The organism is Alkalihalobacillus bogoriensis ATCC BAA-922, assembly GCF_000621445.1.
In the GTDB taxonomy this organism is placed as follows: Bacteria; Bacillota; Bacilli; order Bacillales; family Bacillaceae_F; genus Bacillus_AO; species Bacillus_AO bogoriense.
Genome location: NZ_JHYI01000014.1, coordinates 115,344 through 173,014, shown reverse-complemented (window position 1 = coordinate 173,014; position 57,671 = coordinate 115,344). Strand labels below are relative to the sequence as shown.

Genomic DNA, 57,671 nt, shown 5'->3' with positions numbered 1-57,671 from the left:
AAAGTAGACGCAATGGATCATTACACAACTTTCCTTTTCCCTACAATCACAAGTTCAGATGTCTTTATGATCGTTAAAGAAATCTTTAACATCCGTCTTGATGAAGTACCGACTTATCAGCGGGCAACGACGTCAATCGTTATTCCATCCTTGGTTGTTACTGATGAAAGTATTGCCCAAGACTCAAAAGCAGTTATTGATTGGCAAATTCAAGTCGCAAGAGATCAGCAGCTACCCTTGAATATTCGTGAACTAGTCAATTATATTTTTGGCATTAACTTAAAAGGCATCGCTTCATTAGAAGGTACAGGAATTGCCTTATATTCAAAAGGACAATGGATTTCAACATATCCAACAGATTTATTTGTCGTCCATACTGGCTTTAAAGATGTCGATGTTCGAATTATCCCTACCGAATATTTCATTGACCATTATGGTAAAAAAGCTATTCCAGTAGAACTCCAACAAGCACTTTCTCCATTAGGTTTCCTGTATGATGAAGAAGTGGGAGAATGCCATTACACAAACCCTACAGGTGAATCTGTCGCAGATGATTATAAAGTGCAAACAATGGGGACGATTATAAAATTCAATCAAGCAAACTATTCACGTTTACTATAAGAAAAACGCGGAGCGTCTTTTCGTTTTAAAGCTTCACTGCTAGACCTATATTTTCTTATCCTTCAACAAAAACGGGGATGTATAAAAGGTTAATCTTACCCTTTTATACATCCCCGTATCTTATCGCCCTTTTATTTACCAAAGGATGATAAAAACTTCACACGGTCTCCCATTGGCGGGACATTGTTATCCACAAGTGCAATTTCTACCAAAGTGGGGCCTTTTAAGTGTACAAGACGGTCAACCATTTCCGCCGTTAAGTCTTCCATCTTTTCTACGCGGAAACTCGGAATATCCATCGCCTCTGCCATTGCAGCAATACTCATTGGTTTTTGTTCAAAGCTTGCGTGCGCTCGTTTGTATTGCAGAGAATGTCCGTGATAGACCATTCCAAGTCGAGCGTTATTCATGACAACGAACAAAATAGGAAGATTATATTCTTTAGCTGTTAAAATTTCCATTCCATGCATAAAGAAACAACCGTCTCCGGTAATACAAACAACTGGTCGGTTTGGGTCTGCGAACTTTGAACCAATTGCTGAACCAATCCCACTTCCCATTGCTCCAAAGTGTACATTAATTTCAAAAGAATCTTCATCTACCACATTCATATGGTGAATGACATAGGCCATAAATTCACCAATATCAATCGTATACCTTGTATTTTTCGGAAGTTGTTTTTGTAATGTAACAAGTACATTTTTCGTATTGTAATCAACGACTTCATTAATAGGCTGCGGTTTTTTAACAGGTATGGGTTGCTTTTTCATTACTCCTAAGTTTTTTAATTCTTCAATTAGGAAAAGGAGTGACAAATGAATATCACCAAAAACAGGAATATCAATATTGTATTTCCGGTTAAAGACTGACTCATCAAAATCAAACTGAACGGTAAAACGGTCCTTTGTTAAGTTTTGATTCCAGTTGTTAGTTGCCGTTTCACCTAAACTCGACCCAATAACGAGTAACGCTTTTGCATCACCCTCATTAATGTATTTCGATACATTTTCATGACCAGCAAAACCAAAGATTCCAGCCAATAGTGGATGGTCGTCTTTAACAAGTCCCTTTGCCTGTGGCGTAGTAATTATTGGCCAATTCAACAATTCAGCTAATTCAATCACTTGGTCAGTGGCATGACGAGCACCTTGTCCTACAAACACATATCCACTTTCCTTTTCAACTATTGCTTTAGCTACTTGGGCAATCGTATCTGCATTTGGCACGATTGGTGCACGTTTTGGAGGAGCAGGAATATCAACCGGTGCGACATCTTCAAGTTGAACATTAATCGGCATCGCGATATGGACAGGACCAGGTACACCTGAAACGGCGATTTCAGTCGCTTTCACAATTTCTGAAAGTAAATCTTCTGCCTTTGTGACGGTTACACTATACTTTGTCACAGAACGATAAATAGGTTCAGCATCTAACTCTTGAGAAGCGTTTAATCCCACTGTATTTACTGGTACAGCACCTGTAATAAACAGGACAGGCAAATGTTCTCTCATAGCATTAGCAGCTCCGGTTACTAAATTTGTTCCACCAGGTCCACTGCAACCGATACTTACACTTAATTGGTTTGAATATTTGGCATAAGCACACGCCATATAAGAAGCGGCTCCTTCATGCTTTGTAATGACAGGAGTAATTTCTGGCATATCATATAGTTCATCAAAAAAAGCATTGACGGAACCTGCAGGTATGCCAAAAATATACTTCACCCCATTTGCCTTTAAATATTCTAAAACCGATCGTACTGCTTTCATCAAACTCCTCCTCTTTCCTTTGTTTGTAATTTATTTTGGCAAAGATAATATTCAGCAATGTCTTTAGCTATAATAGGACGACTGAACACATACCCTTGCATTAAATAACAACCTCTGGATAACAAAAATTCAGCTTCTTCTTTTGTTTCGACTCCTTCGGCAACTACTTGTAAATTTAAATTTTGCGCTAATATAATAATCGTATTTGTAATTGCCGCATTATCTTGGTCAGTCGTTATGTCTTGCACAAACGACTTATCTATTTTTAATGTAGTAATCGGAAAATTTTTCAAATATCCTAATGATGAATAGCCTGTCCCAAAATCATCAATCGAGATATGAGTCCCTAACCGTTTTAATTGCTCCATTGTGTGTAGTGTGACTTCCTTGTTTTTTATAATTTGATTTTCGGTTAATTCTAAATGAAGGAATTCCGGCGGCAAGCCGACTTCATGTAAAATTTTTTTAACAACCGAATATAAATTATTTTGTTCAAATTGACGAACGGAAAGATTCACTGAAACACTAATTTTCGGGTACCCTAGTTCATGCCATTCTTTTAATTGTTTACATGCATTACGCAAGATCCATTCTCCGATTGGCACGATCAGCCCCGTTTCTTCTGCGATGGGGATAAATCGATCTGGTGGAATCATTCCTTCTGTTGGATGGTTCCAACGTAAAAGAGCTTCTACTCCAATAATGCTATTTGTTTGAAAATCAATTTGTGGTTGATAATAAATCATTAATTCTTCTTTATCTAACGCTTTATATAACGCATTTTCAAGTTTAATGCTGTCAAATGTTCGCATAGCCATTTCCGACTTATAAAAATGAAAATTATTCCCTGATAGTTCTTTTGATTTATACATTGCGGTATCCGCATTTTTAATTAGCTCTTCTGTTGTTAAACCATCCTCCGGAAATAAACTTATTCCGATACTACTTTTCACATACACCTCATGTCCCTTTAAATTAAAGGACTTTGAAAAAGACTCGTTTACCTTTCGAACCGTGCTCAAAACTTCAGATTTATTTTTTATATTAGGTAAAAAAATTGTAAATTCGTCTCCACCTTGACGGGAAACGGTTGCACTTTTTGGCACAGATTCACGCAAGCGGTTTGCTACTTCTCGTAACAAAAAATCACCATAGCTATGTCCTAATGTATCATTAATTAATTTAAAACGGTCTAAATCTAAAAAAAGAACGGCAAGCCTCCCCTCATTTAATTGGGCATACTTAATTCCTTGGTTTAACCGGTCTTTTAGTAAGACACGATTTGGTAGATTCGTTAAGCTATCATAATAAGCATGGTAACGAATTTTCTCTTCCATTTGTTTACGTATCGTTATATCTTTAAACGTTACAACTTCCCCAACAACTTCTTCTCCTTCTATAATAGAAGAAATAACATACTCTACTGGAAAAGCTGAGCCATCTTTACGGAAAAACAAGTCATCATTGTTATGTTCATTTATTTTATACTCTTGGATTGTAGACGAACTTTCGGTCTTTTTCTCGTTACGTGTTTGTTTGAAAATAATTGATGAAGATTGTCCAATAATTTCGCGTGGTTCATACCCTAACATCGCTTCTCCAGCAGGATTACAAAACGTAATCTTCCCTTCAAGGTCAAGTCCGAAAATACCTTCACCCGCTGAATTTAAAATTAATTCTTTTTCACGGCTTAAACGCTGTAGTTCTGCCACTACGTTTTCAAGCTCTTTGTTTTTTACCGTGATTTCAAAAGTCCGTTCCTCAATTAAAATTTCTTGTTTTTCCATGTAAAGCAAGTTAGATAATGTCGATGCAGTTGCATCTACGATGGATTGGGCTAACTGCATATCTGTTTCTGAGTATATTAACTCTTTATCCTCAAAATTGGGGACAGCGATTAACCCAAGGACCTCTCCCATTGACACTAATGGAATCATAAATAGACCATGAATACCGAATTTCTTACACGCCTCATGATTCGGTCTAGAATCTTTTGTTACATCAGGAACTAAAATGGCTTTTCTAGTCTCAATCACTTCACGAAATAGCTCATCATTAGCAGGGTCGACGTTAATCCGATTATGCGTTTTCATCCATTCTTCTTCAGACCACTCACTATCTTTACTTAATTTAGCAGGTTTAATTTTTTTACCAGCAAGTGGATCCAATAAATGAACACCGACATTCGAATTATGTAGGACTTTTCCAATATAATAGAAACATTTATCTAAACTTTCTTGCATGGTCGAGCACATCGACAAATCACGGGTCACATCTAGCAATAATTGTTTTTCTTTAATTAAATTTTCCTTACGTGTTAAATTATTTGCATTTTGTATCGCCACGGCAGCCATATTAACATACGACTCTACCGTTTGTATTTCCACTTCTGATAGATTCATCGGTATCCCATAATCAAATAAAAAAACAAGTCCAAACAGTTCCTGCTCGTAAGAAATAGGAAGTACAAGTAATGATTTAATTCCAAAGCCCTTAACAGCCCTAGGGTCAGGTCGTGTATCTTTTGAAGTGTCAGGAATGTAAATGGCCGTTTGTGTTTCTACTACTTGTTTGGCTAGTAAGTCATAATCCATATCAATGACATGCATATCTAATGACATACCATTGATTAGCTCCGGTTTCCCTACGTATCCTCTAAATGTTCCATCTTCTTGTGGCAGATAGATACCAACGGAATCACACTGAACAATTTCCTCAGAAATAGCCGTAACAACATGTTCCAAAACTTGTCTTAATTCTAGTTTTGTATTAATCAGTTTCGTGATGTTTGCAAGTCTTGAATATCTTGATTGTGATTGGTCCAAAACCTAACTCCCCCATTCCCCTGCTGTTTCCTTCTACCAAATGTTGTCGGTTTCCTTTATATAAACAAAAACTTATTAAAATTTAAAATTTTGTCACTTTTTTGACTTCAAGTCTAATATTTCGACACTTTATTGAACCTTCCTTTTTTATTATAGAGAAAAACTGCAAACTTTGTTTATTTTTTTTGTAAAAAAACAAACCTAGTATAAAGGGAATAATTCCCTTTATACTAGGTTTGTTAATGGCTTCTCCTGGCAAAATCGACAAATCGAAACTTATCTGGGCGGTGTCGAGATTCCGTAAACTGAAATAAGCTGGCATCCTCTAAATACACGTAATTTTTAACGACAACAATATTACAATGACCTTCTAAATCGAGATAGCGCTGATCTTCATTTGTTGGTTCTTCAACCGTAAATTCTTTCCTCGCAAAACTAATGGTCAAGCCTAAGTCGTTTTCGATGTACTCATATATTGACTGTTCGCAAATTGTTTTCGTTAATGAAGGAATATATGTTTTGTTAATAAAATCTTTATCAACAATAATTCGTTCCCCATCAATTTCTCGAACTCGAACAATCTCCCATATAAGCTCGTCCGCTTTTAACTTTAGCTGCTCGGCGATTTCTTTCGATGGGACGGTTTCTGAAAAATGTTCAACGTATGTGATTGTTTCTTTTCCCATTTTTACAGCAAGTTCTTTAAAGCTAACTAACCCTGACACCGGAAAATCCATTCGTTTTACATCGAGAACCAGTGAACCTTTTCCTTGCATTTTTTGAATATAGCCGTGTTCTGATAATAACTTTAATGCTTTGCGAATCGTCTCCCTAGATGTTTGAAATTGTTCAACCAATTCATGTTCTGACGGCAAAAAACTGTTTGGCTGGATATTTCCCTTTTGAATATCTGACACAAGTTGTGAATAAATTTGCTTAAACTTATTTTCTCTCATCATTAACCACCAACATTATTGTATCATTTTTGATTTAAATGATAAATAATCGACTCATATGGACGTAATATCATGTTTTTTTCAAGTCTACGTTCGTCATAGTTTGATAAAAGCATCGTCACATCTGTTTTTTGGTCAAATAACGATATTGGCAACTCACACTTAGCGTCTAATCCATAAAAATTATTTAATACAAGTAATGTTTCGTTTTGATAGTTTCTCACATATGCAAAGATGGAATCGTCATTTTCTAATATCAGTTCATAGTTCCCATAAGTGATCACATCATATTTTTTGCGAAGTTGAATTAATGCTTGATAATGGTAATAGATTGAATGTTCATTAGCGATTGCCGCTTCTGCATTTATTTCCTTATAGTTAGATGCAACCCCAATCCAAGGCGTTCCCGTTGTAAAGCCGGCTTCGTGTCCACTTGTCCATTGAACAGGAGTTCTAGAATTATCACGTGACTTTCGTTTAATAATCGTCATAATTTCCTCTTCTGACATCCCTTTTTCTTTCATGATGTTATAATGATTTAGCGTTTCCACATCACGATATTCAGCTATAGAATTAAACTTTGGATCGGTCATTCCAAATTCTTCGCCTTGGTAAATATACGGTGTCCCTTGCATCATATGAATCGTTGTCGCGAGCATCTTAGCGGATTCGCTATGATATGTCGTATCATTCCCATACCTTGTTACAACACGTGGTTGGTCATGATTACACCAAAACAAGGCATTCCAGCCTCCACCTTCGTGCATCTTTACTTGCCATTTCGTCAAAATTTGTTTGAGTGCTTGAAAATCAAAGTCAGCTATCGCCCATTTCTCTCCATTTGGATAGTCAACTTTAAGATGATGGAAGTTAAACGTCATACTTAATTCATTTTCAACTGGATTTGTATATTGAATGCAATGCTCAATCGTTGTTGATGACATCTCCCCAACAGTTAAAATGTCATATTTAGAAAATACTTTTCTGTTCATTTCTTTTATATATTCATGAACACGTGGTCCGTCTGTATAATATTTTCTCCCATCACCTGGTGCAACAGAACCGTCATCATTAGGAAAGCGTTGGTCTTTTGAAATTAAATTAATTACATCCAGACGAAATCCATCCACACCTTTTTCAAACCAAAAATGCATCATCTTATAAATTTCATTACGGACTTCTTCATTTTCCCAATTTAAATCTGCTTGTGTGACATCAAATAAATGTAAATAATACTGACCTGTTTCTTCATTATATTCCCATGCTGAACCACCAAACTTGGAATCCCAATTATTCGGTTCAGTTCCGTCTATCGGGTCTTTCCATATATAAAAGTCACGATATGGATTACCTTTCGACTGTTTTGACTTTAAAAACCATTCATGTTCAGTTGAAGTATGGTTCACTACAATATCCATAATAATTTTCAGTCCACGCTTATGGGCTTGCTCTAATAATTGGTTAAAGTCACTCATTGTTCCATATTCATCATGAATGGAATAATAATCACTTATATCATACCCATTATCTTTTTGAGGTGAGTCATATATTGGTGTGAGCCAAATTACATCGACTCCGAGTTCTTTTAAATAATCTAGCTTTTCAATAATCCCTTGCAAATCTCCAACACCATTTCCAGTCGTATCATTAAAGCTTTTCGGATATATTTGATACACGACAGAACGTCTCCACCACGGTTCACTTTTCATCGTTGTACACCTACCTATTTTTTAATTTCGTTACGCAAACACGTGTGCTTGTTTTACATTCTTGAAATAAAAAAGAAGGATACCACGAACTTTTGTAAGCTCATGGTTCCTCAATGTCATATTACACTGCTTCTTTTCTAAACTTGGCAAATAGGAACGTTAACACAAATGGAATGACAATCGCAAGTATCATCCCGATTAAAAACGGGATCCAGCTTTCTGGAACAATGGAGAAAATTCCTGGTATTCCTCCTACCCCAATAGATGTTGCCAACACTTTATTGACAGTAATAAACGTGGCAGCAATGGCTGAGCCGATGATAGCACAAATAAATGGAAAACGATAACGTAAATTGACACCAAACATAGCAGGCTCTGTTATTCCTAAATAAGCAGATACCGAAGATGTAAAAGATAGTCCCTTCATTTTTTCATCTTTTGTAGCAAACATTATCGCCAATGCCGCAGACCCTTGTGCGATATTTGATAATGCAAGAATTGGCCATAAGAATGTTCCACCTGTTGTTCCAATTAACTGCAGATCGACGGCCAGGAAGGTATGATGCATTCCTGTAATTACTAGTGGGGCATATATCGCACCGTAAAGTAATCCACCTAATAAAGCAAAATTATCAAAAATCCCTACAAACAACGATGTAATTCCATTACCAATGGCAAATGTAACTGGTCCAATCGCAATAAAAGCTAAGAACCCTGTAATTAATAATGCTACTGGTGCGACAACAAGTAGCTTAAATGCATCTGCCACTCGTTTGTTTAAAAACTGTTCGATTTTGGCGAGCACATAGGAAGCTACTAAGATTGGCAATACTTGACCTTGATAACCAATTGCTGCTACATCAAGTCCAAATAAATTCCAATATGGTATTTCTCCTGCCTCTAGAGCACCTGGGTATGCCCAAGCATTCAGTAAATCTGGGTGAACAAGCATGAGTCCTAAAACAATTCCTAGTAATGGACTACCACCAAATCGCTTAACAGCAGACCACCCAATTAACCCTGGTAAAAAGACAAATGCTGTGTTTGCAATTAAATTAATAATTCCAGCAATGTCTGCCCACTGTGGATGTACATCAATAATAGATTGCCCTTCATAAAAAATACCCGGCCCAGTCAATACATTATTAATCCCCATTAATAGACCCGCAGTTACAATGGCAGGAAGAATCGGAATAAAAATATCAGCTAATGTTTTAATTGCCCGTTGAAGCGGATTCATTTTTTTCGATGCCGCTTCTTTTGTTTCTTCTTTCGACGATTCTCCAATTCCGGTTTGTTTCACTAACTCTTTGTATACTTTGTCAACTAGCCCTTGACCAATAATAACTTGAAATTGCCCACTAGTTGAAAATGCCCCTTTAACAATATCAATGTTATCCAACTGGTCTTTATTAACTTTGGATTCATCATGTAAAGCAAAGCGCAAACGCGTTACACAATGAGTGGCAGAGGCTATATTCTCTTTTCCACCAATAGCTTCAATTATCGCTACTACATCTTTTGAGTTCACACTCATGTTTTTTCCCCCTTCTGTATCCGTTTTCACGGTTATGCATACTGTTCTCTCCCTATTGTTACCAATAATTTAATAATGATGTTCTTATTCTCTTTGGATTGACACGCCATCTTGTATATACAAGTCTTTATATTTTTAATTTAACTTGTATATACAAATTTGTCAACTTGTTTTTTTATTTATTTTTTTAATACTGCTTTTTCGAGTTTTGTTCTTATAATTTTCACTCTTCGATTCTCCTTAAACAATAAATTCTGTTACTCGACGAATTTATTCATTTTCTGGGAAATAACAACACCATACCTTGAAATAAGATATAATTATCTTTGTTTCATCTCTTTTATAAACGGTTATAGGACAATAAAACAAAGAATCATGAGGAGGATTTCCGAAATGGAGAAAATTATGTTTATTCAAACAGGAATGGGTGTCGATTTACATGGTCAAGATGTGACAACTGCTGCCGTACGCGCTGTCGAAAATGCAATTCATACTAATTCCATGCCTGGACTCCGTTCTACACTTCCCAACAATGACATTCATAACATGAAAGTTAATGTGAAATTAGCAATTCCTTTTGATGAGGATCAACTCAATGAAGATGCGGTAAAAGCTGTTTTGCCGTTTGGAACCGTAACAATAGAAACGATGAAAGGCGGTATGGCTACCACTAGCGGTGTGATTCTCGAAGAAAAAGGAGACAAAAACGATTTAATGTATATCGTTGTCGCTTCGATAGAAGTTGGATATTAAGTTAGTAGTTTAGACGCTGTCGATTTGTTTTCGACAGCGTTTTTTGTTTATTCTTTAGGTCTTACCGTTTCTTACGGACCTTGATTCCGCTATTTATACTAAACGCGGAGACTTTCAAAAGCTATCAGTCATCAGTTCCGTTACTTCGTATAAAAAGAAGGTTTTGTCGATGTTGTCGAGCTAATAACGGAACAGATGTCTGTAAGAATTGAAACAAGCCTTGTTTAAGTAAATAGAGGAAAATAAGTCCGTTATGGAACTCGTTATACACTCATCACACCATTTTTCAGTAATATTGATTCCCGTACTCGCTTATATATAATTAAGCTTTTTAAATGACTAAGGGGGTATTTGATGAGAAAAAGAACTTGGCTGTTTCCACTTTTCTGTTTATTTTTACTTTTATTAGCGGCATGTGGAACAAGTGACAGTACTCAAGGGGACACAAATAATGAACCTGAGACTGAAGCTGAAACTGAAAATACTGATGGACAGGATGATGGAGAAGCAACTAGTGATTCTAAGGAGACATATGTAGTTGCAACAGACAATGGGTATGTTCCATTTGAATATTTAGATCCTGACACAGGGGAACTTATCGGATTTGACATCGATTTAATTCACGCCCTTGCGGAAGAAGCAGGAATAAATATTGAAATTGAAACAATGGAGTTTGACGGTGTTGTGGCCGGCATCAGCTCAGGACGATTTGATATTGGCATTGCAGGTATGACTATTACAGAAGAACGAAAAGAGAATATTGATTTTTCACAGCCATATTATGATGCTGGGCTAGTACTTGCCGTCCATGTAGACAATGAGGAGATACAATCAATTGATGATTTAGCTGGGAAAACTGTGACAACACGGGTAGGGTCTACAAGCGAAACATTTATAACGAATGAAACAGAAGGCATCCCTGAAGCTTTCCCACAAATTACTGAAGCCTATCAAAACGTCATTACCGGTCGTTCTGATGCAACACTTTATGATTTACCAAATGTTCAATACTATGCTTCTACTGAGGGTGGCGGCCAACTCAAAATAGTAGGTGACCGTCTAACTGGTGAACAATATGGGATTGCTTTTCCTAAAGGTTCCCCTCTTCGTGACGAGATTGATGCTGCGTTAACCGAATTAATGGAAAATGGCACTTATGGAGATATATACGAAAAATGGTTTGACGAGCGCCCAGAAGGCATGTAACTGAGCGGAGGAAAAAAGCGTGACAGATCGCTGTCACGCTTTTATTTCTATCATAATTGAGGTGACTGACATGTTTGATTTTATTAATCATCATTATATCGAAGTAATACCTTATTTAGTTGATGGCTTGAAATATACACTCATTATTACTTTTGTTGGTGTTTTCTTAGGTTTTCTTGTAGGGGCAGGAGCAGGGTTAGCTCGTCTATCCAAAAACAAATTCATTTATATGCTAGCGACAATTTATGTTGAAGTTGTTAGAGGTACACCGATTCTAGCTCAAATTTTGCTTTTGTATATGGGTATTTCTGATTTATTCGGAATTAATTTAGATAAAGTAGTTGCTTCTATTATTGCGATTGCCCTAAATGCGGGTGCATATATTGCTGAAATTGTTCGCGGTTCTGTTCAATCGATTGATAAGGGACAATCCGAGGCTGGACGTTCTTTAGGCTTATCAAAAACTCAAACGATGCGCTATATTATATGGCCGCAAGCAATTAAGCGAATGATTCCACCATTAGGAAATCAATTTATCATTAGTTTAAAAGATACCTCTCTCTTTTCTGTCATTGCTGTAACCGAAATCCTTTATATGGGCAGGCAATATATTAGTTCGACCTTTACGTATTTTGAAACCTACGTCATGATATGTATTTTCTATTTAATTATTACCATTCCTTCTATGATTATATTAAGGAAGATTGAACGGAGGTTAGATGTATAGTGATCAAGGTAACCAATCTAAAAAAACGTTTTGGAGATACCGAAGTCTTAAAGGGGATTACGACAACAATCGAAGAAAAAGAAGTCGTTTGTGTCATCGGTCCTTCCGGCTCTGGAAAAAGTACTTTTTTACGATGTTTAAATTTACTTGAAGATATTAGTAGTGGGGCTGTAGAAATTGATGGAAGCGACTTAACTGATCCAAAGACGAATATTAATGCTGTCCGTTCACGTGTCGGTATGGTATTTCAACATTTTAATTTATTTCCTCATATGACAGTCATCGAAAATGTAACTCTTGCCCCTATACAAGTGAAAGGGATAACAAAAGAGGCCGCGGAAGAAAATTGCTTACCCATTTTGGAAAAAGTCGGCCTTTCAGACAAAGCTCACGTTTACCCAGCTAGCTTATCTGGTGGTCAAAAACAACGTGTTGCAATTGCAAGAGCTCTCGCAATGAATCCAAAAGTGATGTTATTCGATGAACCCACTTCTGCACTTGACCCTGAATTGGTTGGTGAAGTGCTTGGCGTTATGAAAGACCTTGCAAAAGAAGGTATGACCATGGTTGTCGTCACCCATGAAATGGGCTTTGCTCGCGAAGTCGGTGACCGTGTTTTCTTTATCGATGAAGGTATCTTTATGGAAGAAGGAACACCAGACCATATTTTCAACCATCCACAACATCCGAGACTGCAATCATTTTTAAGTAAAGTATTATAGCAAGAAAACGCGGGAGCGTCTTTTCGTTTCAAGCGAAGAGCGGAGCCCTTCCCGCTTTTCTAGAATAAACTTTCAATGCTTCGCTACTAGACCAAAATTTTTATACTCCCTCATTTGTCTCATTTTTGCGGTCAGAGCAGCCGTTATTTGTGAACATGATACGGGTTTCCGTTTTTTAGCGGCCACAGGAGCGCTTATTCATGCAAAAGCAACTCTATTCCTTGCGATATATTTTGATTAACGGCTCCTGTGTCCACCAACATTCCAAAACGCTAGCAATGTTCACAGATAAAGGTTTTCATGGCCGCTTACTTGCCATAAACAACAAAATCGCTAACGCGATAAACCCTACCCAAGTGTTGAATGATTCACTTGGGTCTTTTCATTCAAGCGAAGTGCGCAGCCTTCACTCTTCTAGAATAAGCTTTCAAAGCTTCACTGCCGCATCAAAATTTTTATGCTTTCTTGTCTTTCAAAAAAAGCCTGAATTCTGCACTTTTCAGGCCTTTTTTATTACCTTAATTAAACGTTTGATTAACTACTGTTTTACCCAATAAGCAGACCCATCTTTACTTCTATCTAAAAATCCATACTCGATAAAATATCTTCTCATCGTTGCAAAATCATCGTAAACCGATTGAATAATCGTATTTACTTCTTTTTCTGTATATTGTTTGTTCCGCTCAAAATGATGGGCAAGAACATACTTCAAAATTACGATTTTACGCTTTTCCTTACTAGGGAATTGTTTTACTTTTCCACCTTCATCTAAATAAGAAGAAAGTATTTTTTCTTCTTCTGTTTCCGTTGTTGAGTATCGGTCGTCAATCATCGTTGCTCCTTTATGAATACTCATAAATGGCTCATCTCCTTTATCTTGTAAAAGTTCCATCATGGCTAAAAATACTTTTGCTTGTTTTTCTTTCTCCCTCAATTTAAACCGATAGTTTCTAATCGTGGATGGTGAGTGACCGAACTTTGCCGAAATCTCTTTATCGTCCATTCCTGCATAAAACGCAATCATCATTTCTTTTTGTGCATCCGAAACGCCAGTATACTTTTTATTTAACTGAATAAGAAAATCAAACGGTGATTGATGTTCTTTTCGTACATGAAGCATAACCGCTCGCTTTGCATCAACATATTGCTCCCCTTCTTTATACATCACCCCTTGTTGAAATCCTTCACCACAAGCAATACATGTATATCTCTCACTTGTCGTATCAAACGTATAACCTCTTGTTAACTCCTCCACTGTAAGTTCAGCCAACCAATCTTTCACCAAAATATAAACACCTCTCTGTTACACTAAGTTCTTTTGTAGACATTTTATAATATTGTTTATAAATAAGTCAACTTTTTATGAATACGTCTGAATAAATTAGTTAAAATTTAACTAAATATGTTATATGCGTTAAAATGGTAATAACACTTATTTTATAGGGGTGATTTCGATGATGATTAGGCTTGCAAAAAAAGAGGACATCCCTCAGTTAATCAAAATGCGTTGGGATTTTACGATTGAACATGATGAGAGTAAAAAAATTGCTTCATTCCTAGAATTTGAAACGGAATGTCGTCAGTTTTTAGAAGAGGCACTGCAAGGAAATCAGTGGTTTATTTGGGTCGCTGAGGAACAAAATAAAATTTTGTCACATATTTATATTGAGCTTATTCGAAAAGTGCCGCGTCCTGGGAGAATTACATTTCCATTCGCATATATGACGAATGTTTACACGCTTAAAGAATACCGGAATAAAGGGATCGGCGGTAAGCTTCTTTCTACGATTAATGATTGGTCAAAACAATCTAATTATGAATTTATTATGGTTTGGCCTAGCGATGATAGTATTTCGTTTTATAAAAAACATGGCTATACCCATTGTATAGAGCCGATGGAATATAATCCACATTTAGTGTAATACATAATATGCGGACAGCTCTTATCTGCTCTCGTATGTCTTCTTCCCTTTCAATTAGATGACTAAAAGATAATGAGGTAAATGTCCGCTAACATTATTAAAAGAAAGACATTCAATCACCCGATCTCACCCTTCATTTCCATTAACTTTTGTCGAATTCGAGCAGGGATTTGTGCTTTTACACTCTCCCAAGGATGAATGATTTCTACTGGAATTTCATAACGTTTAAATTGGAGACTCGGTTGGAAAGCAAATCGTTTCATATACTTTTGAACGAGCGTATCCGTCTCAATCTCTTTTTCAATTATCCCTTGAAATATACTTGTAATAAGTAACCCTCCTTTCCCTGCCCCATCCTTAGTACACGTATGTAAATGAGGCAGAAGGAAAAACATATCGTCCCTTGGCAAAAAAGCATGTTTTCCAGGCTGCGAATACAATTTGACATGGTTGTCATTTTCTATATTGCTTTTATCTTTCAAAAGTCCAACAAAATATTTTCCATGAAAGCTCGCTTCACAATGAACAACAGTTCCATGATGATTGACATACACCCAAATATGCTCTAAATCATACATATGTTCAATATCAAAGTCCCAATAAATCGCGTATTCAATCACCATCTTTATTTCTCCATTGAAACAAAAGGAGCGACGGAAAGATGGTGAATCATCTCCATCTTTCAGATAGCTTACACCGACAAAATGAGGAAAAAACGGTTCGTGTTTATCAAAATAAAGAACAGGTGCATACGTTATTGCAGTTTCCATGTCCATCCTTCTCACCTCTTACTATTAATCTTTGACATTATATTTCACTCACTAAATTGTTTGCCCACTTGTTTGACCGAAAACGAAAATAACCGATACAAGCTTTTGACACTTCTTCTAAAGCAAAGAAAATATAAACGAGTTCGATCGGCCACTTCATGACAACTGCTCCAAAATAAACTAACGGTAGCGCTATAAACCATGTTGTAAACATAACAAGTTTCATTGAATATACATTATCTCCACCAGTACGAAACAAACCAACAATCCAAATATTATTTAAAAAGTACACAGGCAACACAACCGCTTGAATATAAAGAACATTACGAAAGGTTGCCTGGACTTCTTCACTCAAATTTGAAAATAACGATACAATGTATGGATTCGCAATGATAATAATCAAACTTACCGTTATCGCTGAGTAAATCGATAATCTAGTAAACTTTTTTGCATTTTCGATCGCTTCAGTTGGGTCTTCTAAACTTAATTTTTTTCCAATCATGACTTTTGCAGCATAGGAAAAACCAAAGATCCCCATCATAAAATAATTATTAAATGTCCGTGCTAATTGATAAACCGCGAGTGCTGCAACACCAAGATAGCCAAAAGCGACCGCATACATCATATTTCCAACCGACCATATGCCTTCATGGAGAACGATCGGTAATGTTGTCCGATACACTTTTTTGACAAATCTCCAATCAAACGCAAACATTGTACGAAAAGGAGCATTTATATAATACTTTCCACCATATATAAATCCAAGTAATACTATAATCGTAATGAGTGTAGAAACTAATGTAGCAATTGCTGCTCCTTTCACTTCCAGTCTCGGAAATCCCCAATGCCCATAAATGAGTAAATAATTTAATCCCGTATTTATCGCCATCCCAATCAAACCGATGATGACATTCACTTTCACTTTCCCTATAGCGCCTAATGTATGGCCATATGCATCCTTCACACTATTTAACACAAAGACAAAGACGATAATCGAAACATACTCAATCCCATACCATATCGCTTGGTCATTAGTGAAAAAAATCGATAGTAACGACTGTTTAAAAAAATAAATGAACATTGCGGCCATCGTCGAAACAACGAAAGCCGTTACTAACATTAACCCTAATGCTTTATGTACATTCTCCATGTCACCTTTACCATAAAACTGAGTGATAAAAGCGGTAATCCCATATGACGCTGATAAAATCATACCGAGAACAAATGTAAATTGACCTGCCGCTGCCATTGCTGCTACAGCTACCTCACCTAGTCCAGCAATCATCAATGTATCGATAAAAGAAAAAGAGTTACTTATCAACATATGGAGTACAAATGGGATAACTAGTATCTTTAGTTCCCGGTTAAAATTCATAATTTTAGCTCCCACTCCTATATTTATGGATGAGACTTTATTGAACAGGATGTTGTGACTTACGAGTTAATCCCTCGTTTACTTGTTCAACAATCTCAAGTAATTCCAACGGTGTAGAAATTGTATAATCTGGTGTTTCTGCCTCCTCTGCTGGGGTTTTCGGATAACGTGGTGACCATTGTAAAAAAACGCTCAGCATCCCCATCGCATTGGCACCTTTTATATCACGAGCTAAATTATTTCCAACCATCATAATACGCTCACAATCCGTTTCACTGAGATTCATCGCTCCGAGTGCTGCTTTAAACATTCGTTCGTCTGGTTTTCTCGTTTTCATATTTTCAGAGTAAATCATCACTTCAAAGTAATCATATAGTTGATGGTCCGTTAACATATTCTTAAATGACTGAGCTAAACCATCTGCTACAAGTGCCAGTCGATACCCACGTTCTGCTAAAGTTTTTACCATTTCTCCTGCACCAGGGATTAATTCAGCTTGTATGACTACCTCTTCCTCGTTACGTATTTCGGTTTCTTCATTTATAATTGTATCGCCACAATCAAGAAAGATAATCAACTGCTTTGTTTCCATATTTAACGCCTCTCTTTTCTCCTATTGATTCATGGCAGTCAGGTTATGAATGCCATTCAGGTTTAATTCAGTAGCATAATGACAAGCAACAAAATGGCCTTCTTCTATTTCTTCCCATTCTGGTTCCGTTTGTTCACATTTCTCTGTTTTATACGCACACCGAGGATGAAAATGACAGCCTTGCGGACGATTTGATGGATTAGGAACTTCCCCCTGTAATACAATTCTCTCCAATCTAATATCCGGATTTGGCCGAGGTACGGCAGATAATAATGCTTCCGTATACGGATGTCTTGGTTTGGAAAACAATTCTTGTGTAGGGGCTAACTCAATTATTTTTCCTAAATACATGACTGCTACACGGTCAGATAAGTATTCCACGATTGATAAATCATGGGAAATAAATAAATATGTCATCTGGAATTCTTTTTGTAAATCTTTTAATAGATTTATAATTTGTGCTTGAATGGAAACATCAAGCGCCGAAACCGCTTCATCACATACAATAACTTGTGGATTTGTAATTAGTGCACGTGCAATGCCAATTCTTTGCCGTTGCCCACCTGAAAAAGAATGTGGGTACCTTTTTAAGTAACTAACATTTAACCCTGTCTTCTCAGCAATTTCGATTACTCTTTGGTCGATTTCTGTTTTCTTTAGCTTAGTAGTCGCCCGTAAAGGCTCACTAATTATGTCATAAACCGTCATCCGTGGATTTAATGACGAATAAGGGTCTTGAAAAATCATTTGAATTTCTTTTCTAAGTCGCTGATAGTCTTTTTTCTTCACTTGCAGAAAGTCGATTTTTTTATTGTGTTTATCAACGATATGGACTTCCCCTGACGTTGCATCTACACCTCTAACAATACAGCGTCCTAATGTTGTTTTTCCACAGCCTGACTCTCCAACAATACTAAAGGTTTCACCCCGCTTTACAGAAAAGGAAACATCGGAAACAGCTTGAACGGTTTCATTCTTTTTCCCTTTAAATTCTTTTGTTAGATGATTAATTTCTAATATGATATTATCCATTTCCATCCCTCCCCTCCGTTTTTCCATCATATAAAAAACATCGAACAGAATGATTTTCTGTCATTGAAATCGGTGCAGGATACGCCTGATTACAAACTCCTTCTATTCTCTCTGAACAACGGTCATAAAATCCACACATTTCAGGCATATTTATAGCTAATGGAACCGTACCTTCTATAGAAGCTAGTCTTTCATTTTTTTGTCCGAGAGTTGGAATCGAATGAAGTAAGCCTTTTGTATACGGATGTTTTGGGTTTTTAAATATATCTCTCACCGGTGCTTTTTCCACAATTTGTCCTAAGTACATGACCGCGACATCATCACACATTTCAGCGACGATTCCTAAATCATGAGTAATAAACAAAATTGACATTTTAAAATCAGCTTGAAGCTTTTTCATTAATTCAAGCACTTGGGCTTGAATCGTGACATCTAATGCGGTCGTCGGTTCATCGGCAATTAATAACTCCGGATTACATGAGAGGGCCATTGCAATCATGGCACGCTGGCGCATTCCACCGGAAAATTCATGTGGGTATTGATGAAACCGTCCTTCGGCATTTGATATCCCGACCTTTTCTAGCATGTTGATTGCAAGTTGTTTTGCTTCTTTTTTATTTTTTGTTTGATGAAGTAAAATCACTTCCATAATTTGATTACCAATTGTATAAAGGGGTGAAAATGCGGTCATTGGTTCTTGAAAAATCATTGATATTTTTTTCCCACGAATCATTCTCATTTGTTTACTCGTTGGATGATAATCTAATAAATTTGTTTTATTTTCCTCTTCATCGTAAAGAAAGATTTCGCCTGTTGTTTGAAACTCCTTAGGATTTAGTCCGATAAGCGCCTTACTAGTGACACTTTTTCCACAACCTGATTCTCCTACAATCCCTAACGTCTTTCCTCGTTCAACAATAAAATCAATCCCATTCACCGCCTTCAGCATTCCCATGTCGGTCGGAAAATGGATATGTAGTCCATTCACTTCTAAAAACTTTTTCGAGAGAATCGCTTGTTCTGACATACTAGAACTCCTTTTCTTTCATATCATCCTATTTATAAGGGTCAGCCGCATCCCGTAATCCATCACCTAAAAAGTTAAATGCTAATACTGTCAAGATAACAAAACCTAAAGGAATCAGTTTCCATGGATATAAGGCAACATTTTCAATTTGCTGAGCTTCTTGTAGAAGGACTCCCCAACTTGTTGCTGGTGCTTGTATACCTAACCCTAAAAAGCTTAACGCCGTCTCACCAATAATCATGCCTGGGATTGCCAACGTGGCCGCAACGACTAAATAACTAATAAAACCAGGAACTAGATGCACAGCAATAATTTTCATCGTCGACACTCCAGATATTTTGGCTGCCATGATATAATCTTCATTTTTTAATGAAACAAATTTACTTCGAACAACACGAGCTAACCCGGTCCATTCTAAAAAAGCCATGATAATCGTAATGTACAAAAACATTTGCACGACTGGTACTCTTGGTGGAATTGCCGCTGATAAGGCCATCCATAACGGCAAAGTCGGAAAAGAGCGAATGATTTCGATTAACCTTTGAATAACTGAATCGACTACACCACCAAAGTATCCGGAAACCCCTCCGATAATAATCCCTAACACAAAACTTATACTGACACCGATTAACGGAATCGATAATGAGATTTGACTCCCAAGCACAATTCTAGAAAATAAGTCGCGACCTGTACCGTCCGTTCCAAAAAGGAATAACTGTCCGGGCTGTTCCACTCCAAACAAGCGGATATTGGTTTCAAATAATCCAAGAAACCGATACGGTTCCCCTTCAACAAAAAATCGAATTGGGTATTTAACGTCAGTGTCAGCAACTACGATTTTACGTAATGTATCAGGGTCTCTTGATGTAGTTAATCCATAAACAAAGGGACGAATATGAAATTTGCCATCCTCATCTATCCATTGAATTGTTGTTGGTGGGGCATTGACATATTCGCTGTTATAGCTTTGTAAATGATATGGCGCAATAAATTGTGCCAAAAGTGCAGACATATATAAGACGAACAATATGAGTAAACTTATTCGTGCTAATTTATGTTTCCGCAATTTTCGTGCCATTAACGTCCATTGCGAAGCCATATAATAAGATTCTTCACTTACCTTTTTCTTTTTCCATATATTCACTTTCTCTTTCTTCACTTGTATTTCCATTGATTACATTCCTTTTCTATCCATTCGGATTCTTGGATCTAGCCAAGCAAGTAAAATATCAGAAATTAATGTTCCAATTACGGTACAAACAGCCATAAAAAACAACCATGTCCCGGCTAAATACATGTCTTGACCTAATAATGCTTTATGCATAACCGGTCCTTGCGTCGGAAGATTCAACACGATAGCCGTGATAGTCGCTCCTGTAAAAATAGACGTTAAAGACCAACCAATCGTACTAATAATCGGATTTAGTGCAGCTCTTGTTGGATATTTACGAATAATCCGACCTTCTGATAATCCTTTTGAACGAGCGGTTAATACATTCGGTTTTGTCATCTCATCGAGCATTTGTCCTCGCATTACACGAATAAGTTCACATGTATTTGCAGTACCAATGACAACGATCGGAATAATGAGATGCTTTAATAAATCTATTACTCTTGCCACACTCCAAGGCTGGTCAACAAATTCTTTTGACTGTATTCCTAGCATTGGGTCACCAAAAAAAGTAAAAGATAAGTACATTAAAATAATGGCTAATAAAAAATTGGGTGTGGCCATCCCTAAAAAGCCGATTGTTGTAAACACATAATCACCAAAGGAATATTGCTTTAATGCACTATAAATCCCAATCGGAATCGCAACAAAATATGTAAAAAGCAAAGAGGCTATCGATACAATTAGCGTCATCCCCATATGCTGCTGAATCACGTCTAAAACAGGACGATTATAACTAAATGAATATCCAAAATCACCTTCTGTTACAATCCCCCACATCCATTTCCCATATTGTATATACCATGCTTGGTCTAACCCATAGGATTCACGCAATCGGTCCAATGCATCATCGTTTAACACCTCACCATCTTGCTCCATTTGTAAAGCATAACTACTGACGAAATCCCCTGGTGGCAATTGAATGATAAAAAAGACAATAACCGAAATTGCAAAAACTACCGGTATCATTAATAGAACTCTACGAACGATGTAACGAACCATAATTTCTCCTTCCACACATAGTAGGATAGAGACAGGGGGAATCCCCCTGTCTATTAGTTATTATTGTTTAAAAAAGAACTGGACTGGTTTGGCATGTCCTAACCCTCTAAATTCATCACTATCAATAAGACCATCTGGAACGTTTCGAACATTATTTTTCGCAACAACTAACGACGGAGTTGGACCCGTATACCCAATTACCCATTGGTTTTCTTTATGGAGTTTTACGATTTCATCACTCCACTTATCAACTTCCTCTGACGTTTTTGAGGCTGTTAAATTGTTCCAATATTCCACTAGTTTGGCAACATCACCTTCTGGTTTTACCCCTTCTTCTCCATTAGAAGAATTGTATAAACCATAGTGACCAAACCAAGGCGTAATCACACGTAACGGCACCAGTTCATCTGGACGATACGCTACTTTTACAACACTGATGTTTTGGGTTGTTGCTGGGATTTTATTGTCATATTTCAAATCAAAAAACAATCCTTGGTCAGCAATCTTAATATCTGTTTTAATTCCGATTTTTTCATAATACATCTTTAATAATTCTTGTAATGTCCCAACTTGAGTCTCTCCACGGCTTTCTTGATAAATCACAAGATTTAGTTCTGAGCCATCTGCAAACGTACGGAATTCCTTCTTGTCATCCCATTTCAAACCGATGTCATCAAGTAACTCGTTAGCACGGTCAACATTATAGTCGTTCCACTGATCTTTCCAGCCTTCTTGATAGTTTGGCACCCCTTCCGAAACGGAAGCTTGTTGTGGTTCACCTAATCCACTCGTTAAAATTTCCGATAATTCGACACGGTCAACAGCGACGGATAAAGCTTCACGGAAACGTTTATCTTGAAAAAGTTCACGTAATTTCGGATCATCAATCGTTTGATTTAACTGTAAACCTGTACTTGACCATGCTGTAGGTGTCCATTGTAAAACACGGTAATCTCCTTTTTGCTCATTTTCTTTTAATACTGTAAAATCTGTAAAACCAAACGTAAACACATCAACATTACCAGCAAGAGTTTCCATTAAATAGTGGCTAGTATCTTGCATTTTGTTTAAAACAATTCGATCGATATAAGGTAATTGGTTTCCTTCTGCATCCGTTTTAAAGTAATACGGATTTCGTTCCATAATATAGCGGTCACTATGTGGGTCATTTGTTCCTACCCATGCTCTAAGTGTTGGGCGGTCAGGAATTAACCAGAAATAATATCCAGTCCATTCTCCAAATGTATCTAAGTCGTTGTATCCATATTCTTTCGCAACTTCAAGTGCTTTTTCTTCACCTAAAAATTCAGGAAGAATATTTTCATAATAATGAGCTGGAGCAAAAAACCATTTATTATCAATCGCTAAACGCTCTAAGAAAAGTACACTTGGATATTTGTGAATGACTTTAACTGTATAATCATCCACTTTCACTACATCGGAACGAACTTTTTCTCCTGTTTCAGGATTGACAGAGTAATAGCAATCATAAAGTGCTTTTCCAAATGTCTCTGGAATGAGCATATGCTCCCAGTAGAAAATAACATCATCGGCAGTAAACGGCTCACCATCCGACCATTTCATTCCTTCACGTAAATAAATCGTGTATTCCGTTCTTTCTTCGTTCACATCATATCCTTTAGCAACATTTGGCTCGACACCATTCCCATCTTCTGTAAATCGAAATAATGCTTCTTCGGTAATTTTACCTATACCCCACTTATCATCCGGACCAGCCCACGGGTAATTCCATTCTCCTCCGTATTGCCCGATTTCTTCAAGAACCGGTTCGACCATAATATCATCAAGAATTGGCATACGATCTTCTACTGCTGGTAAATCACCTTTACTAACAAGCTCCTGGAGCATTGGTGCATCTTTTAGTTCAGATCCAACTGCTAACTGCTCTACTTCGACCGGTTCTAATTCATTCTTCGGCTCTATCGTCGTTTCTTCCGTTTTCGATTGACAACCAACAACTATCATAGAGATAAAAAGTACAATCATCATGATAACTAACTTTTTCTTAAACATGTTCCCACTCCTAATTAATAATTCGTGACGATACATTTCCTTACGTGAATGAAAAAGTAAATGTCATGATGATAAGTAAGTTCATATGTATGTCAGCTTCATGTTTGAATGTTTGAAGTTGATCCTCTTTCTTCTAATTCAATTGGAATAATGACTCTTTTTACAATTTGTTCAGAAGACTTGATTTGTTCAATTAGTAGTTTAGCGGCTTCCCTCCCTAATTTTTCTCCATTCAATTTCATATTTGTTAACGGTGGAGAAAATTCAGATGCATATACAGACCCGTCACTAAAAGCTATAATCGACAATTGCTTTGGTATTTGAATCCCTAATTCTGCACAAGCTCGATATACCCCTAAGGCAACTTTGTCATTATCAGTAATCACGGCCGTCAGCTCTTTATTTTCAACTAGCATTTTTTTTGCCGTTACATATCCAAACTCAACTGAAGTCAATTTTTCATTACGTGGAATAATAAAACGCTGATTAACCGGGACACCATTTTTGTCTAACGAGGCAACATGACCTATTTCTCGTTCTTGACTAACAGTCCGTATTTTAGGAGCATTAAGAAATAAAAAATTGCGATGCCCTAACGAAATTAAGTAGTCAGTTACTTGCACAGCGGCAGGAAAATTATTGTTGTCTACATAAGAAAGTTGGTTTTCATATGGCGTTGGCGGGATTCCAACAACAACGACTGGTGTATTCTTTTCCACACTTTCAATTATCCGATTATCATTCATTGACGGTGCTAAGATGATTTCTCCATCTGTAGGATTTGACGCAACATGAATAACTTGTTCTCGATAATGGTCAGGTAAAGTATTTACAAGCAATCGATAGCCTTGATGGTAACATTCACTTAACACGCCATTTATAAATGAAAGATGAAATTGGCTAAACTTAATTTTTTCACCAACCATATTTAAACCGATAATCTTCGTTTCTTTTATCGCTAAACTTCGAGCTAAGTAATTTGGTTTATAGTGAAGCTCTTTCGCTACCGCTAAAACACGTTCCCTCACCTCCTTACTAATTGGTCGCTTTTGACTAAATACATTTGAAACTGTGCTTTTGGATACTCCTGCTGCTTTGGCAACATCATTGATATTTGTCATTTTCATCACCCTTTACCATAATTGATATTAAACCGGTTTTATTAATTACTAATAAACTAAGCGTAAATTTCATGTTAATCATTAATAAATCTATTTAATAGTTAGCGCAAATCATTGATTTATAAAGGTTCCTCCTACTTTATTACTTTATAAATTTAATCAAACCGTTTTAACTAATAATTAAAGATACGATAAAGAACCAAGGAGTAACCCTTGGTATAAAAGACTTTTCACCTTTCCCCACATGTTAGTGTCTTCATCTCTTTTTGTGAATAAAATGTTAGATTTTTGTAAAAGAGATAGATATATAGGAATGGATCTTCTGCGACACCTCTCGTTTCGGACATATATTCCTTTATTTCATGAAAATTTAACCTTTTCTACATTTCTTACGGACATACTTTCCGCTATATGGCCAAATAAGCGGGGAAACACGACACTTCTATGATATAACAGAACAAGTGTCCGATAGCACTTGAGAAACGTTACTTTCACTTAAAATAGTGGAACAGATGTCCGTAAGATTAGAAGGAAGAGAAGTTACACACGAGTATTCAACACGATTTACTTCTAGCTTATCAATCTTTAATCCCTCCAGTGTGGAACAAAAAAAGCCACTCTCTTAAGAGCAGCAGCATTCGTAGTTATTCAGCAATAAATTCTAATAAAAACTTATTCACTAGTTGAGGTTGTTCAAGATGAACCCAATGTGTCGCATCAACTAAAACTAGCTTACAATCCACACAATGCTCTATGCTTTTTTTTGCTAATGACAACGATAAAAAAACATCATCTTTTCCCCATATGATTCGGACAGGAACAGTAATGGCCCTTTCTTTCACTTGTTTAATCGTTCCTTTTCTCATCGCTCGGTACCAATGAACCATTGTTGTTAATGCCTGTTTTTGTGACCACGCCGTTTTATACACCGCAAAATCGTCAGTTGTAAATGTGCCGTTCCGACTTGTCTTTTCCATAATCGTTTCAAATAGCTGAAAGTGTTGATTTCGAAACGCCCATTCCGGTAAAAAAGGAGGCTGAAACAAAAGCAAATAAAAGCTTTTATACCATTGAATCGGCAAATAACTTACGACCTTTACCATTACATGAGGTTGCGGACTATTTAAAATAATGAGCTTTTCCACACATAGAGGGTCCGTTGTCGCAATATGCCATGCAACGAGTCCTCCCCAATCATGACCAATAAAAATTGCCTTTTTTCTCTGTAAAGACGATAACAATCCTAAAATATCATCCCGTAAAATGTCTATCGTATAGCTTTCTATTTTCTGTGGTTTTTCACTTAAGTTATATCCCCGTTGGTCGGGGACAACCACTCGATATCCTGCTTTGGCTAATGCTTCGATTTGAAAACGCCACCCGTACCAAAACTCAGGGAAACCATGCAACAAAATTACAAGTGGGCCTTCTTTTGGCCCTGCCATAACCGTATGTAATGTGATGCTATTTGTATGGATATATGTATATTCACAGTTCACTTTACGCCACCTCTTACCCGTATTGTAAGCAAAACAAAGCTTTAACATACGGTTCTCCTCATTGTTTTCCGATGTAATTGACATCAAAATAAATAACATACGTCGAATGCAGACTGCCAGGTAAACAAAAAGAAGATAGGAAATGATATCTTTCCTACCTTCCTCATATTAATTTAATCTTTCTTTGTTTTGAAAACGTGAAAACACAATATATAGCATAGGGACAAGCACTAGCGTTAGCAATGTCGAAAATAATATCCCTGAAATAATCGTAATCGCTAATGGCGTAAATAGTGCGTCTCCTGAAATCGCAATAGGAAGTAACGCTACAACCGAAGTTACTGCCGTTAACAAAATCGGTCGTAATCGCGACCGGCCAGATTCAATAACAGCTTCCTGGATACTCATTCCACTCTTTCTTCCTTGCTCAATGAAATCAAGTAGAACGACTGAATTTCGAACAACAATTCCTGTTAACGAGACCATTCCCATAACAGCTAAAAAGCTTATAGGTGTTTGAGTAGCAAACAACCCTAATATAGCACCCGCAATCGCTAAGTAAACAGCGACTAACACTAGAAATGGCATTTTGAGCGAATTAAACTGAAAGGCTAATAACAAGTAAACAAGGAAAATAACAATGATGAACAAAATGATTATTTCTGCAAAGAAGTCATCTTGTGCTTGATTTTCTCCACCTACCCAAATTGAATATTCATTTCCTTGAAGGTTTTGGCGATGAGTTTCAACAAGTTCAGCTACTTTTGCTTTAAATCCCTCTGTCTCACCTGGGTATGCCCGTAATACAATCGCTCGTTCTCCATCGATATGACCGATTCGTTGTAGCTGTTCGGACCTTTCTTCTGTCACCAAATCTGAAAGTGGAACTAGTGTTGGAATACCGTTTTCTTGTACGACAAAATCAATTTCATATAAATTCACTTGTTGTCCTTTTTCTACTCTATCCACAAATAAGGTTGAGTTGTATTTCACAACTCCATCATCGAAAGTCCGAAACGGAATGCCCCCTGTAACGATACGAATTTGTTCGCTAATTTGGTTGACTGTTACTCCGTATTGTTCTAGTTTTTCACGGTCAGGTACATACACTATAGCAGGTTCTCTTGGTCCCATGTTATCTAAAACTATTTCTGCTCCAATGGCTTGCATTTCAAGTTGTAGCTCCTCTTTCCACTCAACAAGAGCATCAATATCTGGACCTGTCACAGTCACTGTCACAGGAGCACCTGTAGGAGGACCTTGTTCAATTGTTTCTAAAAAAATCGTCGCTGTTGGAAATTCTTCGCGTAATGGCTTTGTCCAATTATTAATAAACCCTTGCGCCGTTTGATTTACACGATCGACTCGCACAACAATTTGACCAGTAAATGGGCCACTCACATCAAGAGAACTATTAAATAAGTTCGGTAACCCTGTCCCGCTAAAAACACTTGTTTCTACTACTCCATCATCTGCAGCAACGAAGTCAGTCATTTCTTGCATAAGCTCATATGTTTCTTCTAATGGCGTCCCAATTGGTAATTCGACATCAATGGTTACTTCTTCCCGGTCAGCTGCTGGGAAAAACTCAAATGGTGTAAAAACGACTAAACCTATGATAGCTGTTGTTATGAAAAGTCCAGCAAAGGAAACAAGAAATGGCCACTTACTTGCTTTAGCCAACACGCGATTTGCGTAAAAATCTGATGCGAGATTTAATGGCTTTCCTAGTAATCCTGGTGCATCAGACATTTTTCTGTTCGTTTTTCGTTGCATCAAATACCGAAGCATCGGAACAAAGAAAAGCGCAACGAGTGTCGAAGCCAATATCGTTGTAATCAAAACCATAGGTAATGCACGGATAAAAGCGCCATTGGCCCCACTTAAAAATACAAGAGGTAAAAAAGTAAATACTATTGCTAATGAAGAAGTAACAATAGATACCCACACTTCTTTTACACCCGTAACGGCCCCAGTTAAAGCAGACTTCCCCATTTTATAATGCCGTTGGATATTATCGTTTACAACAATTGAATCATCTACTAAAATCCCTAAAGCGATAATAGCACCAATCACCGATATTTGGTTTAAGTCAACACCAGTAAACGGTAATGGGATTAACCCCATTAACAATGATATCGGTACAGCCAAAGCGACAGTAATGGCTCCTGAAAATGTTAAGCCAAGTATAGCCGTAAAAATAACAACTACCACTGCAATGGCTAACGATAAAAATAAACTTTCAAAAATGTCCGTTACAATATTCGCTTGTGAATAATAAGAAACCAATTCCACATTTTCAGGGAGCCCTTTTGCGAGCTCACGAACAGTTTCATCCACCCTTTTATCTACCGTTGGAATATCCTCACCAGGCTGAACAAAAGCAGTGAAGGAAATGGACGGTGCATCTTCAAAGGCAATTAAGTCGGTCGTTTCTTTTGGCTCAATCTTTACCGTCGCTACATCACTTAAATAAACAGGATTATTTTCTTGATCACTTCCAACAAGAACCGATTCCAAATTCGTACTATTACGATAATGATCCACTTTTAGTTGCAGAATTTGTCCATCAGTTTCAACCTTTCCAAGGGGAGAAGGAGCAAATTCATCTTCAATCGCTTCGATTACTTCCGGTAACGTAAGACGCGCTTCTGCTAAAAGGCTTGAATCCAATGAAATCATAACTTCATTTTCCGAAATTCCTTTAATTATAACACGGTCGACCCCACGTAGTGACTCAACTTCCTTTTGCCATCTCATCATTTCTTCGTATAAACCATTTAAGTTTGTTCTGTCATCACTTATAATGTGATAAGAAACAACAGGCGTGCTTCCTGAAACATTACTTACAGTAGGGTCATTCACATTTTCAGGGAATTGGGTTGCAACTACGGAAACCGCTTGACGAACATCAGATAAAATTTGTGTTTGGTTTACCCCGTCCTCAAGCGTTAACACAATCGAGGAAAAACCAGCTGAAGAGGAAGACACAATTTCTTCAATGCCTTCAATATTCTTTATACTCTCTTCAATTGGATTTGTAATATCTCTTTCTACATCTTCAACTGTAGCTCCTGGATATACTGTCGTTACAGTCCCGATATTTAGTGTGATTTCAGGGATTTCTCGTTGTGGTAAAGATAAAAATGTGTAAACACCAATAATAATAAACAAAAGAAATAAAATTAAAAAAACCTTTGAACGTTGCAAAATCCATGATAGCATCTTTTCAACCCAGCTCCCACTGACTTCATAGTCATTTTTTGATAAAAGAACAATAAAAACATTAATATAACAACATTTATAACCTTGACTTTGAAGTCATTTTCTCATGTGGGATTATTTCCGTCAACACATAAGCATCAAATTTGCAATAGAGGTGAATCACTTGGATAAACAACAACAGATATTAGAAAAAGCTGTCGAACTTTTTGGAGAGAAAGGTTATGAGAACACCTCCATTCAAGAAATCGCAGATGAAATTGGGATTGCGAAAGGATCGATTTACTCCTATTTTCAGTCGAAAGAGGACCTCTTAATTTCGATATACGAACATTACCAACAACTCGTTTTTGAACGAGCATTTGTTGTTTCTTTACATCGAAATATCCCTGTAAAACAACGGTTAATGAAACAGTTTGAAGTTCAATTTGAAGGAATTGCCGAATATAAGTTTTTCATGAAAATGCAAATGAGAGGAGACGGTCCAAAGCATAGCGAGAAGCTTAAACAGTTTGAATACCGTATGCGTGGCCGTTTTTTCACTTGGCTAGATGCCAATATTATTGAATTATTCGGGCCTGACATAACTCCATATAAATGGGATTTATTTTGGATGATTCAATCCATTTACACTTCCTATATGAAGTTATTTGTTTCAGATTACACCACTATTCAATCTAAAGACTTGGCTACACATATAGTCACTCAATTACAACATTTAGGAGAAAGTTATTTGCATGGCGATAGTCAACCGTTACTAAAAGAGGAAGAGATGGCTTTTTTTGCAGTACAAATGGACAAACAAGGCGCCTTTGTTTCTTTTGAAAAACGTGAACAAGCTTGGAAAGATATTTATGAAACAATTGAATTATGCGATACGATACAAGAAAGTCAGAGAAAGGAACTGATTGAATGTGTGGACAGAATTTCCATTGAAGTAAACAAACAACAGCCTGAACAAATTATTTTAAAAGGACTGTTCTCGATTTTAAAATCTGAGCCACTACTAAAAAAGTCAGCTGACCAATTAGAAGATATACTTCTTACTGAATAAAAAAACACGGGAGCGGTGTTTCGTTTCAAGCGAAGTGCGGATCCCTGCCCGCTTTTGACAGTGAACCCCAAGCGCTCTTCTTGGGGTGAAACGCGCAGGTGCGTAGCCTTTGCACTTCTTGAATAAGCTTTCAAAGCTTCGCTGCTAGACCAAAATTTTTATACTCCCTCATTTGTTTCATTTTTGCGGTCAGAGCAGCCGTTATTTGTGAACATGATACGGGTTTCCGTTTTTTAGCGGCCACAGGAGCGCTTATTCACGCAAAAGCCACTCTATTCCTAGCGATGTATTATGATTAACAGCTCCTGTGTCCGCCAACGTTCCAAAACGCTAGCAATGTTCACAGATAACGGTTTTCATGGCCGCTTACTTACCATAAACAACAAAATCGCTAACCCGATAAACCCGACCCAACTGTTGAATGATTCACTTGGTTCTTTTCTTGCTTGTCTCATAGTACTCCAAGTCCCTAAATCATTCTAAGAATTTATTAGAGCAATGTTATACATAAGTCGACTATTTTATAGTTTCCTAAACAATAAGAAAAACACGGGAGCGTCTTTTCGTTTCAAGCGAAGTACGGAGCCTTCGCTCTTCTAGAATAAGCATTCAAAGCTTCATTGCTATATCAATTTTTTTACTTTTTAATCTTTCAAAAAAAGACGGACAAGATAATCTGTCCGTCCTCTTTGTATAGATGTCCACTTTTATTTCCTCCCGTAATCTGCTTTTATTTCACCCCATTTTTCTGTTCTCCACTTTAATATTGGATTCGGGTACGTGTTCTTTTGTAGCCACGCTTCTGCTCTTTCTACTAACGTCCAAATATACTCTGTTTCACTATCACGCTTTAATGTTGATTTTGCTTTTTTAGCTTGGACCCATTTCATCGCCGTTTCAGAATCGGAATAAACAGGAATCGTTTTGTTCTCTTTTTTTAAATATGCGAGGGCATGGACAATAGCTAAAAATTCCCCCATGTTGTTTGTTCCAATATGGATTTCATCATGTGAGAATAACACTTCACCTGTTTTCGTATGAACGCCTTTATATTCAACAATGCCTGGATTTCCTCGACAGCCAACATCAACAGATACACTATCCCAAATAACTTCAGCTGTATCGGTATGAGTTCTATCTTTTTTTATTGTTTTTACCGAGTTAGCCTTACCCGCTTGAAAAGCTTGTTCCGCTTCTGCTTTCGTTGAGAAAGATTTGAATTTTGCGCCTTGAAAACCTTTTACTTGTTTTTCACATTCTGCCCATGACGTGTAAATCCCTCGTTGTCTTCCATTCCACACGACGTAATACTTTTGTTGTTTTTTACTCATATTATCCCCTTTTCTTTCCTTAGTTTGGCTGGATTACTTCTTTGTATTTTTTCGCATTCGGATAAAGCTGAGTCACAAGTATCGGTATGAGAACCGTTAAGAACAAACGAACTTTTTCTTTATATGTATATGTTCGTTTCATGATGTTCCTCTTCCTTTTATCTATTAAGAAAAACGCGGAGCGACTTTTTTAAAATAAGCTTTTAAAGATTCATAATACAATCCACTTTACTTATCCAAAAGTAATTCCTTGTGGCTTTTATAATGGTGTATATCGATTCCAGTTACTGTTTTATCTTTTTCATAATGAGAGAGTAATGTAGCTAAAGCTTGTTGAAACGTTTCTTTTGAATGAAAGTAAAAACTAATTGATTCATCATCAATTTCCATTGTTTCAATAGCTAATCGGATTGGTCTATTTTCTCGTTGTGCCCTTTCTACAAAAGGGTCAAACAAGGAGAAAATCCCGTTTTCGCCTTCAAGTTCTGTTCGGTAAGTCATAACTGAAACTTGGTCAGAATTTCGGACTGCCCATTGTCCTAAGTCTCCTTTTCCAAATTCATTATGATAATCAATTGAAACAAACCAAAACGGGACGGCTAACTCAAGAGAAATCATTGGTATTTCCTGTTTGACATCGAGAATTACATCTTGGAATCTCCGAACAATCTCTTCTCTATTCTCCTCCCATTCCGGTAATAAGTATGGTTCTATATCAAGCTGGATTCCAACAAATCGTTCATTTTCTTCTACGACTTCATTAAAGGAATGTACCCACCGAACAAATATCTTCGCTTCATTTGTGTAAACCCAATCAGGCCCTCCATCTAACGCAAACACTTCGATTTCTTTTTCCGTTGCTTCTTGTATAAATCTCTGATAGTCTGAATATCTGCGACTTTGGTCAATTTGAAGATAAATCCGGTCAATTTGTTCAGCTTCAAAAAAAGTAAATAATGCATCCACATTTTCTATTTCATTTGTTTCCCATACCCATGACCCGATACTTAACGAATGACCAAGAGCTTGCCTCACAAAAAAACCTCCACCGATTAACATGATAAGGACCATACTCATTACACCTATTTTTTTCATATGACACTCCTTTTGATAAGCACTCACTTTTAGGATTATCGGTTTAAGAAAAGAGGTATTATACTTTTATTCCACTATTCGATTTTGACTAATAACAAAAAAGCAAACGACCGATTACGTTGGTTGCTTGCTTTTTTTTGATTCAAAAGAAGGAAAGCTGAATTTATGTCGCACCATCCATCCGTTACGGACATCTGTTCAGCTATTTCAGCGAAACAAGCCCTTTTTTCTTTTCTATCGGACATACGTTCCGCTATTTGACCAAAAAGCACATTAAAAATACCCCATTTCACTACTTTAACGGAACCAGTGTCCAATAGCCTTTGAAAAAGGTTACTTTTTTATAGAATAGCTGAACAGATGTCCGTTAGCCAAGTTAACTTATTGATGGCGTGTTTCGTTTTCTTTTACATTTTTATTCGCGGCAATTTTCTTTAACGTTACCATTCCTATATACATGACAAAACCTATAAGCAATACAATAAAGGCGATTCCTTCCCAAGGATAATCCTTACTAAATTGACCGAAGTATAACCCTGAAAAGAAGAAGATACTACACCAAACAAACGCACTACTGTATGCGAGCATTGCAAATTTTTGAAACGGTAGCCGGTTCATTCCAAATAAAAAAGGTACAATATTCCGTACTCCCGGGATAAAATAGCTAAAACTTAATGAATACACACGATATTTGTCCATGATAGATGATGCAATTTGAACAGACTTACTTGGACCTTTTCTTTGTAACCAATGTAACACTGGATACCCTATTAATCTTCCAGCAAAATAACTCGTAGTTATACTCGCGATAATTCCAATATATGCTGTTAGTAAAGCAGCCATAGGGTGCAAGTATTGACCTGACAAAAATCCAACTGTCGATACGATAATTTCATTTGGAACAGGTGCAATAAACATGCCTAACCAAAGCCAGAGAAATAAAATGATGTAGCCATAGTCCATTACTGCTTGAAGCAGTACTTCCGCCTCCATGCTATCATCTTCTTTCCGTTTTAATATAGTAATACTATAATAAAAATGACAAAGAAAAGACAGGAAATGAGCTTATTAACATTCACTTTATCAAAAAAATTATATATTGTTTTCAAATCCATGTTACCATACAATGTAATTAACAGATAGTGGCAATGTCACTGTTATGCTTCCTACATATTATTCTATATTTTTTGACCGCTAGAAACATATACTGTTACTATACTCATATATAATGAATGAGAAGGAGGGCTTTTAGTGGAACAAACGTTTCAAGCACTCATTGTTATGAAAGCGGATTCATGCTTTTCTATTACTCGAAAAGAATTTTCTATGTCAGATTTACCAGAAGGTGAAGTGACCATCAAAGTCTCCTACTCTAGTGTTAATTATAAGGATGCCTTAGCCTGTTCTCCTTCTGGTAAAGTCGTAACAAAGTTCCCAATGGTACCAGGAATTGACTTAGCCGGTATTGTCGTTGATTCCACTGACAGTAAATTTAAAAAAGGGGATGCTGTGCTCGTCACGGGTTATGATTTAGGAACTGGTCATTTCGGAGGGTACAGTGAGTATGCTCGTGTAAAGTCAGAATGGGTTGTCCCCTTACCTGATGGGTTATCGTTAAAAGAAGCAATGATTTATGGAACAGCTGGTTTTACTGCTGCTCTTTCGATTGAACGCCTTGAACAAGATGGGATCACCCCTGATAGTGGCCCCATCCTTGTAACTGGAGCAACTGGCGGAGTAGGCAGTCTTGCTATTGGGATGCTTCATAAACGAGGGTACGATGTTGTAGCCAGTTCTGGGAAAAAAGCAGAAAAAGAGTTTCTTTTATCAATAGGTGCAAATGAAGTAATTTCTAGAAATGATATCTTAACCGATCCGTCTCGTCCATTAAGCAAACAAAAATGGGCAGCTGCTGTTGATGCTGTTGGCGGAAAAGCACTCGCTTCCATTGTAAGCTCTTTAAAGCAACATGGGGCTGTTGCCGTTAGTGGACTGACAGCCGGAACTGATGTTCATACAACAGTCTTCCCCTTTATTTTAAGAGGCATTACCATTTTTGGTATTGACTCTGCTTATTGTCCTATGGAATTACGGAAAAAGATTTGGAAACGGTTAGCCACTGATTTAAAACCCGTTTCATTAGAAAAACAGCTTAACCATGAAATTACAATTGAACAGTTACCGGAAACTCTCGCCCTTTTATTAGATGGAAAACATACAGGACGTACAATCGTAAAACTACACTAAGTTTATTCGAAAAAACAAGTGCCCTACTAATTCTTTTATTTTTGGTTCCATTTTTTCGTGATAACTTATGAGAGCACATGTAGCCGGTCCAGCTGACTTTGTTAATGCTAGTGTTGATTTTATGTTTGTCGCTTGTAACTCGTTATCTTTCATTAGCTCGTTTAGCTCATAAGCTATTCCTTTTGAGCCGATAGGAATCATCTCATACGTGAAGTCTAGTAAAGAGTGAAATAACGAAAGTGATAGAACATCATTTGCTTGTTCTATCACTTCATTCCCAACAAGCGGTTTTCCGATGACGGCGAAACGGGCTGTCGGAGGAGTTATCGCTATACGTTTTTCCTCTGAATCGACTTTGCCTAAAACGCTAATGCCTATCGCTGTTTGCTTAAAATGAAAGTTCGATTCTGAACTTCCTGTTATTTTGATATTTTGTAATCCGAGTTCTGAACAAGCTTGCTGAATACCACCTTTTATCTTCTCCCAGGAATCATCTCCAGCGAAGTTTTGAAGGACAACCGCAAATGGTGTTGCCCCTACACTTACACATTCCATCATTGCCACTCGTGCTGTGTAATAACTAACAACCTCTAATGGTACTTTCACTTCATCTTCAGGTTTTTCACCAATCGCACCCGCACAATCTGTTGCAATGACAAGCTCTTCTTTTCCATCTATCGGTATAAACGAAACATCTCGCATTTTTACCCCCCTATCCTTGCCTTTTCAGCGCCATTTGTCACCTGTCGTATCGGACATTTATTCCGATATTTCATGAAAAACAGCCTTATCTAATTCTTTACGGACATCTGTTCCGTTATTGTACCAAAACATATAACAAATCCCCCTTATTTTCTATATTTAACGGAACCAATGTCCGTATGAATTTAAGAAACGTTATTTTTTCTTGAAATAGGGGAACGGATGTCCGTTAGAGTGGTCGTTACACCATACCTCCAAGTCACCTAAACAAACAATAAGTGTCACAAAATCTCTACCTGACTTTGCGACACTTATTCTTACATTGATTCCATTGAAACCGCGCTTCCTTTCCCACTTGGTTCTGCCGGCGTTACCATTAGTTTTCTTGGTAATCTAGCTTGCAGTTCTGGAACGTGGCTAATAATACCGACAGATAATTTAGATGTGTGAAGCTTTTCTAAAGACGTGACAACCGTATCCAATAAATCTTGGTCAAGCGTTCCAAAACCTTCATCAAGAAAGAAAAATTCTAAAGGAAACTGCCCCCTTAATTGAATGGATGATGATAATGAAAGTGCTAAGGCAAGTGAAGTGAGGAATGTTTCGCCCCCAGACAAAGATGTAACAGGACGTTTAATGCCGCCGTTCGCATCATCACGAATGATAAAACCTCCAGCCGAATCAACTTCTATCGCATAACGCCCTCTTGTTAAAACGAGCAATCGTTCTGACGCTTCTCGACTTACTTGAACGAGTTGCTCTTCTGCCATAAATTCAACAAACGCATTTCCTCGCATAACGGTTTGTAATTTCCCGTACGTTTCAATTTTTTTGTTTAATTCTTCTCTTCGTGTTTCTAATTTTGTGTATCGTTCATGTTTTTGAGAAAGCTCTTTTACCGCTTCAATCGCCGCACCTTTTTCTTCTCTTGCTTTATGCAAAGCTTCTTTTCCTTCATGAACTAACTCATTTTGTTTGTACCATTCTTCCTCTGTGATCGTACGCCCTTGAAGTGCCTCATCCAGCTTCTCGATTGTATGATAAACTTGTTTTACTTTATCCGTGTACGTTTCAATTTTTTCAATAATTTGATTTGATTCATCAATCGGCAAAATCGCATTTACTACACTTTCAGCTGTTGCAAAAGAACTATCTGCCTGTCGCTCATGCCATTTTTTTAAAGCATGTTCATATCTTATAACAGCTTCAGTTTTAGCTTCTTTAGCAATCGCATATTGTTGTTTCGCCTCTTGCCACTGTTGTCTTACTTTTTCATATTCTTTATATGCAATTTCTTCCCCGACTTTTAATTGCTTTAGTTGCTGTTTCACTTCTACCAAAAGCTCGTTTGGATCTTGGTCACCAACGATGCTTTCGAGTTGGCTTTGCTTTTGCTGCAGTGCTTTCTCCATTTGTTCGACTTGTGAAACGAGACTAGCTTCTTCCCGGGATAGCTCGTTTCTTGCATCAAACAATCGTTGAATATCTTTTTCCTTTTGTTCTAAAAACGGAATACTAGCTTCCAATCTTTTTTTGACATCTTCAGCTTGTCTTTCTGTTTCCTTCATTTTTTCAAAAGCCTCTTGTAGAGTAGCCAAAGAAAAAAGCGGAAACGTCTCTTCCCAACGCGTTCGTTCTCTCTTTATTTTTTCTGCGTTTTCTTTTCCTTTTTCTGCAATGGATTGGAGTTCTTGCTTTCTTTCATTTCCAATCACATGAAATTGTTTTCTTTTTTCTGTCGCTTGCCGATAGTTCATAATTTCTGCTTTGACAACTTTATCGATCTCAGCAACATTGTTCATTATATTTTTCATTTCGGACTCAATCGTCCTTCTTTGTCCCTCTAATTCTTCATACGTCAATTGGTGTGCAGCTTCTTTCTCTACATCAACAGTCGCTGCTGGGAGATCAATCTCGTCGTTAGAAACATCGTTCATTATATCTTCTGAGATGCGTTCTAATTGCCACTTTCCTTGTTTCACTTGATGCTGCCACTCGATAACATCCCGTTGCCATTGTTCTAAATGCTGTTGCTTTTGTTCATTTACAACTAACGGTTCGGATTCCCTACTTTTGTTTTGATGCTCCTCTGAGCCACAAACAGGACATGGTTGTCCTGGTTTTAATTGCTCTGATAATTGCAAAGCCAAATGGTGAACTTTTTGTTCTTCTACCTTCCTTTTTTCATTTTCAAAGCATAGCTTTGCGACAGAAGCAAACTGCTCCAATTTTCTTTCGGTAGCACATACCACTTGAAAAAGGGAATCGGTTTTGAAAAACAATTGAACGATTTTTTCTTTTCCCGCTTCTAGTTTCGTTTTCCATTCGTTTTCTTTATCTTCTTCGATTCGCAACTGTTCTCGTTTTTCTTTATATTCTGTTTCTAGGTCAGACTGCCGTTTCAAGAGTTGATCCAACGTCTTTTTTCCATCGATTGCTTCATACATTTGATCGCGTTCATCAGTTGAAATCGCAAGTTCAGTTAGCTGTTGCTGTAATTCATTTTGCCTCTGTTCACCTTTTGCCTTGATTTGTGTTTCTTTCTCGATTTGTTCTTCAGTATTTTTAAGCTTATGCTGAACTGCTTTTACCGCTTCTTGACTTTCGTCTACTTGTTTCTGTTCTTGCGCCATCCATTGTGTTAGTTCAAGAGCTCTCGTGAATTGCTCTTGCTTCACAAGCCATATAGGCTCATTTTGTTCACGTGCTGTTTTTGCTTTTCCATAGGCTTCTTCTTTTCCCTCATACACTCTTGCTATATGCTGCTCTTGCGTTTGGGCATGTTCAAACTTGCGTGTCCAATCGACTTTCTTTTGTTCACTTTCTTTCAGCTCTTCGACATATGGAAATAGCCGACTCGCTTGTTCATGAAGAGCTATTGTTTGTTTATATGTTTCAATTAAGGAGCTTTCTTGTTCAAGTTGTTTACGCTGTATCAAAGCTTGTTGTTTTTCAGATTGCCACTCCCATATTTTTCTGGTGTGCTCCAACGTTTTTTCTGCATCCTTTAATGCTTCTTGACTTTCCTGAACTTTTTTCTCGCAATCTTCAGAGCGTTTCATTGCCTCCTCTAGCGCTTCTTTTGAAGCATCACCAAGTCCTGCTTGTTCTGCTTGAATTTCATTTCGCTCATTTTGAGAACGCTGCAGTCGACTTCGTAATTTCAGATGCAATTCATCCCCATATTTTTCAAGGTGAAATAAGCGCTGTAACATTTGACGACGCTCTGTTCCTTTCAGTGATAGAAATTCAGCAAACTTCCCTTGTGGTAACACAACAGCTCTCGTAAAATCATCTATAGAAAGACCTAATAAATCTTGGACCGCTTGATTAACTTCATTTGTTTTATCTGCTAACACAATCGTCTCTTCTTGTTTTTCAACAAAACGACAATGCGCTGTTTTCACCGTGTTATCTCCAGTTCGCTTAAAGCTCCGTTCAACCTGGAATCGTTTTGCTCCTTCTTGATTACTTAGTTCAAATGTAAAAGAAACAAACACCAGATCTTCAGCATGGTTCATAATCCCTTGTGTATTGTTTGTCGCACGTTCGACTTTTCCGTAAAGAGCAAGTGTCATCGCATCCAATAATGACGATTTCCCACTACCGGTAGGACCAAATATCCCAAAAACACCGCCTTCACATAGTTTTGTGAAATCAATCGTTTGTTCCTCACGAAAACTATGAAGGCCTGCTACTTTGAGTTGGATCGGCTTCATTTCACATCCTCCTCTACTTGTTCATTCACAAGTTCCAAAAACAATCGAATAACATCTTGTTCTGGTACTGCTCCACCGGTTTGTTTTTTATAAAATCTCGTAAACATTTCATCCAATGGAACATTAGACGATGCCACTTTAACCTGCTTGTCCATTTCTTTATAAACAGGGCGAATATGAATAAAACCTGAATGAAGCTTTCTGAGCCGATGAATTTCTTCAATCGATAAACTATGATCCACATGAACTTCAAGATCAACCCAGGCATTTGTGTCTTTTCCTTCATCTAGCCACTCATATACTTCTGCAATCCCGTTTTCCGCTTTCCAACGTACAAGCGGTTTCCCACTTGATAAATAGATTTCAGATACAGTCGCCGGTTTTCCAGGTTCAACATCAACAATTGAAACGGATTTTGCATAACCTGCTTCTGAAAAACTAAAGGCAATTGGCGAACCAGAATATCTTGCTATTGTTGGCGCTTTTTTCACATCTTGTGGACGATGAAGATGACCAAGCGCAACATATTGGGCTAACTCTGGCAAGCTCGTAGACCGAACAGTATAAGCTCCACCTACTTCAATCGGACGCTCTGATTCTGTTGAATCACTCCCCGCAACATAAATATGGCTCATTGCTACATTTACCGCTTCTTTTGAAAATTGTTCGGCCATTTTAGATAAGAGATAACGAACACGCTTGTCATACTCATCTCGTAAAAGCACCTCATCAACAGAATCAGCTAATACTTCATTTAAACGCGATTCTGAAGGATAAGCTAAAGCAGCTACCCGTAATTCTTCTTTTGTCCGGATAATTGGAACTTTAACAATGGTAGATAAAGGATAGCCAATAATCGTAATATTTTGTTCTAAAGCTAATGGTGAAGAAGCCGTAAGACGGTCTGGATTATCATGGTTACCGGCAATAACTACGATTGGGCACTTTCCTTTATTGGAGATTCGAGCCATACTTTCATAGAAAAGTTGTTCCGCTGCAGCAGGCGGATTGACTGTATCAAATACATCCCCAGCCATTAATACAACATCTACTTGTTCGCGTAACACAATCTCGTGTAGTTCATCTAAAAATTGTGCTTGTTCCTCAAGACGACTTCTTCCCTCTAACGTCCGTCCCAAATGCCAATCTGCCGTATGCAAAATTCGCATGAAACCACTCCTTCTATTTCATTTCAACCAAATGACTTCCATCAAAAAAGAACAAATACTTTTCCGTAATCGGCTCTTTGACAATTCCTTCTAATGCCTTTGAATACAGCTCAATTTGAACTTGGTATCGTTCTTTTAAAATCAGCTCTGCTTCAGCAAACCCGCCTTTAAATCTAGTTGTAATGGCATCTGTCTTATAATCTAGTAAAACAACGCCAAATTTATCTTTAAATAAACAATCAATAACCCCTTGGACAAGAACCGTTTCTTCTTGTTCTACCGGCCACTCTTTATACGCTTCGTGTGCGGGCAATGAAAAACTAAACGGAATTTCACGACGGATAAAAGAAGCTGTTAACAACCGTTTGCCGATTTCACTTTCAAAAAATTCAACAATCGCTTCTGGTTCAATAATAGAAGCTTGTTGTTCAGTTAGCAACTCATGATGAACCATACGGTCAAGCAAGTTTTTCACTGACTCTATTGTTATCTCTTGATTGAGCGGTACGTGCTGCATGACAAGGTGCATCGCTGTTCCTTTTTCAGCTGGCGTGAGTGATTGTTGTTGCAGAAATCTTGGACGGTCTGCTAACGTTGCTTTAAACCCTGGAATTTCTTGATGCTCCTCTCCAATCGAACGATCTCGTTTAATCTCGGTTACCGATTGCTTTGAACGAGAGATGGTAGAAAGATGATGAGGATATTTATATTCCAGACGTTTCTTAACTTCACCTTTATCTTCACCTGTCGATTCTACTTGTTCCCATGCAGAAATTGCTTGTAAAAATGTTTGATCTTTTTCGATATCATCCTGAATCGTTCCAACTAACTGTTGCTTTTCTATAATTGAAACACTCCACCTTGAAGTATCTTCATATACAGGGCCATAGCCACCTTCTTCTTCTACAAAAGATACCGCATCCTTGTGTCTCATAACGGCTGGTCCAACCCAATCTAAATAACATGTCGCTTCAATTCTGTCATAAGCTGGTAACAACCATTGCTCGTGTGTCCCATATATACTCCATTTTGCTAACGCTTTTTGGGCGTCTTTTACCGTCCCTACTAGGTATAGCTTTTCTTTCGCTCGTGTTAATGCAACATATAGCACTCGCATTTCTTCTGCTATCATTTCATGATGCATTCGCTTTTTCATTGCTAGTTGAGGTAAGCTCGGATACGTAATTCGTAACTTCGGATGAATGTATTTCGAGCCAAAACCGAGTTCTTTGTGTAATAATACTTTACTGCGCATATCCATCATATTAAATGGCTTCGCTAACCCCGCAACAAAAACAACCGGAAACTCTAGTCCTTTACTTTTATGAATCGTCATCATCCGTACAACATCTTCTTGTTCTCCTAATGCTCTTGCGGTACCTAAATCATCACCACGCTCTTGCATTCGCTCAATAAACCGCAAGAAGCGAAATAACCCACGAAATGATGTTTCTTCATATCTTCTAGCACGCTCATATAAAGCACGAAGATTAGCTTGTCTTTGTTTACCAGCCGCAATTCCCCCAACAAAATCATAGTAGCCTGTGTCTCGATACAACTGCCAGATCAACTGTGATAATGACCCTTGTCTTGCGAGAGTCCGCCACGTTTGAAGTTGATGTGCAAATTGTTGCAATGTTTCTTTTGTTTTCCCATTTGGAAAAGTTTGAAGAGCTTTGCAAAATGCTTCATAGTAAAGTCCTTTCGGTTTTTCCACGCGAATTTGGGCAAGCTGTTCTTCATCTAGTCCAACAATAGGGGAACGTAATACGGATGCAAATGGAATGTCTTGATACGGGTTATCGATGACTTTTAATAGAGACATCATGACAGACACTTCAGTTGCTTCAAAATAACCTGAAGCTAAATCGGCATAAACAGGAATACCGTATTGTTTAAATTCCTCTGTCATCGTTTGTGCCCAAGGCATCGACCTCATTAAAATGACAATATCCCGATAGGCAATGTTTCGAAATTGCCCTAACTTATGGTCATACACTTGATGAGACGATTCGATAAGTTCCTTAATTTGCTTAGCAATAAATCGAGATTCTAATTGCGCTGTTTCAAGTTCTTCTTCCTCATCGATAACAACATCATCTTCATCAACTGAAGAATCGGTGACTGGTTCTCCTTTGTTGACAAGCAGTAGCTCTGTTTTCGTATTTTCATAATCAGGATAAGCCGCCCCGAGCTTTAATTCCGCATCGTCATCATAAGCAATTTCTCCAACTTCTTCATCCATTGTTTGTCGGAAAATAAAGTTTGTTGCATCAAGTACTTCTGCCCGACTTCTGAAATTTCGAGCTAAATCAATTTTCCATCCCGAACCATCACCAAATTTTACAAAGTCTTTATATTTATGCAAAAACAATCCTGGTTCAGCTAAACGGAATCGGTAAATACTTTGTTTCACATCCCCAACCATAAACATGTTATTTTCTTTTGTGACAAGGCGTAAAATCGTTTCTTGCACTAAATTTGTATCTTGGTACTCATCTACAAGAACTTCAGTAAATTTCTCCTGATAATCTAACGCCGCCTCTGTTGGCTCATATTTGCCTGTTTCCGTTGGTTTAGCAAGAATATTTAAAGCAAAATGCTCAAGGTCTGCAAAGTCAACGAGACCTTTTTCTTTTTTCACCTCTTGGTAACGTTGGGAAAACGTAAGGACAAGGTCAACTAATGTTGTTACTATCGGCGCCATTTCTTGGATATCTTTTATAAAAGCATCTGGAGACCGACGAAACAACTCTTTTTGAAGTTTCCCAATTCGTTTTTTTACTTTTTCACGAAGTTGTTTCGCTTTTTCTTGTAAAAAGCTATCAACAGCATCATCTTTTTTTATTCGTTTTAAGGTCGAGAACTTCAAGTCGGCAAATTGCTCATATCGCGCATCCCACGAGTTTGCTTGTTGAAGTTTTTCAATCATTTGTAGATCATCATCAAAGTTTTGGGCATACGCGTCTGGCCCACCAGGCTGTTTCGTTATTTCTAAGCCTTGTTTTATCATGGCAATACAGCCAGCAAGTTGAAGCTGTAGGTCTTCCATTAAATCTTTTGTCCAAGGAAGCTCGTCGATTGCTGTATCCGCCGGAATATGATAATTCTCTCGCAATTGTAATAACCATGTTGCTGGTGAAGGATGTGCCCTTGAAAAGTCATATAATCTTCTGATGAGAACTTGGAGTTCAAGGTCGCTCCGATCACTACTATATCGATCAACGACATCATAGAAAGCATCATTGTCTTGTTTTCCATATTCCTCTTCAAACAATTGCTCCATGACTTCTTCTCTTAGCAATTCCGCTTCTGTATCATCGGCAATTCGAAATGCTGGATCAATGTCAATGTTATAGTAATATTGACGGATGACTTCCATACAAAATGAATGTAATGTCGAGATATTCGCTCTATTTAATAAAGAAAGTTGTCGGCGCAAATGTAGCGATGACGGTTGGCGAACAAGCTCTTTTTCAATCGCTTCTCCAATTCGTTTTCGCATTTCACTTGCTGCCGCATTCGTAAACGTAGCAATGAGCAGTCGGTCAACATCTATCGGGTTTTCTTTATTCGTAACCTTTCGAATAATTCGTTCTACTAGTACGGCTGTTTTTCCACTTCCCGCTGCTGCGGCAACTAATATATTGTTTCCTGACGCATCAATGGCTTGCCATTGCTCGTCCGTCCACTGACTACCGGCTGGTTTATCTGCTATTTTCACTATGATCACTTCCTTCAGTGCGCATCATTTCTAGTATCTCGTCTTGTTTTTGAGGAATCAATACACGAAAATCATTTGTTTCCACTGTATCAAACTGACAAAGAGAACGATATTCGCAAAACGTACATGGTGTTTGCTTTTTAAGCTTATACGGGTTAATATCAATGACCCCATCCGTTAACCGCTCACCTATATGAATCATTTTCTTTCGTAAATACTGTCTTACTTCGTCAAATTGTTCTGCCGATACAACAGATGAATTACTATAAAAGCTTCCATCCTTTTTTAATCCTATAGGGATAATATCAGAGTGACCTGTTTCAAGTGTATGGTCCATTTCTCTTATCGATGTCTCGTTCGCTAAAAGCAAACCTTTCATTTTAAATGACTTGAAAATCTCTTCTTCAATTTTCTCAATTGACATCGCACTAGAAGACTGAATCAATGGATTGTGTACATGGAAATACAATACTCCCGCTGGTAATGCCTCTGTCCCGATCCACTGCTTGGCAAATGTCAGCACAACATCTAAATAAACTAACATTTGTAGCGTTAATCCATAATACACTTCATCAAGTCGTAACGCCTTTTGACTTGATTTATAATCAATAATTCGAAGTAATGTACCTGACTCAACGTCGGCTCTGTCAACACGATCGATTCGTCCGATTAATTCCATCGTACAGCCATTCGGCAATGTAAATCGAATCGGTGGTAACGGTTCGCTCGGTCCAAACCCTACTTCCAATCCAACTGGAGAAAACCCACTCACCTTTGCATGGTCACGAAGAATGATCGATGCCCGTCCAACGACCTGCTCTAATTTTCTCGTAATATATTGATAACGATTTGTACTTAACAGAATTTCCCGTTGAATTTTTGGGGCTAATCGTCCGACCATCAATTTCGCCAATTGTTCGCATTGCTCTTTCGATAATTGTCCCCAATGTATCCCTTCTTGTCTTAGATGGTCTGCTACCATTTTTAATGCTGCATGAAATAGTGTTCCTACGTCAGGAGCTTCTAGGCGAAATAGTTCCCGTTCTTTTAGCTTGAGACCATGTGATGCAAACTGTGAAAAAGCACAGCTTTCATATTTCTCCATGCGAGATACACTTGTTTTTATATGGTCACCGTAAAGCGCACGGCTTGTACTTGCTGCCAGTTTCTTCGCTTCATTTTTATAAAATAAGCTTGATAACACGGCTTTTGCCCTCGATGTCTGTTCATGTTCAACATACCAGTTATAGACATCCCACCAAACAGTCGAAATCGGATATCCTTTTTTCCAAGCTTGAAGTTGGTAAGACAAAAACGACAAGGTTTTTGTCGGGTTGGAAACGAAATCAAGCTGGTGCTCTTCTGCTACTTCATTTGGTTCATTAATAATAAACTCTTTCGTGACAGAAGGTATGACATCTTCCATTCGTTTAATGACATTTGAGGGAAGAAGAGTTTTTCCTTCTTCATCTGCAAGTGGATAAGATAAATATAACTTCTTGGCTGGGCTTGTCATGGCTAAATAAATCAAGAAAGCTTCATCAAGTAATTGTTGCCGACTGCCAGGTGCTAATGGCATTCCTAATTTGTCAAACCAGTCTCGTTCTTGTTCTGATAACACGCCCTCTTCTTTCGGCTTAGCAGGAATCACACCATCATTTACTCCTAATATAAACGTCGTTTGTATATCTGAAAAACGGGACCGTTCCATACTAGCAACGAGTACTTGGTCAATCGCCGGTGGGACAATTGCAAATGTCATACTTTCAAAACCAGTGTCTAACATCGTCTTGAATAAACCAAAAGACATTGTTTCTTCTCCAACCATTTCAACAATTTGATCAAATAACCCAACAACAGAATTCCACACTTGATCATGCTCACGAGCAGCTTCTACTTGTCCTTCTTCTACCGCTTTTTCACGTAGTTGTTCAAGTTTTGCAGGAAGATTCACTTCCTCTAAAAATAAGTAGAACGCTTCACATTTCGCTTGAACCGTATTTTTTTTCATCAATTTCTTTTCTAGCTTTCTCACTGGCTGTACGATGACTTGTCTTAACTCATTTAACCTTGACTCCATTTTCTCTTCGTCATCGGTTTTTACTGCTTCATTCTCATCAATAGCTTGAAAGCGTCGATATTTCCAGCGGTTATCATCATACCATCGATGACCTTGGATACCGTATGCCAATACATAGTTTTCAAGTACATCGATCGTTTCCCTAACTCGGTTATCAATTGGACCATTTAATAATAAGTCCGTTTTCAAACAACGAAAGACAGCCTCATATCGCCAATTCCCTTGGAAAATGTCAAGGATGGACCGCATGAACTCTACGACCGGATGGTTTAACATCGATTTTTTTTGGTCAAGGAACACGGGAATCTCATAATCTTTGAAAATCGTTTCAATTAAATGATGATACTCCTCACTATTACGAATGAGTAAAGCGATATCGCGAAAACGATAGTGGTCCTCTCGCACTAGCTTGAGAATGGTACGTGCGACTCCTTCTACTTCTGCTCTGCGATGAACAGCTGTTAGTACCGAAACATCACTTTCACCGGAAAACGGAACAGCTGGTCTTGCATCAAAATGCTGTTCAAGATGAGCAATAGCTGGGCTTTTATAACGAAACGATTCAGAAAAAAGAATCGGCTTTTCTAGTTCACAATTGTTTTGCTCTGCAATATATATTAATTGTTTATATGTTTTTGCAGTCATATGAAACAAATCTAATTCATGTGGCATGTCATGCTCATATACTTGGTCAATCGTCAAAGCGATAGTTACTTTCTTTGCTTTCTTCATTAACGCACCAAGAACATAAAGCTCTTGAGGAGTAAAACTATGAAATCCATCTATATAAATTTCACTTTCTTCAATATAAGAAGAAAAAGGTATTTTCTCTGTTAAAAGCGTTAAATAATCTTCGGAATCAACATATTTTCCTTCTAGCTGCTCCTCAAACTGTTTAGTAATGATGTAAAAATCATATAATTTATCTGCTAACACTTTTTCATATGGTTTAAGTTCTCCTTGACTAAGAATCCTTTCTCGATTCATTAATAACATGTCAGGAGTAATCGCATATCGTTTCCATTCAGCTACCATTTCTTCAAGTTGCTTAATAAAACCATTCGTATCTGCAGCTTTGCTAAATACTTTGAATTGGTCCTTTTCATGTTCGACAATTTTTCTAAGCATCATATGAACACCTGTTTGTTCAATATGATAGCGAGATAACCCACCTGTTTCTTGAAGCACACGCCATGCTAAACGAGTAAAGCTAAACACTTGCGCGCGAAGCATCCCATTAATATCTGGTGACTGAACTAATTTATATTCAGACTGGAATGTCATTTGGTCAGGAACAAGATAAATGACAGGAGAACCTAGTGGATCTGAAATAAGCTTTGTTTTTATTTCTTCTAAGCAATGCGTTGTCTTCCCTGTTCCTGAACGACCAATGAGAAATTGAAGACTCATATCGTTCGCCTCCTTTATGTAACGAATTCTTTCATTCCAATTCCCTTATTTTATCATAGGAATTCTGCTAAAAGGGTATAACTTGCCCTGATTTCAATTGGGTACAGAATATATAAGTTCTATTTGAAGAAAAAATTTCCAATGTACAACTTGTATAGTTTTTTTACAAACTATATATACTAAGACCAATTACATAAGGAGGTGAGACAGCGTGGCACAAAACAACAACAACGAACTATTAGTTCCAGGCGTACAACAAGCATTAGACCAAATGAAATATGAAATCGCACAAGAATTTGGTGTTCAGTTAGGTGCAGAAACAACAGCTCGCTCCAATGGTTCAGTAGGAGGCGAAATTACGAAGCGCCTAGTACGTATGGCTCAACAACAACTTTAATCCAAATACATCCCCCTGGCTCACAAAAACGCGTAGATTTCCCATCTACGCGTTTTCCATATTTACCTTTGTCAATACAATCTGCAATTCCTTCAATAATGATGCTAATGCTTCATGTTCTCCCGCTTCTTGGACGATTCTTTCTGGAATATCACAAGCTTGGTGCTTTAATTGTTGACCATTATTTGTTAACATAATCTCGACTATTCGTTCATCCTTTTCAGAGCGAACTCGGGAAATAAGCCCTTTTTCTTCCATTCGCTTTAACATCGGTGTTAACGTTCCTGAATCCAGAAACAGCTTTTCGCCAATGCTTTTTACACTAAGTTTTTCATGTTCCCATAACACAAGTAATACTAAATATTGAGAATACGTTACGCCTAATGGTTGTAACAACGGGGCATATAATTTTGTCATTTCTCTTGTACATGCATATAGTTTAAAACAAATTTGATTTTGTAATAATAACGTTTGATCCATTTGAGTTACCCCTTCAAAAGTCGCTGAATATCTCCTTCAATTTTTTCAGGCGTTGTTGTTGGTGAATACCGTGAAACAACTTTGCCTTCCTTATCAATTAGAAATTTTGTGAAATTCCATTTTATCGCAGAAGAAACAAGTCCTTTTGTTTCCTGTTTTAAATACTGAAACAAAGGATGTGTCTCTTTTCCGTTCACGTCTATTTTTTTGAATATAGGAAACGTTACTCCAAAATTTAATGAACATGCTTCTTGCACTTCTTCATCTGTTCCTGGTTCTTGATTCATAAACTGATTACTCGGAAAAGCTAATACGGTAAAGCCATCCTCATTATATTTCTCATATAACGACTGCAACTCATTAAATTGAGGAGCTAACCCACATTTCGTTGCCGTGTTCACAATAAGTAATACTTTTCCTTTATAATGTTTCATTGATAGCTCTTCACCATTGCTTAATTGAACGGAATATTCATAAATCGACATTTCGACCACTCCTATAATTAAATTGTGCGCAATTTAATTATACAAAATCTATTTTTATTTGCAAGAAAAGAACGATAAAATAGAAATTTTCAAGCATAGTTCATTTTTTTTGAGTACAATAAAAGAAACACGTAGTAAAGGAGTGATATTCATGAATGAGATTCGAGAATTTATTGCTCGATTTAATGAAAATAAGAAGTCGTATATGATTGCCTATCTCTTGCTTGTGTTAGCAGCGATTATCGGATTTGTTCATATGTTTTTATTCCAAGGCGCACCACAAATTGGATTTTACCTCGGCTTTTTAATGTCTACTCTTGTCTTGTTTGCATTATACAGCTGCATTGATTTTTTCCTCAATAAAGGTAAGGAAGATGAGAGTCATTAAAAGCCTCTATTAATTTCCCCCCTTATTAGGGGGGGCTTGTTTACACATCTACCTAATCGCTAAGGACATATATTCCGCTATTCTAGGAAAAAGTAGCTTTTTTTCATCCTTATCGGACATACGTTCCGTTACTTCGTTAGAAATCGCCTTAAAACCACCTTGTTTTCCTCCAATAAAGGAACCAGTGTCCTTTAATATCTGACAATCCATTCTTCCAATAACAATAGCGGAACATACGTCCGTAAACACTATACATCCGGAATATAATCGGCACCTTAAAAGCTATCTCAAAAAAAACCTTTTTTCATAATTTGTCCAAATGCTACAATGAGCATCGAAACAAAATCTAAAGGGGATGATGAGATGCATATCGGTAGTAAAGGATGGTACGTACAACAACTTAAAGACAGAGGAATCCGCTACATCGATGGCAAAAAAATTGAAAAGTACAAATCACATGTATTAGCTAACTTATACCATCATAATAAGAAAACGGTATAGTGAAAAAACCAGCTATGAGTATAACTCATAGCTGGTTTTACTGTCATTAATACGGACCACGAATTTGATCTTTTACGTTTTCTTTATAGAAGCTTTCAATTTTCACGAGTTCTTCTTTTGTAAATGAAGGAACATGGCATGCTTCTAAATTATCTTCAACTTGTTTCACTGTTTTAAAGCCTGGAATTGCACATGTAATCGTTTCTTCATCTAAAATCCAACGTAAGGCTGCTCTCGTCATATTGCCTCGACCTTCCGCGATCCATTGTAATTGCTGGCTTAACTCTACTCCTTTATTAAATTCCAGCCCTGCAAATGTTTCTCCTACATTAAAGGCTTCTCCATCTCGGTTAAAATTGCGATGGTCATCTGATTCAAAATGAGTTGCTTTCGTAAACTTTCCTGTCAACAATCCACTTGCAAGTGGTACACGAGTTAAAATCCCAACCCCATTTTCTTTTGCTTTTGGGAATAATTCATGTTTTGGTTTTTGCCGAAACAAATTATAAATGACTTGTAGGGCTTTGACATTTGTCTTTGTTAAACAAAAGAGTCCTTCTTCTACCGTTTCTACACTAACACCGTAATAGCGGATTTTCCCTTCTTGTTGGAGCTTGTCCAACACTTCAAACACCTCACCTTGCTTTAAAATTTCAAAAGGAGCGCAGTGGATTTGGAATAAATCGATACTTTCACGTTGTAAACGCTTTAAACTCGCTTCACAAAATGCTCTAACCGATTGTTCTGAATACGTTTTTGGATCAAAAATATCGCCTGCCCGACAAAACTTCGTAGCTATATGGATTGAATCTTCTTTTCCTTTTGTTGCTTTCGCTAACAGTTCCTCACTATGGCCATCTCCGTATACATCGGCTGTATCAAAAAAGTTCACTCCTGCATCCATCGCTCGGTGTAACCCACGTAATGATTCTTCATCATTTGTATTTCCCCATGCACCCCCTATGGCCCAAGTCCCAAAACTTAACTCACTTACCTTTAACTCTGTATTTCCTAATTGACGATAGTTCACCTATTATCACTCCTAAACATTAAATAAAGCTTTTCAATCTCCATTATAGACAAGAATGCACCGCAAACAAAACGACTCGCCTCATTTCAATCTTTGATACATTTATGCTCAAGTCTAGTAACCATGACTTTTTTCTTAATTTAGTAGATTTATGTTTATCATACTTTCAAGCTGGCAATCATTTAACTATAGTAATTCATTTTAAGGAGGAGACTAGAATGAGTTTACAAGAATATATTGAAACTATTAACCAGATGCTAGAAGAGGCGAAACAAGAAATACAATCTACTAATTCATAAACATAAACGTACTAGAAACGTCCTGTTACAGGACGTTTCTTTTTTCATGTTTGATAACGGGAAGCAATTTAGGTGACAATCCGATTTTTTTACAAATTGTTAAATAATGCATCATCGTTAATAAAACGGCGCCCATATTCATTCCAATAATAATTCCTTCCATTTGCAATTGCTCCATTGACCCTAAGACAAACATTAATGTAAAGGAAATTAGAGTCGACCAAACTGAATGTAAAAATGCGTCCTTAACTAACCCAAGCCCGATTAAATAAGCTTGCATCGGAATAACAAAAAAGTGAAATAGAAAATATGGACAAAGCAGCTTTAAATAAGCGATCGCAGGTGAGTTTTCAAAAAATAAACTAGTTAATGGTTCAGCAAAATAATAAAAAACAAAGACAGCAGGGAAACCATACACACACGTAAATAACATCACTTTTCTAAGTAAGCTTTGTAATCGAAAAAAATCATTTTTCGCATATGCCTCTGATACTGTAGGAATTAAAACGATAAGTAATGAGTGTGCTATAAAGGCAGGAAAAAATCCTATTGTAAATGCGACTCCAGCTAATTTTCCATACTGGGCCATCGCAACAGCCTCTGTTAACCCCGCTTGCAATAAGGCGGCCTTAATTAAAAATGGCTTAATCGCAAAAGTAACCGCATGGAATATACGTACTCCTGTTGTCGGAATCGATACTGCAAGAAGCTGTTCTCTTACTGTTTTTCCACTAATTGAACCTTTAGAATGTGTTTTGATTGTTTTCATTTGAAGAACAAACATCGTAACTACATAGAGAAGAACAACAAACTCACTTCCTATTAAGGAACAAATTGCTATTAAGATCGCGGTCTCTAACTCAAACTCAAATATTTGAAAAATAACAACAAGAATGGCGAGTTGTGCTGCCTTTCTTAAAAAACTTGCAAACGCGATTTTCCCCATATGTTGCGCACCCATAAAATACCCTTTTGCTATTGCTGAAAAAGTGGCAATCGGTATAAGCAAGACGAGAAGCCATCGGGTAAAGGGGTGGAATTTATCAAACACCGGTATCATCGGTAAAATAAGACTCGCTAATATCACAAACCCTACCGTTAGCAAAAGTGTAAAAACAATGGTATGGCGTAACATACTTTGGTGATACGATTTATCTTTCTCTGCGATAAATTTCGAGATTGAAATTGGCAATTCTAATGTCGTTAACACAACGAGAAGAATAATGGAAGGAAGAATCGACATAAATAACCCTAATCCTTCTTCCCCTAATTCTCTAGCTAATATCATATTGATGAGAAACTCTAAACATTCCCCAATGAAAGCCGCTACAACGAGCAACAATGTTCCTTTCAAAAATTTATTCATCTTGTCTCTCCCATCCATACTCTCTTTCTTTTATAGATATGAGACAAGTTATAAAATTATTAAAAGAACATAGCAACAAGCTTCATAAATCTTAGAGAAAACTCTATTCTCTGCATGATTTTTATTCCCCGTGGGAGGTTAAGTGAAGGAGGGATTTACATGGACTGGATGAAAATTGCCCAATATACATGTTCCTTTATCGCTACATTGTGCGTGGGAATAACTTATATACAAATGAGTAAACAATCGAAAATCAAAAAAAACAAACCGAAAGAGCATTAACTTATTCCTTGCTTAATTTGTGTTTGAAATAAATCATAATAGTATCCTTGTTTTTCAATTAATGATGTATGTGTTCCTGACTCTACAAGTTCCCCATTATCAAGGACAATAATCTGGTCTGCTTGCTGAATCGTATTCAGCCGGTGAGCAATAACAAAGCTTGTTCTTCCTTCCATTAATACTTGAAGTGCTTCTTGAATTTTAATTTCTGTTACTGTATCAATGCTGCTTGTCGCTTCATCTAAAATTAAAATCGATGGATTAGCAAGAATCGCTCTTGCTATCGAAAGGAGCTGACGCTGGCCTTGACTAATTCCAGTCCCTTCTTGCGAAAGTACCGTATTATACTGATTTGGCAACCTTGATATGAAGGAATGGGCGTTTGCTAATTGAGCCGCATGGACAACTTCCTCGTCTGTTGCCGTTAAGCGGCCATAGCGAATGTTCTCAAAAATCGTGTCTTCAAACAAAAATGGATCTTGTAACACAAACCCCATATGCTCTCTTAAACTTGAACGTTGAATCGTTTTAATTTCATGACCGTCAATATAAATTTCACCACTGTCAGCATCATAAAACCGAGATAGTATATTTAAAATCGTCGTTTTTCCTGCTCCAGTCGGACCAACAAAAGCGACCGTTTCTCCTTTTTTCACAGAAAAACTAACGTTAGACAGTGTTTGTTCATCTTCCTCATAAGAGAAAGTAACATTTTTAAATTGAACATTTCCATGTACATTCTGCAACGGTTTTGCTTTCGACTCATCCCATTCCTCTTCTTTTTCATCGATAATATCAAATACCCGCTCTGCTCCTGCCACTGCAGACAATAATGTATTAAATTGGTTTGCCAAATCATTCAACGGTCTTGTAAACTGCCTTGAATATTCAGCAAAAATGACAATCGCTCCAATTGTTAGCATCCCATTCAATGCAAGTAAGCCTCCAACTCCTGCTATTAACGCAAAATTCAAGTTGTTTAAAACGTTCATTAACTTAGGGATAAACCCAGAAAAGGTTTGCGCCCAAAAGCCAGATACCTTTAATTGAGCACTTTTCTCTTTGAAAACAGACATTACTTTTTTCTCTTGCGAAAATGTTTTTACAATTTTTTGACCTGATAACGTTTCCTCAATAAACCCATTTAATTGACCAACGTTTCTTTGCTGTTCTTTAAATAATTTCCCTGTTCTTTTTGTTATCCACTTTAATCCGTAGAACATAAACGGAATCACTGTTAATGTAATAACTGTTAGCAAAGGACTTATTATAACCATTACCGTGACCATACCAACGAGTGTTAAAATACTTGAAAAGATTTGGATAACAGAACTATTTAATGTCGAACTTACATTTTCGATATCATTTGTAATTCGACTCATTAATTCTCCATGCTGGCGTTTATCAAAAAATGAAATCGGTAATGTATGCAGGTGTTGAAATAAGTCTTGTCTCATGGAAAATACAGTTTTTTGCGCGATGCCAATCATCCAATAGTTTTGAAGTAATATCGATAGTGAATGAAATAGAAATGCACACAAAAGAGCTAGTAATAAACTCCCCATGCCTGTATTGACATTGACAATATATTCATCAATCGCCATCCCAATTAAAAAAGGTCCTAATAAACCTAAACCAGAGCTTACGATTACCATAAGCAGGACAAGGATTAGTCTTTTTTTATCTGTTGCTAAATACCGCCAAATTCGTTTAATTGTCCCATACCAGTTTCGTACTTTTATTTCTTTTTTTTCGATTTGGTCCTTACTTTCTAGTGGAATTTTTTCATATCGGAAAGGATCTCGCAATTGGTTAAAGCTCATTCATATTCTCCTCCCCAAATTGTGAAGCGACAATTTTTCGGTACAAACTTGATATCGCTAACAATTCATGATGACTTCCTTGTTCTAATAATATTCCATCGTCTAAAAGCAAAATGAGGTCTGCTTCTTTAGCAGTCATAATTTTTTGTGTGATAATAAAAGTTGTGCAGCGATATTGTCCTAACGCATCAAGCAGTCGTGCTTCTGTTTTTAAATCAAGTGCACTTGTACTATCATCGAGCAAAAGGATTTTTGGTTTACGAAGCAAAGCTCTTGCAATCGACAATCTTTGCTTTTGCCCTCCTGATAAATTAACCCCTTTTTGACCAATTTTTGTTTCATATTGCATCGGAAACTTCATGATAGTCTCGTGGATTTGAGCATCTTGAGCTGCTCTTATAATATCTTCGTTTGTTGCATGTTCTTTACCCCACAATAGGTTTTCACGGATTGTTCCAGTAAAAAGCATTGATTCTTGCGGAACATAGCCAATTTCTTTTCGTAACATGTCTGCTTTCATCATACGAACATCATGACCATCAATTAAAACAGAACCTGAATCAACATCATATAAGCGCGGGATAAGTTGAACTAACGATGTTTTTCCAGCTCCTGTTGCTCCTAATATCGCAATCGTACTGCCACTAATTGCTTTGAACGATATTTTTTGCAATACTTTAGCGTCAGTATTCGGATAGGTAAAAGAAACATTAGAAAACTCAATATTTCCTTCAACTGCTCCACTAGGGTCAATCGCATTGGAAGAATCGACTAAATCAACTTCTGTTTGTAAAACATCTTCAATTCTTTTTGCTGACGCTTTTGCACGAGAAAATATCATAATAATCATCGAAAACATCGTAAATGCACCTGTTATTCGAGTGGCATAGTTCACGATGGCTACAACTTCACCAACTTGAATGGAACCACTGGTAACTTGGATATTCCCATACCATAAAATAACAAGAATGCTCACATTCATGACAAGCAACAGAACAGGCATCGTAAACTCAATTGTCCGAAGTGCCATAATCGTTTTATCCATTAACTGTTCACTTGAATGGTGAAAACGTTTATATTCTTGCTTCCTTCTTACAAAAGCTTTAATTAACTTGATTCCTGCTAAATTTTCTCTCATAACACGGTTAACATTGTCGAGCTTTTCTTGGACAAGGCGGAATAAACCTCCCCCTTTTTTCAAAACACCAACAAGAAATAATAAAAGCAGAGGCACTGCAATCGCTAAAACAAGAGCTAACGTTACATTTACCAACAACGCCATAATTAAACCACCAACAACAAGTAGAGGCGCCCGGAGCATAATTCTCAAGCTCATAAAAACCGTATTTTGTACTTGGGTCACATCATTTGTCATTCGAGTAATGAGGGAAGAAGTTGGAATAGAATTAAAGTTTGCAAAAGAAAAAGCCTGTACTTTTTTAAACATACTTTGTCTCGTATCAAAACTATAGCTTTGACTCACATGAGCAGCAAAGAAAGAGTTTGTTATCCCTGCTGCAAAGGCAAGTAAGGAAATTCCTATCATTACACTGCCCCATGTTATTACGACAGTCATATCCTCTTGTAAAATGCCGTCATCAATAATTTTGGCCATAAGCAATGGCTGCCACAACTCAACTGCAAGTTCAACAAGCATTAAAAATAAAGCAACATAAGCTGCCCATCGATAAGGTTTAAGAAATGAAAAAACCGTTTTCATGTGTTCCCCCAGCATCATTTTTGCAAATTATGTAAGAATATTCTTTCATTTCTATTTTACATGAAATCTTTCGACTTTAGAATTAATTTGAATCTCTTTACTGCATAAGAAAAACGCAGAGCGTCTTTTCGTTTCAAGCGAAGTGCGGAGCCCTGCCCGCTTTTGACAGTGAACCACAAGTGCTCTTCTTGAGGTGAAACGCGCAGGTGTGCAGCCTTCGCTCTTCTTAAATAAGCTTTTAAAGCTTCACTGCATTCTTATCTATTAAGAAAAACTGAGTGAGGAAACCCACCTCACTCAGTCCTTTTTTGTTTCCTGCAAATTTGAAAGCGGTACCGTTTATAACACTCAGGATACATTTCTCCTCCACAAGTTTCACAGGAAAACATTGGTGGTGTCATCGGTTCGCTACCGTCCGTTAAACCAAAATCTCTTACCACATCAAAAGTATCTTTTCCTTTTCATAACACACTAAACAAACATAGCTGATAGAAAGCTTCTCTGCTAATTTTCACTCGTTTTGTCTAATAGAATCTTCCTATTAGACACTTCTCTCCTATTTTACGCTCGTTTTGTCTAATAGAACCCTATAACACACAAAACGCCCCTCCGTTAAGAAAAACGTTGGATCGTCTTTTTGTTTCAAACGAAGTGCGGTGCCCTCTCTCTTCTAGAATAAGCTTTCTAAGCTTAACTGCTACATCAAAATTTTTATAAGCTTTCTTATTTTTAAAAAAGGTTGGTAGAGAAAGTGTCCTTTCTCAAACCAACCTTGTC

The 57,671-nt window shown here is 37.3% G+C and carries 45 protein-coding genes (1 of these 45 only partly in view); 13 read left to right on the top strand and 32 right to left on the bottom strand.

What is annotated here, in order from left to right; genetic code table 11:
* Positions 1-621 carry the 3' portion of a hypothetical protein gene (locus T323_RS27875; RefSeq protein WP_051556436.1) on the top strand. The gene continues 126 nt to the left of window position 1, outside the view, so 621 of the gene's 747 nt are visible here — the last part of the coding sequence; its start codon lies beyond the left edge, outside the window; its stop codon occupies positions 619-621.
* A gap of 131 nt (positions 622-752) precedes the next feature.
* On the opposite strand, the gene T323_RS0107470 is transcribed toward T323_RS27875, so the two are convergent.
* The 5 genes from T323_RS0107470 to treP all read right to left on the bottom strand — a co-directional run bounded on the left by T323_RS0107470 (position 753) and on the right by treP (position 9,417).
* A complete protein-coding gene (locus T323_RS0107470) occupies positions 753-2,390 on the bottom strand; it encodes a thiamine pyrophosphate-binding protein (protein ID WP_026672713.1) in 1,638 nt (545 codons plus the stop codon).
* A complete protein-coding gene (locus T323_RS0107465; RefSeq protein WP_026672712.1) occupies positions 2,390-5,215 on the bottom strand; it encodes an EAL domain-containing protein in 2,826 nt (941 codons plus the stop codon). Before T323_RS0107465 ends, T323_RS0107470 begins: the two co-directional genes overlap by 1 nt.
* Positions 5,216-5,454: 239 nt before the next feature.
* Positions 5,455-6,171, bottom strand: a complete 717-nt coding sequence (gene treR, locus T323_RS0107460) for a trehalose operon repressor (RefSeq protein ID WP_026672711.1) — start codon at positions 6,169-6,171, stop codon at positions 5,455-5,457.
* Between the two features lie 23 nt (positions 6,172-6,194).
* Positions 6,195-7,880 (bottom strand): alpha,alpha-phosphotrehalase, encoded by a 1,686-nt coding sequence (treC, locus tag T323_RS0107455; protein WP_026672710.1) that lies wholly within the window; start codon positions 7,878-7,880, stop codon positions 6,195-6,197.
* Between the two features lie 121 nt (positions 7,881-8,001).
* On the bottom strand, positions 8,002-9,417 hold the full coding sequence (treP, locus tag T323_RS0107450; RefSeq protein WP_026672709.1) for a PTS system trehalose-specific EIIBC component: 1,416 nt from the start codon (positions 9,415-9,417) through the stop codon (positions 8,002-8,004).
* Between the two features lie 393 nt (positions 9,418-9,810).
* Here treP and T323_RS0107445 point away from each other — a divergent pair, with 393 nt between their 5' ends.
* The 5 genes from T323_RS0107445 to T323_RS28775 all read left to right on the top strand — a co-directional run bounded on the left by T323_RS0107445 (position 9,811) and on the right by T323_RS28775 (position 13,382).
* Entirely contained in the window at positions 9,811-10,170 is a 360-nt protein-coding gene (locus tag T323_RS0107445; RefSeq protein WP_026672708.1) for a Lin0512 family protein, read from the top strand.
* A gap of 354 nt (positions 10,171-10,524) precedes the next feature.
* A complete protein-coding gene (locus T323_RS26260; RefSeq protein WP_051556435.1) occupies positions 10,525-11,376 on the top strand; it encodes a transporter substrate-binding domain-containing protein in 852 nt (283 codons plus the stop codon).
* A 70-nt stretch (positions 11,377-11,446) separates the two neighbouring features.
* A complete protein-coding gene (locus T323_RS0107435; protein ID WP_026672707.1) occupies positions 11,447-12,103 on the top strand; it encodes an amino acid ABC transporter permease in 657 nt (218 codons plus the stop codon).
* Positions 12,103-12,825 carry an amino acid ABC transporter ATP-binding protein gene (locus T323_RS0107430; protein ID WP_026672706.1) on the top strand — a complete coding sequence of 241 codons (723 nt, stop codon included), beginning with the start codon at positions 12,103-12,105 and terminating at the stop codon, positions 12,823-12,825. Before T323_RS0107435 ends, T323_RS0107430 begins: the two co-directional genes overlap by 1 nt.
* 200 nt (positions 12,826-13,025) lie before the next feature.
* Positions 13,026-13,382, top strand: coding sequence for a hypothetical protein (locus T323_RS28775; protein ID WP_156942415.1), 357 nt, complete (start codon positions 13,026-13,028; stop codon positions 13,380-13,382).
* Here the strand turns inward: T323_RS28775 and T323_RS0107425 are convergent.
* Positions 13,364-14,113, bottom strand: coding sequence for a DUF2087 domain-containing protein (locus T323_RS0107425; protein ID WP_026672705.1), 750 nt, complete (start codon positions 14,111-14,113; stop codon positions 13,364-13,366). The genes T323_RS28775 and T323_RS0107425 overlap by 19 nt on opposite strands.
* A 166-nt stretch (positions 14,114-14,279) precedes the next feature.
* Here T323_RS0107425 and T323_RS0107420 point away from each other — a divergent pair, with 166 nt between their 5' ends.
* Positions 14,280-14,747: a GNAT family N-acetyltransferase gene (locus T323_RS0107420; protein WP_026672704.1), complete on the top strand. Its 468-nt coding sequence runs from the start codon at positions 14,280-14,282 to the stop codon at positions 14,745-14,747.
* Positions 14,748-14,863: 116 nt separating this feature from the next.
* On the opposite strand, the gene T323_RS0107415 is transcribed toward T323_RS0107420, so the two are convergent.
* The 11 genes from T323_RS0107415 to T323_RS0107365 all read right to left on the bottom strand — a co-directional run bounded on the left by T323_RS0107415 (position 14,864) and on the right by T323_RS0107365 (position 29,595).
* A complete protein-coding gene (locus T323_RS0107415) occupies positions 14,864-15,517 on the bottom strand; it encodes an NPP1 family protein (protein WP_218971034.1) in 654 nt (217 codons plus the stop codon).
* Positions 15,518-15,554: 37 nt separating this feature from the next.
* On the bottom strand, positions 15,555-16,892 hold the full coding sequence (locus T323_RS0107410; protein ID WP_026672702.1) for an MATE family efflux transporter: 1,338 nt from the start codon (positions 16,890-16,892) through the stop codon (positions 15,555-15,557).
* A 37-nt stretch (positions 16,893-16,929) separates the two neighbouring features.
* Positions 16,930-17,484: an HAD family hydrolase gene (locus tag T323_RS26255; protein WP_051556434.1), complete on the bottom strand. Its 555-nt coding sequence runs from the start codon at positions 17,482-17,484 to the stop codon at positions 16,930-16,932.
* A 21-nt stretch (positions 17,485-17,505) separates the two neighbouring features.
* The gene (locus T323_RS0107400; RefSeq protein WP_026672701.1) at positions 17,506-18,516 is read right to left on the bottom strand and encodes an ABC transporter ATP-binding protein; all 1,011 of its coding nucleotides are present in this window, start codon (positions 18,514-18,516) and stop codon (positions 17,506-17,508) included.
* Positions 18,509-19,543, bottom strand: coding sequence for an ABC transporter ATP-binding protein (locus T323_RS0107395; RefSeq protein ID WP_026672700.1), 1,035 nt, complete (start codon positions 19,541-19,543; stop codon positions 18,509-18,511). Before T323_RS0107395 ends, T323_RS0107400 begins: the two co-directional genes overlap by 8 nt.
* Before the next feature lie 28 nt (positions 19,544-19,571).
* A complete protein-coding gene (locus T323_RS0107390; RefSeq protein ID WP_035178031.1) occupies positions 19,572-20,714 on the bottom strand; it encodes an ABC transporter permease in 1,143 nt (380 codons plus the stop codon).
* A gap of 3 nt (positions 20,715-20,717) precedes the next feature.
* Positions 20,718-21,716, bottom strand: coding sequence for an ABC transporter permease (locus tag T323_RS0107385; protein WP_026672698.1), 999 nt, complete (start codon positions 21,714-21,716; stop codon positions 20,718-20,720).
* Between the two features lie 60 nt (positions 21,717-21,776).
* Positions 21,777-23,750 (bottom strand): ABC transporter substrate-binding protein, encoded by a 1,974-nt coding sequence (locus tag T323_RS0107380; protein ID WP_026672697.1) that lies wholly within the window; start codon positions 23,748-23,750, stop codon positions 21,777-21,779.
* Positions 23,751-23,848: 98 nt separating this feature from the next.
* Positions 23,849-24,871 carry a LacI family DNA-binding transcriptional regulator gene (locus T323_RS0107375; RefSeq protein ID WP_026672696.1) on the bottom strand — a complete coding sequence of 341 codons (1,023 nt, stop codon included), beginning with the start codon at positions 24,869-24,871 and terminating at the stop codon, positions 23,849-23,851.
* 644 nt (positions 24,872-25,515) lie between these two features.
* Positions 25,516-26,418, bottom strand: coding sequence for an alpha/beta fold hydrolase (locus T323_RS0107370; RefSeq protein WP_051556433.1), 903 nt, complete (start codon positions 26,416-26,418; stop codon positions 25,516-25,518).
* A gap of 120 nt (positions 26,419-26,538) precedes the next feature.
* Entirely contained in the window at positions 26,539-29,595 is a 3,057-nt protein-coding gene (locus T323_RS0107365) for an efflux RND transporter permease subunit (protein ID WP_026672694.1), read from the bottom strand.
* A 163-nt stretch (positions 29,596-29,758) separates the two neighbouring features.
* On the opposite strand from T323_RS0107365, the gene T323_RS0107360 reads away from it, so the two are divergent.
* Complete coding sequence (locus tag T323_RS0107360; RefSeq protein WP_026672693.1) at positions 29,759-30,646, top strand: TetR/AcrR family transcriptional regulator; 888 nt, start codon at positions 29,759-29,761, stop codon at positions 30,644-30,646.
* A 707-nt stretch (positions 30,647-31,353) separates the two neighbouring features.
* Here the strand turns inward: T323_RS0107360 and rnhA are convergent.
* The 4 genes from rnhA to T323_RS26250 all read right to left on the bottom strand — a co-directional run bounded on the left by rnhA (position 31,354) and on the right by T323_RS26250 (position 34,065).
* A complete protein-coding gene (gene rnhA / locus T323_RS0107355) occupies positions 31,354-31,977 on the bottom strand; it encodes a ribonuclease H (protein ID WP_026672692.1) in 624 nt (207 codons plus the stop codon).
* Positions 31,978-31,996: 19 nt separating this feature from the next.
* Positions 31,997-32,119, bottom strand: coding sequence for a hypothetical protein (locus T323_RS29545; RefSeq protein ID WP_281175727.1), 123 nt, complete (start codon positions 32,117-32,119; stop codon positions 31,997-31,999).
* Positions 32,120-32,205: 86 nt separating this feature from the next.
* Positions 32,206-33,072: a hypothetical protein gene (locus T323_RS0107345; RefSeq protein WP_026672691.1), complete on the bottom strand. Its 867-nt coding sequence runs from the start codon at positions 33,070-33,072 to the stop codon at positions 32,206-32,208.
* Between the two features lie 381 nt (positions 33,073-33,453).
* Entirely contained in the window at positions 33,454-34,065 is a 612-nt protein-coding gene (locus tag T323_RS26250) for a DedA family protein (protein ID WP_051556432.1), read from the bottom strand.
* Positions 34,066-34,323: 258 nt separating this feature from the next.
* On the opposite strand from T323_RS26250, the gene T323_RS0107330 reads away from it, so the two are divergent.
* A complete protein-coding gene (locus T323_RS0107330; protein ID WP_026672689.1) occupies positions 34,324-35,319 on the top strand; it encodes an acrylyl-CoA reductase family protein in 996 nt (331 codons plus the stop codon).
* Here T323_RS0107330 and T323_RS0107325 read toward each other — a convergent pair.
* The 5 genes from T323_RS0107325 to addB form a co-directional block, all read right to left on the bottom strand.
* A complete protein-coding gene (locus T323_RS0107325; RefSeq protein WP_026672688.1) occupies positions 35,311-36,021 on the bottom strand; it encodes a hypothetical protein in 711 nt (236 codons plus the stop codon). The two genes, T323_RS0107330 and T323_RS0107325, sit on opposite strands and share 9 nt — an antisense overlap.
* Positions 36,022-36,338: 317 nt before the next feature.
* Complete coding sequence (locus T323_RS0107320; protein WP_026672687.1) at positions 36,339-39,740, bottom strand: SbcC/MukB-like Walker B domain-containing protein; 3,402 nt, start codon at positions 39,738-39,740, stop codon at positions 36,339-36,341.
* Entirely contained in the window at positions 39,737-40,909 is a 1,173-nt protein-coding gene (locus T323_RS0107315; protein ID WP_026672686.1) for an exonuclease SbcCD subunit D, read from the bottom strand. The genes T323_RS0107320 and T323_RS0107315 overlap by 4 nt, the downstream gene beginning before the upstream one ends.
* 13 nt (positions 40,910-40,922) lie before the next feature.
* Entirely contained in the window at positions 40,923-44,633 is a 3,711-nt protein-coding gene (gene addA / locus T323_RS0107310) for a helicase-exonuclease AddAB subunit AddA (protein WP_026672685.1), read from the bottom strand.
* The gene (gene addB, locus T323_RS0107305) at positions 44,617-48,123 is read right to left on the bottom strand and encodes a helicase-exonuclease AddAB subunit AddB (RefSeq protein ID WP_026672684.1); all 3,507 of its coding nucleotides are present in this window, start codon (positions 48,121-48,123) and stop codon (positions 44,617-44,619) included. Before addB ends, addA begins: the two co-directional genes overlap by 17 nt.
* 211 nt (positions 48,124-48,334) lie before the next feature.
* On the opposite strand from addB, the gene T323_RS0107300 reads away from it, so the two are divergent.
* On the top strand, positions 48,335-48,520 hold the full coding sequence (locus T323_RS0107300) for an alpha/beta-type small acid-soluble spore protein (protein WP_026672683.1): 186 nt from the start codon (positions 48,335-48,337) through the stop codon (positions 48,518-48,520).
* A gap of 45 nt (positions 48,521-48,565) precedes the next feature.
* On the opposite strand, the gene T323_RS0107295 is transcribed toward T323_RS0107300, so the two are convergent.
* Positions 48,566-49,000 carry a MarR family winged helix-turn-helix transcriptional regulator gene (locus T323_RS0107295; protein ID WP_026672682.1) on the bottom strand — a complete coding sequence of 145 codons (435 nt, stop codon included), beginning with the start codon at positions 48,998-49,000 and terminating at the stop codon, positions 48,566-48,568.
* A gap of 5 nt (positions 49,001-49,005) precedes the next feature.
* Complete coding sequence (locus T323_RS0107290) at positions 49,006-49,485, bottom strand: glutathione peroxidase (protein WP_026672681.1); 480 nt, start codon at positions 49,483-49,485, stop codon at positions 49,006-49,008.
* Positions 49,486-49,636: 151 nt separating this feature from the next.
* Here T323_RS0107290 and T323_RS0107285 point away from each other — a divergent pair, with 151 nt between their 5' ends.
* On the top strand, positions 49,637-49,873 hold the full coding sequence (locus T323_RS0107285) for a hypothetical protein (RefSeq protein ID WP_026672680.1): 237 nt from the start codon (positions 49,637-49,639) through the stop codon (positions 49,871-49,873).
* Positions 49,874-50,236: 363 nt separating this feature from the next.
* The gene (locus T323_RS28315) at positions 50,237-50,374 is read left to right on the top strand and encodes a YflJ family protein (RefSeq protein WP_084309177.1); all 138 of its coding nucleotides are present in this window, start codon (positions 50,237-50,239) and stop codon (positions 50,372-50,374) included.
* Between the two features lie 46 nt (positions 50,375-50,420).
* On the opposite strand, the gene T323_RS0107270 is transcribed toward T323_RS28315, so the two are convergent.
* Together T323_RS0107270 and T323_RS0107260 are read right to left on the bottom strand one after the other, a co-directional pair.
* A complete protein-coding gene (locus tag T323_RS0107270) occupies positions 50,421-51,404 on the bottom strand; it encodes an aldo/keto reductase (RefSeq protein ID WP_026672678.1) in 984 nt (327 codons plus the stop codon).
* A gap of 324 nt (positions 51,405-51,728) precedes the next feature.
* A complete protein-coding gene (locus T323_RS0107260; protein WP_026672677.1) occupies positions 51,729-53,069 on the bottom strand; it encodes an oligosaccharide flippase family protein in 1,341 nt (446 codons plus the stop codon).
* Between the two features lie 159 nt (positions 53,070-53,228).
* On the opposite strand from T323_RS0107260, the gene T323_RS29540 reads away from it, so the two are divergent.
* The gene (locus T323_RS29540; protein WP_281175726.1) at positions 53,229-53,351 is read left to right on the top strand and encodes a hypothetical protein; all 123 of its coding nucleotides are present in this window, start codon (positions 53,229-53,231) and stop codon (positions 53,349-53,351) included.
* Here the strand turns inward: T323_RS29540 and T323_RS0107250 are convergent.
* Together T323_RS0107250 and T323_RS0107245 are read right to left on the bottom strand one after the other, a co-directional pair.
* Positions 53,348-55,174 carry an ABC transporter ATP-binding protein gene (locus tag T323_RS0107250; protein WP_026672676.1) on the bottom strand — a complete coding sequence of 609 codons (1,827 nt, stop codon included), beginning with the start codon at positions 55,172-55,174 and terminating at the stop codon, positions 53,348-53,350. The genes T323_RS29540 and T323_RS0107250 overlap by 4 nt on opposite strands.
* Positions 55,164-56,894 carry an ABC transporter ATP-binding protein gene (locus T323_RS0107245; protein ID WP_026672675.1) on the bottom strand — a complete coding sequence of 577 codons (1,731 nt, stop codon included), beginning with the start codon at positions 56,892-56,894 and terminating at the stop codon, positions 55,164-55,166. The genes T323_RS0107250 and T323_RS0107245 overlap by 11 nt, the downstream gene beginning before the upstream one ends.
* Between the last annotated feature and the right edge of the window lie 777 nt (positions 56,895-57,671).

Coding starts and splice junctions, on each gene's coding strand:
- T323_RS0107470 (WP_026672713.1), bottom strand. CDS start 2,390: ATGAAAGCAGTACGATCGGTTTTAGAATATTTAAAGGCAAATGGGGTG.
- treR (WP_026672711.1), bottom strand. CDS start 6,171: ATGAGAGAAAATAAGTTTAAGCAAATTTATTCACAACTTGTGTCAGAT.
- treC (WP_026672710.1), bottom strand. CDS start 7,880: ATGAAAAGTGAACCGTGGTGGAGACGTTCTGTCGTGTATCAAATATAT.
- treP (WP_026672709.1), bottom strand. CDS start 9,417: ATGAGTGTGAACTCAAAAGATGTAGTAGCGATAATTGAAGCTATTGGT.
- T323_RS0107445 (WP_026672708.1), top strand. CDS start 9,811: ATGGAGAAAATTATGTTTATTCAAACAGGAATGGGTGTCGATTTACAT.
- T323_RS26260 (WP_051556435.1), top strand. CDS start 10,525: ATGAGAAAAAGAACTTGGCTGTTTCCACTTTTCTGTTTATTTTTACTT.
- T323_RS0107435 (WP_026672707.1), top strand. CDS start 11,447: ATGTTTGATTTTATTAATCATCATTATATCGAAGTAATACCTTATTTA.
- T323_RS28775 (WP_156942415.1), top strand. CDS start 13,026: ATGCAAAAGCAACTCTATTCCTTGCGATATATTTTGATTAACGGCTCC.
- T323_RS0107420 (WP_026672704.1), top strand. CDS start 14,280: ATGATGATTAGGCTTGCAAAAAAAGAGGACATCCCTCAGTTAATCAAA.
- T323_RS0107415 (WP_218971034.1), bottom strand. CDS start 15,517: ATGGAAACTGCAATAACGTATGCACCTGTTCTTTATTTTGATAAACAC.
- T323_RS0107410 (WP_026672702.1), bottom strand. CDS start 16,892: ATGAATTTTAACCGGGAACTAAAGATACTAGTTATCCCATTTGTACTC.
- T323_RS26255 (WP_051556434.1), bottom strand. CDS start 17,484: ATGGAAACAAAGCAGTTGATTATCTTTCTTGATTGTGGCGATACAATT.
- T323_RS0107400 (WP_026672701.1), bottom strand. CDS start 18,516: ATGGATAATATCATATTAGAAATTAATCATCTAACAAAAGAATTTAAA.
- T323_RS0107395 (WP_026672700.1), bottom strand. CDS start 19,543: ATGTCAGAACAAGCGATTCTCTCGAAAAAGTTTTTAGAAGTGAATGGA.
- T323_RS0107390 (WP_035178031.1), bottom strand. CDS start 20,714: ATGGAAATACAAGTGAAGAAAGAGAAAGTGAATATATGGAAAAAGAAA.
- T323_RS0107385 (WP_026672698.1), bottom strand. CDS start 21,716: ATGGTTCGTTACATCGTTCGTAGAGTTCTATTAATGATACCGGTAGTT.
- T323_RS0107380 (WP_026672697.1), bottom strand. CDS start 23,750: ATGTTTAAGAAAAAGTTAGTTATCATGATGATTGTACTTTTTATCTCT.
- T323_RS0107375 (WP_026672696.1), bottom strand. CDS start 24,871: ATGACAAATATCAATGATGTTGCCAAAGCAGCAGGAGTATCCAAAAGC.
- T323_RS0107370 (WP_051556433.1), bottom strand. CDS start 26,418: ATGTTAAAGCTTTGTTTTGCTTACAATACGGGTAAGAGGTGGCGTAAA.
- T323_RS0107365 (WP_026672694.1), bottom strand. CDS start 29,595: ATGCTATCATGGATTTTGCAACGTTCAAAGGTTTTTTTAATTTTATTT.
- rnhA (WP_026672692.1), bottom strand. CDS start 31,977: ATGAGTAAAAAACAACAAAAGTATTACGTCGTGTGGAATGGAAGACAA.
- T323_RS29545 (WP_281175727.1), bottom strand. CDS start 32,119: ATGAAACGAACATATACATATAAAGAAAAAGTTCGTTTGTTCTTAACG.
- T323_RS0107345 (WP_026672691.1), bottom strand. CDS start 33,072: ATGAAAAAAATAGGTGTAATGAGTATGGTCCTTATCATGTTAATCGGT.
- T323_RS26250 (WP_051556432.1), bottom strand. CDS start 34,065: ATGGAGGCGGAAGTACTGCTTCAAGCAGTAATGGACTATGGCTACATC.
- T323_RS0107325 (WP_026672688.1), bottom strand. CDS start 36,021: ATGCGAGATGTTTCGTTTATACCGATAGATGGAAAAGAAGAGCTTGTC.
- T323_RS0107320 (WP_026672687.1), bottom strand. CDS start 39,740: ATGAAGCCGATCCAACTCAAAGTAGCAGGCCTTCATAGTTTTCGTGAG.
- T323_RS0107315 (WP_026672686.1), bottom strand. CDS start 40,909: ATGCGAATTTTGCATACGGCAGATTGGCATTTGGGACGGACGTTAGAG.
- addB (WP_026672684.1), bottom strand. CDS start 48,123: ATGAGTCTTCAATTTCTCATTGGTCGTTCAGGAACAGGGAAGACAACG.
- T323_RS0107295 (WP_026672682.1), bottom strand. CDS start 49,000: ATGGATCAAACGTTATTATTACAAAATCAAATTTGTTTTAAACTATAT.
- T323_RS0107290 (WP_026672681.1), bottom strand. CDS start 49,485: ATGTCGATTTATGAATATTCCGTTCAATTAAGCAATGGTGAAGAGCTA.
- T323_RS0107285 (WP_026672680.1), top strand. CDS start 49,637: ATGAATGAGATTCGAGAATTTATTGCTCGATTTAATGAAAATAAGAAG.
- T323_RS28315 (WP_084309177.1), top strand. CDS start 50,237: ATGCATATCGGTAGTAAAGGATGGTACGTACAACAACTTAAAGACAGA.
- T323_RS0107260 (WP_026672677.1), bottom strand. CDS start 53,069: ATGAATAAATTTTTGAAAGGAACATTGTTGCTCGTTGTAGCGGCTTTC.
- T323_RS29540 (WP_281175726.1), top strand. CDS start 53,229: ATGGACTGGATGAAAATTGCCCAATATACATGTTCCTTTATCGCTACA.
- T323_RS0107250 (WP_026672676.1), bottom strand. CDS start 55,174: ATGAGCTTTAACCAATTGCGAGATCCTTTCCGATATGAAAAAATTCCA.
- T323_RS0107245 (WP_026672675.1), bottom strand. CDS start 56,894: ATGAAAACGGTTTTTTCATTTCTTAAACCTTATCGATGGGCAGCTTAT.